This window comes from Bacillus sp. AY3-1, assembly GCF_008368785.1.
In the GTDB taxonomy this organism is placed as follows: Bacteria; Bacillota; Bacilli; order Bacillales; family Bacillaceae_G; genus Bacillus_A; species Bacillus_A wiedmannii.
Genome location: NZ_QORZ01000030.1, coordinates 57,672 through 115,342, shown reverse-complemented (window position 1 = coordinate 115,342; position 57,671 = coordinate 57,672). Strand labels below are relative to the sequence as shown.

54 protein-coding genes (1 of these 54 only partly in view) are annotated in these 57,671 nt (G+C 34.0%); 46 read left to right on the top strand and 8 right to left on the bottom strand.

Annotated features, from left to right (window positions below; all coding sequences use genetic code 11):
• Positions 1 to 735: 735 nt before the first annotated feature.
• Both topB and DN389_RS25920 read left to right on the top strand, forming a co-directional pair.
• Complete coding sequence (gene topB, locus DN389_RS25925) at positions 736 to 2,880, top strand: DNA topoisomerase III (RefSeq protein WP_088063034.1); 2,145 nt, start codon at positions 736 to 738, stop codon at positions 2,878 to 2,880.
• A 267-nt stretch (positions 2,881 to 3,147) separates the two neighbouring features.
• Positions 3,148 to 4,395: a DUF4153 domain-containing protein gene (locus DN389_RS25920; protein ID WP_098802536.1), complete on the top strand. Its 1,248-nt coding sequence runs from the start codon at positions 3,148 to 3,150 to the stop codon at positions 4,393 to 4,395.
• Between the two features lie 133 nt (positions 4,396 to 4,528).
• On the opposite strand, the gene DN389_RS25915 is transcribed toward DN389_RS25920, so the two are convergent.
• Positions 4,529 to 5,485, bottom strand: a complete 957-nt coding sequence (locus DN389_RS25915) for an arsenic resistance protein (protein ID WP_149237745.1) — start codon at positions 5,483 to 5,485, stop codon at positions 4,529 to 4,531.
• 545 nt (positions 5,486 to 6,030) lie between these two features.
• Between DN389_RS25915 and DN389_RS25910 the strand changes: the two genes are divergently transcribed.
• The 5 genes from DN389_RS25910 to DN389_RS25885 all read left to right on the top strand — a co-directional run bounded on the left by DN389_RS25910 (position 6,031) and on the right by DN389_RS25885 (position 11,453).
• Complete coding sequence (locus DN389_RS25910; protein ID WP_097908225.1) at positions 6,031 to 6,723, top strand: FMN-dependent NADH-azoreductase; 693 nt, start codon at positions 6,031 to 6,033, stop codon at positions 6,721 to 6,723.
• Positions 6,724 to 6,957: 234 nt separating this feature from the next.
• A complete protein-coding gene (gene brnQ / locus DN389_RS25905) occupies positions 6,958 to 8,313 on the top strand; it encodes a branched-chain amino acid transport system II carrier protein (RefSeq protein ID WP_098802534.1) in 1,356 nt (451 codons plus the stop codon).
• 84 nt (positions 8,314 to 8,397) lie between these two features.
• On the top strand, positions 8,398 to 8,817 hold the full coding sequence (locus DN389_RS25900; RefSeq protein ID WP_000750833.1) for a VOC family protein: 420 nt from the start codon (positions 8,398 to 8,400) through the stop codon (positions 8,815 to 8,817).
• Positions 8,818 to 9,148: 331 nt separating this feature from the next.
• Positions 9,149 to 10,798, top strand: coding sequence for a copper resistance CopC/CopD family protein (locus DN389_RS25890; protein ID WP_098802533.1), 1,650 nt, complete (start codon positions 9,149 to 9,151; stop codon positions 10,796 to 10,798).
• Between the two features lie 34 nt (positions 10,799 to 10,832).
• A complete protein-coding gene (locus DN389_RS25885) occupies positions 10,833 to 11,453 on the top strand; it encodes a YcnI family copper-binding membrane protein (protein WP_149237744.1) in 621 nt (206 codons plus the stop codon).
• Between the two features lie 45 nt (positions 11,454 to 11,498).
• Here DN389_RS25885 and DN389_RS25880 read toward each other — a convergent pair whose 3' ends face one another.
• Complete coding sequence (locus tag DN389_RS25880) at positions 11,499 to 12,404, bottom strand: DMT family transporter (RefSeq protein ID WP_000192802.1); 906 nt, start codon at positions 12,402 to 12,404, stop codon at positions 11,499 to 11,501.
• Positions 12,405 to 12,501: 97 nt separating this feature from the next.
• Here DN389_RS25880 and DN389_RS25875 point away from each other — a divergent pair, with 97 nt between their 5' ends.
• From DN389_RS25875 to DN389_RS25860, 4 genes are all read left to right on the top strand, one after another.
• Positions 12,502 to 13,371 (top strand): LysR family transcriptional regulator, encoded by an 870-nt coding sequence (locus tag DN389_RS25875; protein ID WP_098802531.1) that lies wholly within the window; start codon positions 12,502 to 12,504, stop codon positions 13,369 to 13,371.
• Positions 13,372 to 13,491: 120 nt separating this feature from the next.
• Positions 13,492 to 13,923 carry an Rrf2 family transcriptional regulator gene (locus tag DN389_RS25870; protein WP_098802530.1) on the top strand — a complete coding sequence of 144 codons (432 nt, stop codon included), beginning with the start codon at positions 13,492 to 13,494 and terminating at the stop codon, positions 13,921 to 13,923.
• A 70-nt stretch (positions 13,924 to 13,993) separates the two neighbouring features.
• A complete protein-coding gene (locus tag DN389_RS25865) occupies positions 13,994 to 14,644 on the top strand; it encodes a DsbA family oxidoreductase (protein ID WP_000216675.1) in 651 nt (216 codons plus the stop codon).
• 57 nt (positions 14,645 to 14,701) lie between these two features.
• Positions 14,702 to 15,304, top strand: a complete 603-nt coding sequence (locus DN389_RS25860) for a nitroreductase family protein (RefSeq protein WP_060490009.1) — start codon at positions 14,702 to 14,704, stop codon at positions 15,302 to 15,304.
• A 154-nt stretch (positions 15,305 to 15,458) separates the two neighbouring features.
• Here DN389_RS25860 and DN389_RS25855 read toward each other — a convergent pair whose 3' ends face one another.
• Positions 15,459 to 15,875 (bottom strand): GNAT family N-acetyltransferase, encoded by a 417-nt coding sequence (locus tag DN389_RS25855; protein WP_088093078.1) that lies wholly within the window; start codon positions 15,873 to 15,875, stop codon positions 15,459 to 15,461.
• Between the two features lie 183 nt (positions 15,876 to 16,058).
• On the opposite strand from DN389_RS25855, the gene DN389_RS28990 reads away from it, so the two are divergent.
• From DN389_RS28990 to DN389_RS25845, 3 genes are all read left to right on the top strand, one after another.
• On the top strand, positions 16,059 to 16,190 hold the full coding sequence (locus DN389_RS28990) for a hypothetical protein (RefSeq protein ID WP_000997341.1): 132 nt from the start codon (positions 16,059 to 16,061) through the stop codon (positions 16,188 to 16,190).
• Between the two features lie 107 nt (positions 16,191 to 16,297).
• The gene (locus tag DN389_RS25850) at positions 16,298 to 17,908 is read left to right on the top strand and encodes an amidase family protein (RefSeq protein ID WP_149237743.1); all 1,611 of its coding nucleotides are present in this window, start codon (positions 16,298 to 16,300) and stop codon (positions 17,906 to 17,908) included.
• Between the two features lie 178 nt (positions 17,909 to 18,086).
• Complete coding sequence (locus DN389_RS25845; protein ID WP_048543233.1) at positions 18,087 to 19,100, top strand: AI-2E family transporter; 1,014 nt, start codon at positions 18,087 to 18,089, stop codon at positions 19,098 to 19,100.
• An 85-nt stretch (positions 19,101 to 19,185) separates the two neighbouring features.
• Here DN389_RS25845 and DN389_RS25840 read toward each other — a convergent pair whose 3' ends face one another.
• Complete coding sequence (locus tag DN389_RS25840; RefSeq protein ID WP_000715320.1) at positions 19,186 to 20,130, bottom strand: L-lactate dehydrogenase; 945 nt, start codon at positions 20,128 to 20,130, stop codon at positions 19,186 to 19,188.
• A gap of 201 nt (positions 20,131 to 20,331) precedes the next feature.
• On the opposite strand from DN389_RS25840, the gene DN389_RS25835 reads away from it, so the two are divergent.
• The 11 genes from DN389_RS25835 (at position 20,332) to DN389_RS25785 (ending at position 31,276) form a co-directional block, all read left to right on the top strand.
• Positions 20,332 to 21,768, top strand: coding sequence for a flavin monoamine oxidase family protein (locus tag DN389_RS25835; protein ID WP_098802528.1), 1,437 nt, complete (start codon positions 20,332 to 20,334; stop codon positions 21,766 to 21,768).
• A gap of 103 nt (positions 21,769 to 21,871) precedes the next feature.
• Positions 21,872 to 22,795 (top strand): CobW family GTP-binding protein, encoded by a 924-nt coding sequence (locus tag DN389_RS25830; protein WP_088082612.1) that lies wholly within the window; start codon positions 21,872 to 21,874, stop codon positions 22,793 to 22,795.
• A 129-nt stretch (positions 22,796 to 22,924) separates the two neighbouring features.
• On the top strand, positions 22,925 to 23,530 hold the full coding sequence (locus DN389_RS25825; protein WP_139056535.1) for a TetR/AcrR family transcriptional regulator: 606 nt from the start codon (positions 22,925 to 22,927) through the stop codon (positions 23,528 to 23,530).
• Between the two features lie 14 nt (positions 23,531 to 23,544).
• Positions 23,545 to 25,035, top strand: a complete 1,491-nt coding sequence (locus DN389_RS25820; protein WP_149237742.1) for an o-succinylbenzoate--CoA ligase — start codon at positions 23,545 to 23,547, stop codon at positions 25,033 to 25,035.
• Between the two features lie 4 nt (positions 25,036 to 25,039).
• The gene (locus DN389_RS25815; RefSeq protein ID WP_149237741.1) at positions 25,040 to 25,456 is read left to right on the top strand and encodes a MaoC family dehydratase; all 417 of its coding nucleotides are present in this window, start codon (positions 25,040 to 25,042) and stop codon (positions 25,454 to 25,456) included.
• Positions 25,456 to 26,451 (top strand): 3-oxoacyl-ACP synthase, encoded by a 996-nt coding sequence (locus DN389_RS25810; protein WP_088121884.1) that lies wholly within the window; start codon positions 25,456 to 25,458, stop codon positions 26,449 to 26,451. The genes DN389_RS25815 and DN389_RS25810 overlap by 1 nt, the downstream gene beginning before the upstream one ends.
• Positions 26,452 to 26,631: 180 nt before the next feature.
• The gene (locus tag DN389_RS25805; RefSeq protein WP_098802526.1) at positions 26,632 to 27,849 is read left to right on the top strand and encodes a substrate-binding domain-containing protein; all 1,218 of its coding nucleotides are present in this window, start codon (positions 26,632 to 26,634) and stop codon (positions 27,847 to 27,849) included.
• A gap of 89 nt (positions 27,850 to 27,938) precedes the next feature.
• The gene (locus DN389_RS25800) at positions 27,939 to 28,712 is read left to right on the top strand and encodes an ABC transporter ATP-binding protein (protein ID WP_060490020.1); all 774 of its coding nucleotides are present in this window, start codon (positions 27,939 to 27,941) and stop codon (positions 28,710 to 28,712) included.
• Positions 28,690 to 29,391, top strand: coding sequence for a branched-chain amino acid ABC transporter ATP-binding protein (locus DN389_RS25795; RefSeq protein ID WP_029439348.1), 702 nt, complete (start codon positions 28,690 to 28,692; stop codon positions 29,389 to 29,391). Before DN389_RS25800 ends, DN389_RS25795 begins: the two co-directional genes overlap by 23 nt.
• Before the next feature lie 21 nt (positions 29,392 to 29,412).
• Positions 29,413 to 30,273, top strand: a complete 861-nt coding sequence (locus tag DN389_RS25790) for a branched-chain amino acid ABC transporter permease (protein WP_098190241.1) — start codon at positions 29,413 to 29,415, stop codon at positions 30,271 to 30,273.
• A gap of 49 nt (positions 30,274 to 30,322) precedes the next feature.
• A complete protein-coding gene (locus DN389_RS25785; RefSeq protein WP_142343633.1) occupies positions 30,323 to 31,276 on the top strand; it encodes a branched-chain amino acid ABC transporter permease in 954 nt (317 codons plus the stop codon).
• A 92-nt stretch (positions 31,277 to 31,368) separates the two neighbouring features.
• Here DN389_RS25785 and DN389_RS25780 read toward each other — a convergent pair whose 3' ends face one another.
• Positions 31,369 to 32,157 carry a LysR family transcriptional regulator gene (locus tag DN389_RS25780; protein ID WP_088121888.1) on the bottom strand — a complete coding sequence of 263 codons (789 nt, stop codon included), beginning with the start codon at positions 32,155 to 32,157 and terminating at the stop codon, positions 31,369 to 31,371.
• Positions 32,158 to 32,277: 120 nt separating this feature from the next.
• Here DN389_RS25780 and DN389_RS25775 point away from each other — a divergent pair, with 120 nt between their 5' ends.
• The 15 genes from DN389_RS25775 (at position 32,278) to DN389_RS25705 (ending at position 48,378) form a co-directional block, all read left to right on the top strand.
• Positions 32,278 to 32,826, top strand: coding sequence for a DUF4865 family protein (locus DN389_RS25775; RefSeq protein ID WP_088121889.1), 549 nt, complete (start codon positions 32,278 to 32,280; stop codon positions 32,824 to 32,826).
• A 42-nt stretch (positions 32,827 to 32,868) separates the two neighbouring features.
• Entirely contained in the window at positions 32,869 to 33,276 is a 408-nt protein-coding gene (locus DN389_RS25770) for a tautomerase family protein (protein WP_088121890.1), read from the top strand.
• A 1-nt stretch (position 33,277) separates the two neighbouring features.
• On the top strand, positions 33,278 to 33,601 hold the full coding sequence (locus tag DN389_RS25765) for a carboxymuconolactone decarboxylase family protein (RefSeq protein WP_087982928.1): 324 nt from the start codon (positions 33,278 to 33,280) through the stop codon (positions 33,599 to 33,601).
• 153 nt (positions 33,602 to 33,754) lie between these two features.
• A complete protein-coding gene (locus DN389_RS25760; protein WP_098802524.1) occupies positions 33,755 to 34,198 on the top strand; it encodes a MarR family winged helix-turn-helix transcriptional regulator in 444 nt (147 codons plus the stop codon).
• 82 nt (positions 34,199 to 34,280) lie between these two features.
• A complete protein-coding gene (locus DN389_RS25755) occupies positions 34,281 to 35,336 on the top strand; it encodes an LLM class flavin-dependent oxidoreductase (protein ID WP_088121892.1) in 1,056 nt (351 codons plus the stop codon).
• Between the two features lie 617 nt (positions 35,337 to 35,953).
• Positions 35,954 to 37,357, top strand: coding sequence for a cytochrome ubiquinol oxidase subunit I (cydA, locus tag DN389_RS25750; RefSeq protein ID WP_048566561.1), 1,404 nt, complete (start codon positions 35,954 to 35,956; stop codon positions 37,355 to 37,357).
• Positions 37,344 to 38,360 (top strand): cytochrome d ubiquinol oxidase subunit II, encoded by a 1,017-nt coding sequence (cydB, locus tag DN389_RS25745; protein ID WP_000950066.1) that lies wholly within the window; start codon positions 37,344 to 37,346, stop codon positions 38,358 to 38,360. The genes cydA and cydB overlap by 14 nt, the downstream gene beginning before the upstream one ends.
• Positions 38,360 to 40,075: a thiol reductant ABC exporter subunit CydD gene (gene cydD / locus DN389_RS25740; RefSeq protein WP_149237740.1), complete on the top strand. Its 1,716-nt coding sequence runs from the start codon at positions 38,360 to 38,362 to the stop codon at positions 40,073 to 40,075. Before cydB ends, cydD begins: the two co-directional genes overlap by 1 nt.
• Before the next feature lie 2 nt (positions 40,076 to 40,077).
• Positions 40,078 to 41,802, top strand: a complete 1,725-nt coding sequence (cydC, locus tag DN389_RS25735) for a thiol reductant ABC exporter subunit CydC (protein ID WP_064449352.1) — start codon at positions 40,078 to 40,080, stop codon at positions 41,800 to 41,802.
• 163 nt (positions 41,803 to 41,965) lie between these two features.
• Entirely contained in the window at positions 41,966 to 43,114 is a 1,149-nt protein-coding gene (locus tag DN389_RS25730) for a hypothetical protein (RefSeq protein WP_149237739.1), read from the top strand.
• Positions 43,115 to 43,220: 106 nt separating this feature from the next.
• Complete coding sequence (locus tag DN389_RS25725) at positions 43,221 to 45,782, top strand: glycosyltransferase (protein WP_048566556.1); 2,562 nt, start codon at positions 43,221 to 43,223, stop codon at positions 45,780 to 45,782.
• Positions 45,783 to 45,801: 19 nt separating this feature from the next.
• Positions 45,802 to 46,932: an aminotransferase class I/II-fold pyridoxal phosphate-dependent enzyme gene (locus DN389_RS25720; protein WP_075309933.1), complete on the top strand. Its 1,131-nt coding sequence runs from the start codon at positions 45,802 to 45,804 to the stop codon at positions 46,930 to 46,932.
• Positions 46,925 to 47,491, top strand: coding sequence for an acyltransferase (locus tag DN389_RS25715; RefSeq protein WP_046955013.1), 567 nt, complete (start codon positions 46,925 to 46,927; stop codon positions 47,489 to 47,491). The genes DN389_RS25720 and DN389_RS25715 overlap by 8 nt, the downstream gene beginning before the upstream one ends.
• Before the next feature lie 128 nt (positions 47,492 to 47,619).
• Positions 47,620 to 47,841: a hypothetical protein gene (locus DN389_RS25710; protein WP_088121896.1), complete on the top strand. Its 222-nt coding sequence runs from the start codon at positions 47,620 to 47,622 to the stop codon at positions 47,839 to 47,841.
• Between the two features lie 90 nt (positions 47,842 to 47,931).
• Positions 47,932 to 48,378: a DUF6376 family protein gene (locus tag DN389_RS25705; RefSeq protein WP_000695207.1), complete on the top strand. Its 447-nt coding sequence runs from the start codon at positions 47,932 to 47,934 to the stop codon at positions 48,376 to 48,378.
• A 91-nt stretch (positions 48,379 to 48,469) separates the two neighbouring features.
• Here DN389_RS25705 and DN389_RS25700 read toward each other — a convergent pair whose 3' ends face one another.
• Complete coding sequence (locus DN389_RS25700; RefSeq protein WP_098802518.1) at positions 48,470 to 49,471, bottom strand: S66 family peptidase; 1,002 nt, start codon at positions 49,469 to 49,471, stop codon at positions 48,470 to 48,472.
• A 188-nt stretch (positions 49,472 to 49,659) separates the two neighbouring features.
• Here DN389_RS25700 and DN389_RS25695 point away from each other — a divergent pair, with 188 nt between their 5' ends.
• Positions 49,660 to 50,613, top strand: a complete 954-nt coding sequence (locus tag DN389_RS25695) for a D-alanyl-D-alanine carboxypeptidase family protein (RefSeq protein WP_098190233.1) — start codon at positions 49,660 to 49,662, stop codon at positions 50,611 to 50,613.
• A gap of 245 nt (positions 50,614 to 50,858) precedes the next feature.
• On the top strand, positions 50,859 to 51,461 hold the full coding sequence (locus DN389_RS25690; protein WP_179955907.1) for a nitroreductase family protein: 603 nt from the start codon (positions 50,859 to 50,861) through the stop codon (positions 51,459 to 51,461).
• A 41-nt stretch (positions 51,462 to 51,502) separates the two neighbouring features.
• Here the strand turns inward: DN389_RS25690 and DN389_RS25685 are convergent, their stop codons facing one another.
• Complete coding sequence (locus DN389_RS25685; RefSeq protein ID WP_046955010.1) at positions 51,503 to 51,673, bottom strand: hypothetical protein; 171 nt, start codon at positions 51,671 to 51,673, stop codon at positions 51,503 to 51,505.
• A 690-nt stretch (positions 51,674 to 52,363) separates the two neighbouring features.
• On the opposite strand from DN389_RS25685, the gene entFM reads away from it, so the two are divergent.
• Complete coding sequence (gene entFM, locus DN389_RS25680; protein ID WP_088082594.1) at positions 52,364 to 53,650, top strand: enterotoxin EntFM; 1,287 nt, start codon at positions 52,364 to 52,366, stop codon at positions 53,648 to 53,650.
• Positions 53,651 to 53,748: 98 nt separating this feature from the next.
• Here entFM and DN389_RS25675 read toward each other — a convergent pair whose 3' ends face one another.
• Positions 53,749 to 54,513, bottom strand: coding sequence for an alpha/beta fold hydrolase (locus tag DN389_RS25675; RefSeq protein WP_088082593.1), 765 nt, complete (start codon positions 54,511 to 54,513; stop codon positions 53,749 to 53,751).
• Positions 54,514 to 54,753: 240 nt separating this feature from the next.
• Between DN389_RS25675 and DN389_RS25670 the strand changes: the two genes are divergently transcribed.
• The 3 genes from DN389_RS25670 to hitS all read left to right on the top strand — a co-directional run.
• Positions 54,754 to 56,514, top strand: a complete 1,761-nt coding sequence (locus DN389_RS25670; RefSeq protein WP_088082592.1) for an ABC transporter ATP-binding protein — start codon at positions 54,754 to 54,756, stop codon at positions 56,512 to 56,514.
• 76 nt (positions 56,515 to 56,590) lie between these two features.
• On the top strand, positions 56,591 to 57,268 hold the full coding sequence (gene hitR / locus DN389_RS25665; protein ID WP_218924543.1) for a response regulator transcription factor: 678 nt from the start codon (positions 56,591 to 56,593) through the stop codon (positions 57,266 to 57,268).
• On the top strand, positions 57,265 to 57,671 hold the beginning of the coding sequence (hitS, locus tag DN389_RS25660; RefSeq protein WP_098802517.1) for an envelope stress sensor histidine kinase HitS. 667 nt of this gene lie beyond the right edge of the window; 407 of the gene's 1,074 nt are visible here — the first part of the coding sequence; its start codon is at positions 57,265 to 57,267; the stop codon falls past the right edge of the window. Before hitR ends, hitS begins: the two co-directional genes overlap by 4 nt.

Genomic DNA, 57,671 nt, shown 5'->3' with positions numbered 1-57,671 from the left:
AATTTAATAAAAGTGTAAACAACTGTGACTGAATAATGTACTTTTAGGCAACCACCAATAATATATGATAGGGTGAAAAAACGAAGTTTGTAACTAGGCTTCGTTTTTGTTTATTTATGGTATGAATTATTATCCTTTTTAATTATAGAAATCTAGAGTCATACCTTTGGTTATAAAAGAGTGGCCTGAATTTTTGTTATATAATATTCGTGATCAATGAAAAATTATTAAGTTTTGAAGATGTAAAAGATTTAAAGGAGAATTAGATATAAGTAAATTTCTTGAAAATACATTTAGAGAATTTGAAATAAAAGATAACACGTTAAAACCATACTATTCATTATTACAATGGTAATTAAAGTTTCTGTCTCTAAAAGAAGATGGTTAACTTAATTTAAGTATTTTAATCTATGTATGTTTTTCAGGGCACACTGCATTGTTTGAAAGGATGTTATAAGTATGAATTCATCGAATTTAGAAATGATAGATTAAGAACTAAAAGGTGGATAATCTTTAAAGTGATAATTAGAGTTATACCGAGTGCAAAGTTTTAATCTGGATTACGTAATATATAACTCAACCTATTGTGAAGCCATAAAGAATAAGCGTATAATATTATAGTTATCCCATTACTGGGAGTAACCCGCGAATGATAAATAAGATTGTTCTTTTATCATCGCCTCTAAACAGATAGACAATGAAAGTAACACTGGAATACAGATAGGGAGTTATAAAATGAAATTAATTATTGCCGAGAAACCAGATCAAGGTTTGGCTCTTGTTTCACAATTTAAATATCGCCGGAAAGATGGATATTTAGAAGTAGAAGCGAATGAGTTATTTCCAAATGGAGCGTACTGTACATGGGCAATTGGTCATTTGACGCAGTTATGTAATCCAGAACATTATCACGCTGAGTGGAAGAAATGGTCACTAAATACATTACCGATGATTCCAGAGCGTTTTCAGTTTGAGGTAACAAAGTCAAAGTATAAGCAATTTAACGTTGTGAAACAGCTGTTACATAACCCTCAGGTAACAGAAATTATTCATGCGGGCGATGCTGGTCGTGAAGGGGAATTAATCGTACGAAACATTATAAATCTTTGTAATGTGCAAAAGCCGATGAAACGTCTTTGGATTTCATCTTTAACGAAACAAGCTATATATCAAGGATTTAAAAATTTATTAGATGAAGCAGATACAATCAATACGTACTATGAGGCGTATACAAGGTCATGTGCGGATTGGGTCGTTGGTATGAATGCGTCACGTGTCTTTAGTATTTTGCTAAAGAAAAAAGGAATGAACGATGTATTTTCAGCTGGTCGTGTACAAACACCGACACTCGCATTAATTGTAAAGCGTGAAAAAGAAATAGAAAACTTTAAGTCTGAGCCGTTTTGGGAAGTGTTCGCAACCTTTAATATAGAAGGAAAGAAGTATGAGGGGAAATGGGAGAAGGATAGTGAATCCCGCTTAAAAGACCCTGATATGGCAAATAAAATTGCAGCATTTTGCCAAGGTAAACCGGCTGTAGTAAAAGAAATGAAGACGGAGCGTAAAGAGTTTCAGCCGCCGTTTTTATTTAATTTATCAGCACTGCAAGCGACAGCTAATAAAGCTTTTAAATTTTCACCGAAAAAGACGCTTGATATAACACAAGCACTATATCAAAAAGGGATAGTTTCTTATCCGCGTTCGGATTCTAACTATGTTACACAAGGAGAAGCGGCGACGTTCCCTGATATTTTACAGAAGTTAAGTCAGTTTGATGAATATAAAGGTTTATTGCCAGCACCAATTGAATCGATTATGAATAATAAGCGTTATGTGAATGAAAAAAAAGTTACAGATCACTATGCAATTATACCGACAGAGCAAGTTACAAATCCAAGCAAACTATCAGGTGATGAAAAGAAAATTTACGATATGATCGTAAGAAGACTGATTGCGGCGCATTATGAAGTAGCAATCTTTGACTACACAACGATTACAACTCTTGTAGACGAACGTGCTGAATTCATTTCAAAAGGAAAACAGCAAATTCAAGAAGGTTGGCGTAAAGTTATTTTCCAAGACGATAAAGATGACGAAACAATTCTTCCAATTGTCGCAGAAGGTGAACAAGGAAAAGTTGTAAAGGTGAAAGTGAAAGAAGGAAAAACACAGCCGCCGAAGCGTTATACAGAAGGACAACTTATTACGTTAATGAAAACGGCCGGTAAGTATTTAGAAAATGAAGAGCTGGAGAAAGTATTAAAGAAAACAGAAGGTTTAGGTACTGAGGCAACGCGTGCAGGTATTATTACGATGCTGAAAGACCGTAAATATATCGATGTGCAGAAAAACCAAGTGTATGCAACCGATAAAGGGAAAGTATTAATTACCGCAATCGGTGATAAAATACTGGCTTCACCAGAAATGACAGCGAAATGGGAGCAGCGCCTTGCGGAAATTGGGGAAGGTACAGCATCACCAGCTACATTTATGGAACAAACGAAAAAGCTATCAGCGAAAATTATTGAAGATGCAGTGGAAATGTCAGAGAAATGGGATTTTACTGGATTACATGTTGAATCGATTGAGCGAAAAGGATCGAAATTTACAACAGGTAAAAAGGTTGGTAGCTGTAAAAAATGTGATGGCGATGTGATTGATAAGTCAACGTTTTACGGTTGTTCTAATTACAACACGACACAATGTGACTTTACAATCTCAAAGAAAATATTAAGCAAAACAATTTCGCAAAAGAATATGACAAAACTTTTAAAAGGTGAAAAGACCGATTTAATTAAAGGCTTTAAAAAAGGCGAGAAAACGTTTGATGCGATGTTAGAGTGGAAAGATAATAAGATTAATTTTGTGTTTGAGAATTAAGTTGTTCAACAAATAAAAAAATATGATAATTAAACTGTATCCTATAGAATAGACACTAAAAAAAGTCTATTCTATAGGATATTTTTTGAATAAGTAGTACTATATATTTTTATTTAAAATAAAATATACAATAAAAAAATCTTTGTAATTGATAAATATTTATTGTAAAACAATAAATTGTGTATTAAAATCAATATCATAATAAATCAGTGAGGTGCTTTTTATAGAAAGTTAACAACGCTGTTTTTTATTAGAGGAGGTAAAACTATGAACAATCACAATTTGATTATTGAAAATATGGATAACCCTCATGAGTTGGAGAGAATGTATAGAAAAGACCCGAAAGCTTTTAAAAAGTCATTCTCACAAGCATGGGATGAAAACCCTGATTCTCAGCTTCTAGCTGCTTGGTATGAAAGATTGAATTTCAAGGAGACGGCAAATAAAGAAAAAATATCGCTGTTTCAAAAAGGTTTCTTATTCATGGGCATGTTAGCTATTCTAGCTGGGCTAAGCACTAGAATCATTTTCCACTTTGTCGAGCAGGAAGCAATTGCTCCAATTAACTTGGCTTTTGGTGTAATTCCCTTTATTGCTGCTTATTTTATTTACAATAATACTCCGAAAAAAAGTATTATTTACTTACTTGCAGCGTTGTTCCTAATTGCCGGGTTGTATCTTAATATGTTGCCATTAAATTATAAAGACAGCAGTATCCTTGCGTATTTACATCTTCCTATATTGTTATGGGTCTTATTGGGATTTGCGTTTACGGGAAATGAATATTCAAAAGGTAGTACAAGATTAGCGTATATTAAATTTAATTTAGAATATGGTCTTCTCTACTCGAGTATGGCAGTGAGCGGAATGATACTAGCATTATTCACCATGCGATTATTTAGCTTCGTTGACTTGGATATAGGAGAGTTCTATTTTAGTAATGTTGTTTTATTTGGAGCTGCCGCTCTCGCTGTAGTGGCTGCATACTTAGTATCATTGAATCTTAAACTTGCTAAAAATATTACACCATACATATCTAAAATTTTTAGTCCGCTTGTCTTGATCACATTGTTTATCTATCTAATAACGGTAATTTGGGTCGGGAAAAATCCATTCTTGGACCGCAATTTCCTAATGGCCTTCAACGGAATACTCCTTGGTGTATTGGCTGTTACTATATTTTCTATCGTTGAGAGTGATTCAGACGAGAAAAAGAGCATTTCAGATTATATAAATTTTGCCTTAATTGTTCTGGCGCTTATTATTGACACTGTCGCATTGTCAGCCATCGTATTTAGGCTTTCTTCTTACGGGATTACACCTAATAGACTTGCTGTTTTAGGCGTAAACATACTGATTTGGGCAAATCTCATTTGGATTATGTTTTCCTATATGCGTTTCTTGCAAAACAAATCAGGACCGACAGCTATCCAAGATGCTGTTACGAAGTATTTGCCAATCTACGGACTTTGGGCAGCTTTCGTTATATTTACTTTTCCTATAATGTTTAATTAGAAAGGTTTTGTTAATGTAACGACAAGCTAATTTTCTATAACGTATAAAATCCTTAGAGCTGATAATTATCGTTACTTCTATAATTTCTCGACAGTAAAAAAACGTCCTAAAGTAGGACGTTTTTTTATGTATATTACTGTTTTTTCTTAATAAGTAACAACACTTGTGAAACACAAGCAAGTACTGGCAGTTCAATCAACGGTCCAATAACGAGTGCAAGTGCGATAAGAGGCTCGTCCGGAAAAGCTGCTACAGCGATGGCGAGTGCAACAGGTGAGTTTCTTGCTAATGTTGTTAAGTTTAAACTTACTGTATCTTTATAAGATAAACGCATTATGCGTCCGATAAATTGTCCCAGTACAAAATTAATGATGAAGAACAATAGAACAGGAATGAGTAGTAATAAAACGACATTCATATTTTGTAGTAAATATTTTCCTTGTGATGCAAACATCGCTACGATTGCTAAACTTAAAAATACAATTTGAGCAGAGCTGAAAAACGGAATGAGTGTATTCTCGAGTGTTTCAGCTTTTTTCAGTTTATTCATAATGAATTTTGTAGCGTGTGCAAGTACAAATGGTAAGACGATTACGATAACAATACTTTCTACTAAAACAGAAACCGCTACAGTCTTCATGACACCAGCAAATAAAAATAAATAAATGGGAAGGAGTAGTACTTGCAAAATTAAATTTACAGGCAAAATTGCAGTAGAAAGTGCTACATTTCCTTTCGCTATTTCAGTAAAGATTAAGTACCAATCTGTACATGGAGTAACCATTAACATAATAAATCCAACCCAAAGTGCTGGGTGATCTGAAAGAAATAGTGCTCCTAATCCCCAAGCGAGTAAAGGTGTCCATACAAAATTAATAGTAAGGCTCGTTCCAGCGAATTTTAAATTGCGGAATCCATTTTTTATTTCTTTCAATGGAATGCTGAGAAATAATCCATACAGCATGAAAAATAAGAAGGGGACAATAAATTGCTCTGCATACATATGTATCAAATTAAATTGTCCGAGTACGATGCCGCATGTAACAGCAAAAAGAATAATAAAAGTTTGAATCTTTTCTATAGTGCTCATGAGTAAATCCTTTCTAAATATGAATTGCCCTCTCAACATCCATTATACAAATAATAAAGTTACAATGGATGTTTTAATTGTATCGAGGTTTTTATTTTTAATTCGAGATATTATTTTTTATTTAAAGTTACTTGACTAAAGTAAGTGACATATATTACAATCACTTACATAAGGTAATTAAATAACAAAAAGTTTCGAATATCTTTACTTAAAGTATCAATTGGAACTTTTTATCCCGTATTAATGGGCAGTAAGACCCCCACCTCAGAATTCAGCGAAAGCAAAGAAGTTAGGCGGAGATCTACTGCCCATATAAGCCTGAATTATTAATTTGAACTTTTAATGGGCAGTAAGACCCCCACCTCAGAATTCAGCGAAAGCAAAGAAGTTAGGCGGAGATCAACTGCCCATAAAAGCCCGATTGGTTCAACTAATAATCAGTGGGGGATGAAGAACTCCCCCACTGATTAAAGTTTCACTTTATTAGAATAAGAATTTTTATGATGATGAATAATGAATATGATAAGAAAGTTTAGGTGAAGAAAATGGGATTATTTAGCTCATTATTTGGTAAAAAAGAAGAAAATAACAATGTAGAGGAGAATAAAACAATGTCAAAAGTATTATTTGTAAAAGCAAACGATCGTCCAGCGGAGCAAGCAGTTAGTTCAAGAATGTATGAAACATTTGTAAGTGCTTATAAAGAAGCCAACCCAAATACAGAAATTACGGAGCTAGATTTATTTGCATTAGATCTTCCGTATTATGGAAATGTCGCTATTTCAGGTGGATATAAACGTAGTCAAGGAATGGAATTAACAGCAGAAGAAGAGAAGGCTGTAGCAACAGTAGATCAATATTTAAATCAGTTTTTAGAAGCTGATAAAGTTGTATTTGCGTTCCCACTATGGAACTTCACAGTACCAGCGCCATTAATCACATATATTTCATACTTATCTCAAGCTGGAAAAACATTTAAATATACAGCAAATGGCCCAGTAGGTTTAGCTGGCGATAAGAAAGTCGTTGTATTAGGTGCGCGTGGTTCAGATTACTCTTCAGAACAAATGGCTCCTATGGAAATGGCAGTTAATTATGTAACGAATGTACTTGGGTTCTGGGGAATTACAAATCCAGAGACTGTTGTAATTGAAGGGCACAATCAATATCCAGATCGTTCACAACAAATTGTTGAAGAAGGTTTAGAGAACGTTAAAAAAGTAGCGGCGAAATTTTAATTGATAATAAATGTAAAAAACCAACATGGATGACCATGTTGGTTTTTTAGTCTATTTCTATGTTAAAAAATGTATATTTATAAAATAAAAGAAAAGTTTGAAAATAGTATTGCAAAATATTATATTTCAAACTATAATGAAGTCAAGAATAGTTGATACTTAAGTTAAATATTCAGAAAATTCAATTAGTTAAAAATGGAAATGAGATAAAAGGATTGGAATGGAGGTTATATTATGACGAACAAAGTACCGTTTTCGTTCATAGTAGTTATTGGTTTAATGTTATTTGCACTATTTTTTGGAGCAGGAAATTTAATATTCCCGGCAATGCTTGGTCAATCGGCAGGGGAGAATGTATGGGTTGCTAACGCTGGATTTTTAGTAACAGGAGTAGGTTTACCATTACTAGGTGTACTAGCATTTGGTTTTTCGGGTAAAGATGATTTACAGTCATTAGCAAGTCGGGCTCACCCAGTGTTCGGGATTGTGTTTACAACAGTTTTATACTTAGCGATTGGCCCGTTATTTGCAATACCAAGAACAGGAAATGTTTCTTATGAAATTGGTCTTAAGCCGTTTATGCCAGAGGGAATAGGCTCTACACCTTTAATCCTTTTCACAATTGTATTTTTTAGCATCACTTGTTTTTTTTCGCTAAATCCCGCGAAAATTGTCGATATTGTTGGAAAAATCTTAACGCCAATTAAATTAACATTCATCGGTATTTTAGTAATCGTTGCTTTTATTCACCCGATTGGAGAAATGCAAGCACCAGTTGAAGCTTATACATCACACGCATTCTTTAAAGGGTTCCAAGAAGGATACTTAACAATGGACACGCTTGCATCATTCGTATTCGGAATCATCATCATTAATGCAATTAAAGAAAAAGGTGCGAAAACGAAAACGCAAATTATGGTCGTTTGTGCAAAAGCGACAATCATTGCAGCATCTATTTTAGCAATTATCTATACAGCTCTTTCTTATATGGGTGCTTCAAGTGTTGCAAAGCTTGGACATTTAGAGAATGGTGGAGAAGTATTAGCGAAAGTTTCTAACTACTATTTCGGATCATATGGTGGAGTATTATTAGGATTAATGATTACAGTAGCGTGTTTAACAACTAGTGTGGGACTTGTATCAGCATGTTCTTCATTCTTCCATAAGTTATTCCCAAATGTCCCTTACAAAGCAATTGCAATCATACTATGTGTATTTAGTGCAATTGTTGCAAACGTAGGATTAACACAATTAATCGCAGTTTCTGTTCCAGTATTAACAGCAATCTATCCACTAGCAATCGTATTGATTTTCTTAACATTCTTCCATTCATTATTCAAAGGAAGAGCTGAAGTTTATCAAGTGAGCTTAATCGTAACATTTATTATCAGTTTATTTGATGGATTAAGTGCAGCTGGCGTTAACATTGAAGTAGTAAGCCAAGTGTTCACTAAATTCCTTCCGATGCAAGAAGTAGGATTAGGTTGGATCTTCCCAGCAATTATCGGTGGATTTATCGGATATGGCATTAGCGTGTTAAAAGCAAAAAATCAAGTTCAACCCGCTAGTGCGAATAAGAAAATAGGTTAAATAAAAAAGTTATAGAATTTGATTCTATAACTTTTTTTGTTACTATTGATTAGGATAAAAAAATAATGTAGTAGGGGAAATATAATGAAAAAAACAATTGATCATATCGGCATCGCAGTTCGAGATATAGATAGTACGATACGTTTTTATGAAAAGGTGTTGTTAGGAACTTTAATAGATCGTTACGTAAGTGAAGCTCCTGGTGTTGAAAGCGAAGTAGCCATTCTTGAAGTGGATGGAGATAGAATTGAATTACTTGCGCCTACGAATAATACGACATCTCCAATAGCACGCTTTATTAAACAAAAAGGTAAAGGTGTTCATCACGTTGCATATCGTGTCGATGATTTAGATGTGGCCCTAGAAGAGCTAAAAGAACAAGGTATTCGAACGTTAGAGCATACACTTCGAATTAATAAGCACGGTAGAAGATTAATATATCTTAATCCAGCGGATACAGAGGGAACAATCATTGAGTATTGTGATTATCCAGAAGAGAAGTAAAGAAATTTTATGATGGAAGAAGGGTATTGCGTAATAACGTAATACCTTTTTTATTTATGTATTTCACACTTTTTTCACAAATGATTCACGATAACTTTTCTTCTTTAGAAACTTACATAAATATATTTTATGATATAATAACAATCGACTTTAAAAATGTAAGTTGTATCTGTGAAGGTAGTTACTATTATATTGGAAGTTTAGAGGTGAAAGAGAAATAAAGAGTTTTACTGTATAGAAGTTTATATTTAATCAGGTTAATATTTATTCAAGTAATCGACTTGGTAAGTAGATGTAATGAAAATAGAGCGATGAGGAAGAAAGAAGTGAAATGAGTGTGAAAGTAATGAGAAGGTTAGGGGCATGGTTATTAATTGCATGCGTGCTTATCATAGCAATGCCGAAAAGCGCATCTGCTCATGCGTACATTGTGAAATCAAACCCTACTGAAAATGAAACGTTGAAGAAAGCACCATCTGCAGTGAAAATTGAATTTGATGAGGATATACAAGTTTCTCATTTTAATACATTGTTTGTAAGAGATACCTCAGGTACAAGAGTAGATTTAAAAGATGCTCATATTGATAAAGAAAATAAAAAATTATTAGAAGTAGGGTTAAAAGAAAATTTAAAAAACGGACTCTACTCTATTCAGTGGAAAGTGATTTCTGCTGATGGGCATCCCATTCAAGGAGTTATTCCGTTCCGCATTGGGGCAGCAGAAGCGGGAGCAGACGACGTACAAGTAGAAGAGATGGGATATGTCCCGCAAATAGATATGATTATGGAACGTGGAGTACTATATACAAGTTTCTCACTATTTATAGGAGTGCTATTCTTTAATCTTATTATGTATAAAGGGAATGCAACCTCGGTTCGATCAAGGAGTAAGAACATAATATGGATCTCATTATTGGGTATATTGATTAGCTTATTATTCAATCTGCCATTGCAAGCGAAAATAAATGCTGATGTTTCATGGTTAGAAGCATTCGATCCATTACTATTAAAAGAAACATTACAGCTTTCTGTTTTTGGATATGTATGGATTACTCAAATGGTTCTTATTAGTTCGCTTATTATTGTTACTTATTTTGCGATGAAGCGTGAGAAGCTGTCGTCGTTTAAAGTATGGAGCATTCCAATACTATTGTTTATTGGGATCCTTGTTATGAAAGCATTTAATAGTCATGCATATGGTTTAAAGTTTAAAGAGATTGCTGTCGTTATGGATTTTCTGCATTTATTTGCAGCATCATTATGGATTGGTGGTCTATCATCCATTATTCTTCTTTTACGTAAAGAGGATGACAAGTGGAGTATGTATTGGGATATGATTAAGCGTTTTTCGCCGTGGGCAACAGGTGCTGTCATCGTGATTTTAATAACAGGTCTTTTTAACAGTACATTCTTTATTCCAACTATCCACTCGTTATTTGATACGAAGTATGGATTAGCTTTATTAGCAAAGATACTTTTATTCATTTTCATGGGGATATTGGGAATTGTTCACTATGTGAAAGGGAAAATGAGAGCGGAGCAAGGATTAGGCGCTACGGTGAAAGTAGAGTTTATCATTGGAATTATCATTTTCGTCATCGTAGCTTTTATGACAAACGTACAAACACCAACGATGCCTCCTACTGGACCTTTTACAGAGAGTAAGCAATTAGATAATGGGTATGAACTTACTTTACATGTAAGTCCTAATAAAGTAGGACAAAATACATTCCATGTTACTTTAAAGGATGAAAATGGCCAACCTGTTACTGATATGGAGCAAATTATTTTAACTACGCAATCATTAGATATGAATATGGGAAAAGGTTCATTTAAAGTTTCGGCCGTGTCACCAGGAGAATATGAAGCGGAAGGTATGTATATTAACATGACAGGAAACTGGAATATACAAGTGCACGGATTAACAAAATCTCTTGATAGTTTTGATACGGATTATAAATTTATTGTAGGCGGCAGATAAAGAGAAGGTATAGATAAAAAGGAGCTAATAGAAAATGAAACGTATAAAAAAATTTGGCACAACAATGATCGCAACAATAATTGCAATGGGGATTTTTTCGTTACCTGTTAGTGCGCACGTCACTGTGAAACCAGAAGCTTCGGACGTTAATTCTTGGGAGACTTACACGATAAAAGTACCGGTTGAGAAGAATGTAGCAACGACAAAAGTTACATTGAAAATACCGTCTGGAGTAGAGTTCCAACAGTATGAACCAGTGCCAGGATGGAAAGTGGAAGAGCAGAAAGATAATGCTGGAAAAGTTAAAACTGTAGTATGGGAAGCAACAGGAGAGGGGATTTTACCCGGTCAGTTCCAGCGATTTACTTTCGTCGCTAAAAATCCGGATAAAGAACAAAAAATAGCTTGGGATGCATATCAACAATATAAAGACGGAGAAATTGTTGAATGGACAGGCGATGAAAAAGCTGAAAAACCACATTCACTTACTACAATTGCAAAAGGTACGTCATTAACAGGGGAACATGGTGAAGTGTCTAATGTAGAAAAAAATGAAGGTACTAGTAATTTGCAATTGATAGCGATTGTTTTATCTATTTTGGCGATTGTATCTTCGGTAGTTGCGTGTGTTTTTGTAGTACGTCGTAAAAGGTAAGTAAGGGTGAAAAAGAGCCTACAAACAGCAGGCTCTTTTTCATTTTTATTTCACTTCAACTTGCTGCCTTACAGCAAGTGTTTTCGGCTTTATATTTACGAAACAAATACTCACCACAATAAATAATAGTCCGATGAATAAGCTAATAGTAATGGCCTCATGTAAGAAAATTGAACTTACAATAATAGCGATTAATGGAATAAGAAATGTATAAGCCCCAACTTTACTTGCTTCACCAGCTCCAACAAGAGTAAAGTATGCAAGCCATCCCATTGCAATAACAAAGAATGAAATAAAGAGAAGTACACTAACAAATGGTATACTCCAAGCAATACTAGACCAGCTTTCAAACTCTGATCCAAATCCAATTAAGCAAAGCCCGCCAATAATAAGCTGAAGTGTTACCATCCAAATGGAATTAACGCGGTGCCCAGTCTTCTTAATAAATACTGTGCCAAGTGCCCAGCCAATAGCGCATCCTATCGCGAGAAGGATTCCAATAATAGAAATATGTCCAGTTAAACTACTAGAGCTAATGACACCTACGCCAATAAATCCAAGAACAAGCCCAAAAATTTTTAAACCGTACATAGATTCTTCAAGCCAAATCCATGAGAAAATGCCGAGTAAAACAGGTTGTAGAAATACAATGGCTGAAAATAACCCAGCGGGCATATATTGAAGGCCTACAGTTTGTAATCCGTAAAATATAATGATGTTAAGTAAAGAAGAAATAACGTATAAATGCCAAGTTTCTTTTAAGTGTAACTCTTTGTATTTCGGTAATGCGAAAAGGAGTAAAATGAATCCTCCAATTAAAGTTCGAACGCCTGCAAATAAAACGGGTGGTGTATAATGCAGGGCAAACTTAGATAAAGGCCAATTGATTCCCCACATGAAAACGAGAAAGGTAAGGATTATGGCCGTCTTAGTTCGAGAAAGCTGTGTCACGGTAAGACCTCCTTGTTGTTATTCATTTCACTATGATATGATATCGACTGTAATAAATAAAATGAATCTTTTTTATAAGGAGTATAAGTGATTAGTTATGACCATTACACAACTGCAAGTATTAATAAAAACTGTTGAGTTAGGTAGTTTTACGAAGGCTGCTCGGGTGTTAAATATGACGCAGCCAGCTGTAAGTCATGCGATTTCAAGTATTGAGTCAGAGTTAGGAGTTACGATTCTTATACGTGATAAACGAAAAGGGCTAATCGTTACGGATGTAGGAAACAGAATTCTTGTGCATATTAGAGAGATTTTGAACGGTGTAGAGAAGATTGAACAAGAAGTTGCGATGGAGAAAGGACACGAAGTTGGGACGATTCGAATTGGGAGTTTTCCGAGTGCCTCTGCACATTTCTTACCCAAAATGATAAACCTTTTTAAGGAGAAGTATCCGAACTTAGAAGTCGTTCTTTGTGAAGGAACGATTAAAGAAGTTGAAGATTGGTTAGTATCGAGGGTTGTTGATATAGGAATTGTTATTTTGCCTAATAAAGAGATGGAGATTGTCCCATTAACGAAGGGGAAAATGGTTGCTATCTTAAGAGATGATCATCCTCTTTGTAAGAAGGACTCTATTGCAATTAGTGATTTAGAGAATGAACCGATCATATTATGTAAGGGTGGATACGAACCACCCATTATTGATATGTTTAAACAAGCCAACGTACCACTTCGGGCTGAGTATGTAATATCGACCGTTACTACAGCTTTAAATATGATTCAAGAAGGGTTAGGTATTGCAATATTAGCCGAATTATCTTTAACGAATTTACCACAGAATGTGCAAACGAAAGAATTGGAACCACAAGTATGGAGAGAAATTGCTTTAGCTGTTCCTTCATTAAAGGATTGCTCAATCGCTGTGCAGCTATTTATTGAAGAATTTCAAGCGCTATTTGCAGAATAATAAGAGGTGTCTCATATATCATAATGGGACACTTTTTAATTTGCTTATAAAAAATCTATGAAAAGGATTGACTTATCTTTTTGTTGTAACTATAATGATTACATCGAGGTGGTGATCACGATGAAAATTAGTAGCCGCTTTTCTATAGCTGTTCATATTTTATCTATTTTGAAAAACAATCCATCTTCACTTTGTACTTCAGACTATATAGCTGAAAGTGTAAACACAAATCCAGTAGTCATTCGCAAAATCATGTCGTACTTGAAACAAGCTGGTTTTGTATATGTAAATCGCGGTCCAGGTGGTGCGGGATTATTAAAGGATTTACACGAAATCACATTGTTAGATGTATACCATGCAGTAAATGTAGTCGAAGAAGACAAACTATTTCATATTCACGAGCAACCAAATCCAGATTGTCCAATTGGAGCAAATATTCAAGCGGTGTTAGAAGTTATATTAATACAAGCGCAATCCGCGATGGAAGAAATTTTGAGAAATATTACGATGGGGCATTTGTTTGAAACTTTGCAAGAAAAAATGAATGCTTAAATCATATTTATATTTTTTTATTATTAATGTAACTGATTAGATTACAACTATAAAGGTAAGGTGTAAAAGTATGACTGTAAAAATGAAAGTATACTCAGATTTTATATGTCCATTTTGTTTTTTAGCAAAAGGTCCATTAGATGAAGTAGCGAAAGAGAAAGATGTAGAAATTGAATGGATGCCATTTGAATTACGTCCAAGTCCATATTCAAAAATAGATCCATGGAATGAGCCAGAAAAATTAGGCTCATGGGATGCTTTTATTCTTCCAACTGCGAAGAAGTTAGGAATCGATATGCGTTTGCCTCGTGTTTCACCGCATCCATATACACATTTAGCTTTCGAAGGATGTCAATTTGCGAAAGAACGTGGACTAGGAAATGAGTATCATCACCGCGTATTCACAGCGTTTTTCCAAGAAGAGCAAAACATTGAAGATATTGATGTTTTAACAAAATTAGCGGTAGAAGTAGGTCTTCCTGAAGCTGAATTTAAAGATGCTTTAGTAACTCGTAAATATAAAGAAAAGCATCAAGAAGCAATTCAGCATGCATATGATGAAGCAAATATTATGGCTGTTCCAACTGTCATGATTGGAGATGAAGTCATTCAAGGGCTTGCTAGTAAAGAAACGCTACAAAGAGTCATCGATAAAGAAATTGAAAAGGATAAAACAAATTCATTTGAAGGTATGCAATGTAATACAGATGGATATTGCTAATTCGCTTGTTATGAAATAACAAAATAAATTATAAAACAAATATTTGGAGGAATTAAAATGTCAGCAACTACAACAAATTTAAAAGAAGCAATCGTGAACCGTCGTTCTATTCGTAAAGTAACAAAAAACGATGCAATTACGAAAGAAAGAATTGAAGAAGTTTTAAAAACAGCTTTACACGCACCAACATCTTTCAATATGCAAAGTGGTCGTATGGTTGTATTAATGGATGGAGAACATGAAAAGTTTTGGGATATTGTTAAAGAAACACTAAGAGCCCGAGTACCAGCAGAAAACTTTGAAGCGACTGTAGAAAGATTAAAAGGTTTCCATGCAGGTGTTGGGACTGTGTTATTCTTTGAAGATCAAGCAACAGTAGAAAAAATGCAAGAAAATGCACCATTATATAAAGATCAGTTCCCATTCTGGTCTCATCAAGGAAATGCAATGTTACAACATACTGTATGGATGTTATTATCGGCTGAAGGAATTGGTGCATCATTACAACACTACAATCCAATCGTAGATGCTGAAGTGAAAGAAACTTGGAACATTCCAGCAGAGTGGAGCTTAGTAGGACAAATGCCATTTGGTGAGCCAAATGAACAACCAGGAGAAAGAACTTTCTTACCTACTGAAGATGTAGTGAAATTTTATTAAGAAATTTAATATGTAAAAAGTTAAATAAAAGGAGAGTACATATTAGCCATATATGTACTCTCCTTTCGTATGAAATGTTAAACTCTTACTGCAAGAACGATTTCCTTCATATGAATCGAAGTCTTTCCTTACAATTAAAAATCTATTATGTTTATTATTTTGAAATGACAGTAAACATCCCCGTCATGTTTGGTGAGTAATCCTTAAAATCAAATTTTTCATAGAATGATTCTTTATCTTGTGATGCAAACAAACCGACAAACGCCTTATCAGGGGCATTCTCATGTAAGTATGCAACTAAACGATGCATGATTTCTTTCCCGATACCATGTTTCTGATACTCTGGATGAACTACTATATCTTGAATATAGAAATAGATAGATCCATCACCGACAATTCTCCCCATGCCGATAATTTGTTCATTATCTTTCACTGTGATGCAGTGAATAGAATGTTTCAGTGAAGTTTCCGCCACTTCAAAATTCATATAATTAGACCAACCAACAGAATCACACAAATATTTATACTCTTGTAGTGTTGGAATGTTATGTTTAAACTCATATGTTTTCAAAATGTAACCTCCAAGTCCTTAAATACAACCAGTATATAAATTCGACATTTTTTTATCTTTTCCTCCTATGTAACTGAATCCCTTTTGGCTATTGAATTTCGTACAGTTTCCTTATTTGTATTAATTTATAAGAGTTTAGGGGAAAAATATTAGAAATAATGCAGTAGAAAGGGAAGTGGCAAAATGAATGATGAGAAAAAATATACAGTGGTAGGTACTGATGTTGAGGAAGTAAAACGTTTAAATAAAAATTCAGGGTTAACATATAATCAGGTGAAGGAATTATTAGCGAAGCAAATGCAAAAAAAGAAGTAATGAAATTGAAATTCTTCATTTTTTCATTTAGCATTTTAATTAGAGAGTTATAAGGATAACTCTCTTTTTTAATACAATTGAGCAACTTTTAGAGCGGAGGAAACAGCATGAAAAAGTGGATAAAGATAACGTTATCAATTACTGGAGGTATTGTTCTATTGGCATGTGCCGGAGGATATTACGTGTATAAAAACTATTTTCCAAAGGAACCTGAGCGTATCGTATACGATAAAGATAGAGTGTTAAAACCGATACATAACCAGTTGAAAGGAATTAACATAGAAAACGTAAAGATAAAAGAAAAAGAAGTCGTAAATGCGACTGTAGATGAGTTTCAAAAAATGATTGATGATGGGAAATTATCATATGAAGAATTAACGAGTATATATCTTTTTAGAATACAAGAACATGATCAAAATGGAATAGCATTAAATGCTGTTACAGAGATTAATCCAAATGCAATGGAAGAAGCGCGAAAGTTAGATAAAGAAAGGTCTTTAAATAAGAAGTCGAACTTATACGGCATGCCAGTCATCGTAAAAGATAATGTACAAACGGAAAAGGTGATGCCGACAAGTGCGGGCACGTATGTGTTAAAAGATTGGATTGCAGATGAAGATGCGACAATCGTGAAGAAGTTGAAAGAAGAAGGTGCTTTTGTTTTAGGGAAAGCGAATATGTCTGAGTGGGCAAATTATTTATCCTTTACAATGCCTAGCGGATATAGCGGGAAAAAAGGACAAAATTTGAATCCATACGGTCCGATTACGTTGGATACATCGGGATCAAGTTCGGGATCTGCTACAGTAGTTGCGGCAGATTTTGCACCACTTGCAATCGGGACGGAAACGACTGGGTCAATTGTAGCGCCCGCGACGCAGCAATCAGTAGTTGGATTACGTCCATCACTAGGTATGGTGAGTAAATCTGGTATTATTCCGTTAGCTGAAACACTTGATACAGCAGGGCCGATGGCAAGAACAGTGAGGGATGCGGCAACGTTATTTAACATAATGGTAAGTTATGATGAAAAAGATGCTATGACAGAAAAAATGAAAGAAAAAGAAAGAATTGATTATACGAAGGATTTATCAATAGACGGATTGAAAGGAAAAAAAGTAGGGGTTCTTTTTTCAATAGATCGACAAGATGAAAATAGAAAAAAAGTAGCAGAAAAGATTAGAAAAGACCTTCAAGATGCAGGTGCGATATTGACTGATGATATTCAGTTAAACGATGGGGGAGTAGATAATCTGCAAACATTAGAATATGAGTTCAAACATAATGTTAACGATTATCTTGCACAGCAAAAAAATATACCGGTAAAATCGCTAGAAGAGATTATAGCGTTTAATAAAAAGGATAGTAATAGACGAATAAAATACGGACAAACATTAATTGAGGGATCTGAAAAATCTGCTATAACGAAAGATGAGTTTGAAAAAATAGTGCGATCGAGTCAAGAAAATGCAAGAAAAGAGCTAGATAGATATTTAGTAGAAAAAGGTTTGGATGCTTTAGTTATGATTAACAACGAAGAAGTTCTTCTATCAGCTGTAGCTGGCTATCCAGAATTAGCGGTGCCAGCAGGATATGATAACAATGGAGATCCAGTAGGTGCAGTGTTTGTCGGGAAGCAATTTGGTGAAAAGGAACTGTTCAATATGGGATATGCGTATGAGCAACAGTCTAAAAATAGAAGATCACCAAAACTGTAAAAGGGTAAACGAAAAATAGAGCTCCACTGAAATATGTTGGTAGGCTAATATGAAAAGAATCTAACAATATAAAAAGAAAAAAAGGATTCTTCTCAATTAGTAAGAAAGATTGTCTATAGAAGTTCATAAAATGTAATATATTCAATTTCCATCCATTGAAGGGGGAGGTTAAATCTTAATGAATGAAGTGAAAAATTTCTTTCGAAGTAGAGGGTTCCAACGGTTTCTCGTTTTAATAATAGTAGCGCTTGTATTATATGGATTAAAAAGTATGATTAATTTAATATTAATTACGTTCATACTGACATTTTTAATGGATCGGTTTCAACGTTTTATTTCAAAGAAATTGAAAGTGAATCGGAAAATTGTTATCGCATGTTTGTATATAATATTAGTTACGTTTATCGGCACAACATTATATAAATATTTACCTGTGCTAACGATACAAATTTCCCAATTGATTTATCAGTTTAGGTTGTTTTTTCAAAATCCACCTGATAATGAGATCATTAAATATGCACTGTCAACTATTAATGGGATGGAAGTATCAAAATATATAGAACAAGGTGTAGATGTCATATATCAATCAATTGCAAATATAGGAAAAGTCAGTTTGCAAATACTACTCTCTCTTATTCTAAGTTTATTTTTCTTGTTAGAAAAAGAACGCATAATATCATTTACTTCGAAATTTAAAGATAGTAATCTGAAGGTTTTTTATGAGGAGATTGCTTATTTTGGTGAAAGGTTTGCAAGATCGTTCGGTAAAGTAATTGAAGCACAGTTTTTAATTGCGGTTGTCAATTGTGTACTCACTGTAATTGCACTTGTGATTTTAGGATTTCCGCAGCTTCTTGTATTGGCCGTCATGGTCTTTCTACTCGGTTTGATTCCTGTTGCCGGTGTAATCATTTCTTTGTTTCCACTTTGTATTATTGCTTATAACGTAGGCGGGGTAATGTACGTTGTATACATACTTGTGTTCATTACAGTAATCCATGCTCTTGAAAGTTATTTTTTAAATCCGAAGTTTATGTCTGCGAAAACGAATTTGCCAATCTTTTATACATTTATGATTCTCATCTTCTCAGAACATTTCCTTGGAATATGGGGGCTTATTATCGGTATACCAATCTTCATTTTCTTATTAGATGTACTTGATGTAAACAATGAGGAACAGTTTAAAAAATAGGAAATGATAGAAAATAACTGATGTTTTCAAGGAATAATCAAAAAAGCAATCCAAAATAAATTGGATTGCTTTTTTGCATACACGATTAAAGAACTGGAGCCATTGTTTCTTTTAATACTTGAACAGAGTGATCGAATTTTAATTCTTCTTCTTCACTTAATTCCACTTCTAAAATTTCACGAACACCGCCGCGATTTAAAACAGCAGGTACGCCGATATAAACATCTTTTTGACCGTATTGGCCTTCTAAGTAAGCTGATACTGTTAATACGCTATTTTCGTCGTTTAAAATCGCCTTTGTAACACGTAGAAGTGACATACCAATACCATAGTAAGTTGCACCTTTTCGCTCGATAATATGGTAAGCTGCATCACGAACGTTTATGAAGATTTTGTCTAAATCTTCTTGCGTGTATGTGTTGTCTTTATCAAGAAGCGTTTGTAATTTTTGAATACCGACTGATACGTGACTCCAAACAGGAAGTTCCGTATCACCATGTTCACCGATAATATAAGCATGAATGTTGTGTGGACCAATATCGAAATACTCACCTAACATATAGCGGAAACGAGCAGAATCAAGAGTTGTACCAGAACCGATTACGCGTTCTTTCGGTAAACCAGATTCTTTCCAAGTTACGTAAGTTAAAATATCGACAGGATTAGTTGCGATTAAGAAGATACCATCAAATCCGCTATCCATAATACTACGAACGATTTGTTTAAAGATTTTCGCGTTTTTCTCAACTAAATCTAAACGTGTTTCGCCTGGTTTTTGTGGTAATCCAGCCGTAATGACTACAAGATCAGCATCTTTACAATCTTCGTAGCTACCTTTCCATACTCTAGTTGGAGCTGGAGCGAATGGAACAGCATGACTTAAATCCATTGCTTCTCCTTCAGCTTTTGCCTCGTTTACATCAACTAAAACAAATTCTTCAGCTACAGCTTGGTTAATCATGCAGTAAGCATAACTACATCCAACTGCTCCTGTCCCTACTAATACAACACGGTTAATCCCTTTTTTCATTTCAAAATTCCTCGCAATTTCATTAATTTTATTATGTAAGATAATACGTCTTACTTCTATAGAGTCATATCTAGTTTATTACATTTTATAAAAGATATTCAAGTAATTGAAAATGTATCCGTGCAATTCTTTGCACGAAACATAGGAAGTGAGTGAACTGAATATAATGCAATAAAATCCTTTATCGAAGGGGAAAAGGGCATGATGCAGCCATTAACGATGGAAAGAATGCTCCATATTATTAATGTGGGGCTCGTAAAAACGAAGAATCCAAAGCAAATTATTATTGCTGGTGCAGGAATTTCAGGATTAGTTGCAGCATCGTTATTGAAAGAATCAGGGCATAGCATAACAATTTTAGAAGCGAATAACCGAATAGGCGGAAGAATATATACGATCCGTGAACCGTTTAGCAGAGGCTTATATTTTAATGCAGGGCCAATGCGAATTCCTGAAACACACGAGTTAACTTTAGCTTACATTCGTAAATTTAAATTACCATTAAATCTTTTTATAAATAAAACCGCTTCAGATATTATTTATACGAATAATATTAAAACGAGATTGAGCGTATTTGAAAAAAATCCAAGTATACTTGGATATCCAATTTTAGAGAATGAAAAAGGGAAAACGGCAGAAGAGTTAATGTTAGTAGTGCTAGAACCAATACTTAATTTTATAAAAAAAGATTCTAATAAAAACTGGATCATCGTTGAAACAAAGTATAAAACATATTCGCTCGGATCATTTTTAAGTGAGTATTATTCAGATGGAGCAATAGATATGATTGGGGTACTTCTAGATATGGAAGCATATATGGGAATGTCTTTAATTGAAGTATTACGTGAAATGATCTTTTTTACTTCAACGACAAAATATTATGAAATAACGGGCGGAATGGATACATTACCAAATTCATTTTTACCCGAGTTAAAAGAAAATATTTTTATGTCGTATAAAGTAGAAAAAATTATACAGGAAGATAATAAAGTGATGATGCAAGTAACAAATGAACAAACGTTACATCCATTTATGGTAACAGGCGACATTGCTATTATCACAATTCCATTTTCATCGTTACGATTTGTAGAAGTTCAGCCATATCATTTATTCTCTTATTTTAAAAGACGGGCAATTCGTGAATTAAACTATATAGCTTCGACTAAAATTGCGATAGAGTTTAAAAGTAGATTTTGGGAGAAAGCGAGACAGTGTGGCGGTAAATCTATTACAGATTTACCTATACGATTTACATATTATCCGAGTTATGGCATTCATACACCAGGGGCGGCTATCGTTTTAGCGAGTTATACATGGGCAGATGAGGCGTTAACGTGGGATAGTCTCCCGCAAAGAGATCGTATACGTTACGCATTAAAAAATTTAGCGGAAATATACGGTGACATCGTCTATAGTGAGTTTGTTACTGGAACATCTTTTAGCTGGAGCCAAAATCCGTATTCTTGCGGCGCATTTACGGCTTTCGAACCAGGTCAAGAGTTAGAGTTATTTCCGTATATTACGCCGCCAGCTGGCAAAGTACACTTTGCAGGAGAGCATACGACATTAACACATGGATGGATGCAAGGAGCAATAGAGTCTGGAATTCGAGTTGCTTATGAAGTAAACGAACAGTGAAGATGTATTTACAAATCACTATTCTTTTAATAAAATGATTAATATAAATCGTAATTATTACGCTTTGAATACGTTTGAAATAAAGAAATGGATGGTCGATCAAATGAAAAAAGTAGAAATTCATATATTAGGTGGCTTTTTAGGAAGTGGAAAATCAACATTATTACAAAATTTATTGTTAGCGGAAAAAAAGAAGAATAGAAAAGTTGCAGTATTAATGAATGAAATTGGTGAATACTCGGTAGATACAGATATTATTGGAAAAGAGAATGTTTTAAGGGAACTTCTGAAAGGATGTATTTGTTGTACGCTAAAAGAAGAGCTTGAAATACAATTACACTCGTTATATCAGCAAGAAAGACCAGATGTCATTTATATAGAAACGACAGGTGTTGCACATCCAATTGAAGTATTAGATGCGTGTGTATCACCAATTTTAGCACCTTTCTTAGAAGTGAAATCAATTGTCGTCGTTTTAGATGCAGTAAGGTGGTTAAATCGAAGTGTATTAAGTGCAAACGTTCAGCAATTATTGCATGAGCAACTAAAGTTTGGTAGCCACATTTTAATTAATAAATCAGATTTACTAACAGATGCGGATAAGAACAAAGTAATTGAAGAAGTGAAAGCAATAAATAATCATGCGAAATTGTTTGAAACAAAATATTGTAATATATCTTTAGAAGACATAGAAGAAGCTGAATTTACGAATGATGGGGAACATGAGACACTACATGTAAAACAGCATTTACATATACAAACGATGACATATCAATTTACGAAATCGATTGATCAAGATAAATTATACGAATGGCTTTCGAATTTACCAGATAGTATTTATCGTGTAAAAGGATTTGTGAAATTCCATGGAGATAAATACCCGCACTTATTCCAATATTCATTTGGGGTACCAACTTTACTGGAACAAGATTTCGGTTTCCCGACGAACTTGGTAGTGATAGGGGAAGGGCTAGATAAGAAACAATTGGCTGAAGGGTTAGAGAAAGTGGAACTTAATTCTAATTAAGATTAAAGGCCTAACTTATTTTTAAGTTAGGCCTTTTTGTATGTAGAAAAACACTTGCGGATTTTGTCTAACGATAATAATTGTAAAATTCAGAAATATATTTATAATCAAATCTAAGAGGTGATTCAGGTGTCAGAAAAAATAATAATGGATGTGAAAAATCTAACAACAAAAGGGTTAGAAACGAGAGAGAAATTATTGTGTGCTGCAGAAGAGGTGTTTGGTAGTAAAGGATATTATGAGGCTTCTATCGTGAATATTACACAAGAAGCAAAGGTAGCGCACGGAACTTTCTATAATTACTTTCCATCTAAAAAAGATATATTCGATGAATTGATTCGCAGATTGAACCGTGAGTTACGCTTAATTATTAAAGAAAAAATGAAGGGAATCTCAAGTTACGAAGAGGCACAAAGAAGTGGTTTTCAGGCGTTTTTTCGATGGGTGAAAGATCGTCCTAATCTATATAATATTGTACAACAGGCGGTAGTTGTTGATGATAATTTATATAGATGGTACTATGCAAAGCTCGCAAATGGATTTTTAAAAAGTTTATCGGGTGGTATGGAAGCAGGAGAGTTTAAAGAACTTGATAAAGAAACAATTGCGTATTGTCTTATGTCAATTGGTCAATTTTTAGGAATGCGATGGGGTTATTGGGAAGAGAAAGATGTTCCGGAAGATGTATTTGAAGCAGCAATGTCATTAATATTTGAAGGATTGAGAAAGAGATAAGGGGTGGGGAACATATGCAAGGCATTGCTTATTGGATTGAAAAACGGACCTATTTACATCCAGATCGCATTGCCATTATTACAGAAGAGGAGGAAATGACATATAAGCAGTTACATGAGTATGTAAGTAAAGTAGCCGCATATTTAATTTACGAATTAAATGTGAAAAAAGGGGAAAGGATTGCTATTTTATCGCAAAATAGCTTGGAATATATTGTGCTTTTGTTTGCTATAGCAAAGGTAGAATGTATTGCTGTTCCACTAAATATAAGGTTAACAGAAAGTGAACTTATATTTCAGTTGAAAGATAGTGGAACTATAGTTTTATTTGTAGAGGAAACATTTCACAATATGGCATTGTCAATGCAGAAGGTATCGTATGTACAAAGAGTTATTTCGATTACAAGTTTAAAAGAAATAGAAGATAGAAAAATTGACAACTTTGAAGAGATAAATAAAAGCGCATCCTTTATTATATGTTATACATCAGGGACAACTGGAAAACCGAAAGGAGCCGTACTTACACAAGAAAATATGTTTTGGAATGCGCTTAATAATACATTTGCGATTGACTTAACTATGCACGACTGCTCTATTGTATTATTACCTTTATTTCATATTGGTGGAATTGGTTTATTCGCATTTCCAACTTTATTTGCAGGTGGCGTAATCATTATTCCAAGAAAATTCGAACCAACCACAGCTCTTTCTATGATAGAAAAACATAAAGTGACCGTAGTGATGGGAGTACCTACAATTCATCAAGCATTAATTAATTGCGCAAAGTTTGAAACTACAAATTTACAATCAGTTCGCTGGTTTTATAACGGTGGTGCTCCATGTCCAGAAGAGCTGATAAGAGAATTTATAGATAGAGGATTTTTATTTGGTCAAGGCTTTGGCATGACTGAAACATCACCAACCGTATTTATGCTTTCAGAAGAAGATGCAAGACGTAAATTAGGCTCAATTGGGAAACCTGTTCTGTTTTGTGAGTATGTACTGGTTGATGAAAACAAAAATAAAGTTGATATTGGTGAAGTTGGAGAGTTACTTATAAGAGGGCCAAATGTAATGAAAGAGTATTGGAATCAACCAGATGCAACAAAAGAAACGATTCAAGATGGTTGGTTATATACGGGAGATTTAGCTAGAGTTGATGAAGATGGTTTTGTATACATTGTAGGTAGAAAAAAAGAAATGATAATTTCCGGTGGTGAAAATATTTATCCACTTGAAGTAGAGCAAGTCATTAATAAGCTTTCTGGGGTATATGAGGTAGCGATCGTTGGTAGGAAACATGTAAAGTGGGGAGAGATTCCAATCGCCTTTATTGTGAAAAAGAGTAGCAGTATATTAACTGAAAAAGAAGTCATTGAGCATTGTTGTTTATTTCTAGCAAAATATAAAATACCGAAAGAGATTGTTTTTCTAAAAGAATTGCCTAAAAATGCAACTGGTAAAATTCAAAAAGCACAGTTAGCAAATCAATTGAAAAGTTGGTGAAGAGATGACGATGTATAGCACGGGTCAACAGGCGTCATGTAGTAAAACAATAACAGAAACGGATTTTGTATTATTTGCAGGGTTAAGTGGGGATTTTAATCCAATCCATATTGATCATGAGTATGCGAAAAAAACTAGATTTAATCAAAGAATAGCACATGGTTTACTAACTTCTAGTCTATTATCGCAATTGCTTGGTATTCATTTACCTGGAAAAGGATCCGTTTATATGGAGCAAACTATTAAATTTACAGCACCAGTTTTTATAGGAGATACAATTACAGCTACGGCTACAGTACAAGAATTTATGATAGAAAAGAGAGTTTTGAAATTGTTAACGGAGTGTCATAACCAAAAAGGAGATCTAGTATTAACAGGTGTAGCTACTATGATGGTGCCAAAAGAAGGAGGAATAGTCTAATGAATATTGGGATTGAAGCGACTGGTGTTTTCTTCCCAAAAGATGTAGAGACGGCTGCAGATCTATCTAAGAAAACAGGTATCCCTGAAAATATTATTATAGAAAAGTTTGGCTTATATGAAAAACATGTCGCAGACGAAACGATGCATGCATCAGATTTAGCTATTGCTGCTGCAAAGTCAATATTATTACAAGTAGATCCTCAATCTATTGATGTAGTCATTTATTTTGGCAGTCCACATAAAGATTACCACGTATGGTCAAGTGCCCCAAAAATTCAGCATGAACTTGGATTGAAAAATGCTTATGCTTTTGAAATTATGAATGTTAGTTCTTGCTTTCCAATCGCTCTCAAAGTCGCAAAAGATATGCTCTACTCCGATAATTCAATTGAAAATATATTATTAGTAGGTGGATGTAAAGAATCTCAAATTATAGATTATGATAATCCACGCTCACGTTTTATGTTTAATTTCGCTGATGGCGGAAGCGCAGCTTTAGTGAAAAAGAACGCTAGAAACGGTAAAATATTAAGAAGTGCGATTATAACAGATGGTTCATTTCATGAAGATGTTCGTATCCCAGCTGGTGGATCGAAGCAGGTTGCGAGCCACGATACAGTTGAGAATCGACAACATTACATTGATGTAATAGATCCTAATAGTATGAAAGAACGTCTAGACCGGGTTTCAATCCCTAATTTTGAAAAGGTTATTCGAGAGGCGTTAAGAAAAAGTGGATATACTCCTAAAGATATTAAAGTATTGTTACCACTGCATACAAAACGTTCTATGTTAATAGAATTGATACAGGGGCTAGGGCTAGAAGAAGAACAAGTTGTATATTTAGATCATTATGGACATATGTCAGCGCTTGATCCTTGCATTGGCCTTCACTTTGCAAATGAACAAGGAAAATTACAGACTGGAGATATTGCGGTAGTAGTTAGTGCAGGGACTGGGTATACGTGGGCAGCGACTGTAATTAGGTGGTGAAAAATACTAGATGAATATATGGTAAATGGAGGTATTTGGAAAGAGGCGGCGAATGTAAAGGTACTTCATTAAATTTTTAAAACAGATTTGTTTGTATGATTCAAAGAAAAAGTCATAATTACGGGTGGTTAACTTTGGCGAGATTGATTCTATCAGAAAGTAAAGTATGGGGGGATCACAATGTCGATGAAAAAACGTAAATGGCTAAGAATGATGGCTACTGGTTGTATTTTAAGTTCGTTATTAATAACGGCAGCTTGTTCAGGAAAGAAAACAAGTACAGAGGATGAAAAGACGATTAAGGTAGGTGTTCTTGCTTCATTAACGGGTCCATTAGAATCATATGGAAAACAAACAGTGAACGGATTTGAATTAGGGTTAGACTATGCAACGGGTGGGACTGGGAAAGTGGAAGGGAAGAAGATTAAGTTTGTTGTAGAAGATACGGAAACGAAAGCAGATGTAGCAGTGAAGAAAGCTACGAAATTATTAGAAGAAGAGAAAGTTGATTTTTTAGTCGGATCGTCTAGTTCAAGTGATACATTAGCGGTTTTACCACTAGCTGAAGAGTATGAAAAAATAATGGTTGTAGAACCAGCAGTGGCGGATAGTATTACTGGTAAGAACTGGAATAAATATATTTTTAGAACAGGTAGAAATTCATCTCAAGATGCAGTCGCTGGTGCTGCAGCGATTGCTAAAAAAGATGTGAAAATAGCAACGTTAGCACAAGATAATGCTTACGGCCGTGAAGGAATTGCGGCATTTAAAGCTGGAGCGAAGAAATTAGGTGCGAATATTGTAAATGAGCAATATGCTGATACAAATTCGACTGACTTCACTGCTAATATTCAAAATATCATTAGCTCAAAACCAGATTATTTATTTATCGTTTGGGCAGGGGCGAATTCACCTTGGAAACAGTTGAAAGATATGGATGTGGAAGCGCAAGGTATTAAAATTTCTACCGGTGCACCAGATATACCGGCATTAAAAACGATGGATGCGTTAGTAGGAATGCAAGGTTTTTCTGTTTATTATCATACACTCCCGAAAAATAAGGTGAATGATTGGTTAGTGGAAGAACATAAAAAACGATTTAATGGTGCGGTGCCAGATTTATTTACAGCAGGTGGAATGTCAGCGGCAATTTCTATTGTAGAAGCTTTAAAGAAATCAAAAGGGGATACAGATGTAGATATGTTGATTAAGAAAATGGAAGGAATGGAATTTGATACACCGAAAGGAAAGATGAAGTTTCGAGAAAAGGATCACCAAGCGATGCAGACACTTTATTCTATCACATTGAAAAAGCAAGATGGTGTTGACTATCCGGTGCCAGTACTAGAGCGAGAATTAACGATGAAAGAGACAGAACCACCAGTTCAAAATAAATAGACTGAATTTTCTGTTGTTTTTGTATAAAGAGGGGATACCCTCTTTATACGTATTTCTTTCATACTTAAAGCTTTAAAGGGAGGGATTTCGTGACACATTTGCTTGAAACGAAAAATCTTAGCGTATCTTTTGGTGAACACCATGTTATTAAGGATGTGAATTTAACAGTACAAAAAGGAAAGCTTATTTCCATTATTGGACCAAACGGAGCAGGAAAGACAACGTTATTTAATTTACTTAGTGGACAAATTTCTCCAACAAAGGGTGAAGTATATTTTAAGGGACAAGAGATTACAAAATTATCAATTTCAGATCGAACTCGATTAGGGATTGGTCGTTCTTTTCAACTTACAAATATATTCCCAGAGTTAACGGTACTTGAAAATGTTCGTTTAAGTGTTCAATCATTCGTGCAAGATTACTATAGTTTTTTTCCGAGTTCAGCAAAATTTAAGCAACAAGTTGGAGAGGCGAGACGTTTCTTAAAAACAGTATTACTTCAGGAGAAAGAACATGTATTAGCGAAAGATTTAGCGCATGGAGAAAAACGAAAGTTAGAGCTTGCAATGTTATTAGCTTTAAAAACGGATGTGTTACTACTTGATGAGCCGACGGCAGGTATATCAGTTGAGGAGGTACCGGCTATTTTACAAGTGATTGAAAATATTAAAAAACATCCAGAGAGTACGATTGTACTTATTGAACACAAAATGGATATGGTACTAGGTTTGTCAGACCATCTTATCGTTTTATTCCATGGAGAGCTATTGGCTGAAGGTTTGCCCGAAGAGATTATGAAAGATGAGCGTGTACAAAGTGCTTATTTAGGGGGATTATATAGTGGCACTATTACAAGTAAATAATATAGAGACGTATTTAGATCAGTTTCATATTTTACAAGGGGTATCTCTTGCTGTTGAGAAAGGAACGATTACTGTACTGTTTGGAAGAAATGGGGCAGGGAAGACGACGACATTACGTTCGGTTATGGGATTTCACCATATCGCACATGGTGAAATTTATTATGATCGTACACAAGTAAATGGATTATCTACACATTTAATTTCAAGGAAAGGAATAGGTTATGTACCAGAAAATCAAGGTATTTTTCACGATCTGACAGTAGAAGAAACATTCGCTCTTGCTAGGGGTAAGGGAGAAGAAGCAGAAGAGAAAATTGAGTGGATGCTTGAACTATTTCCAGATTTAAAGCAGTTTTGGCACAAAAAAAGTGGACTCTTAAGCGGAGGACAAAAACAAATGCTAGCAATTTCAAGAGCATTTATTAATAGTGATGGTTTATTACTTATTGATGAGCCGAGTAAAGGCTTGTCCCCTATTATGATAGAAAAATTAATGATAGCCATTTTGAAAATGAAGGAGAAAACAACAGTTTTACTCGTTGAACAAAACTTTATGATGGCTAGTCAAATTGGTGATTACTTTTATATTATGGATAACGGAAGAATTGTTCATAACGGTTTTATGCATGAATTAAAAGAGGATAAGGAAATGTGTCACAAATATTTAGGAATCTCTTAACATGAATCCGAGGTGAGAAGGATGGATGTGTTAATCAATTTATTTGTAAATGGGATTTCAACAGGGATGCTCATTTTTTTATTAGCATCAGGACTTTCACTTATTTTCGGTTTAATGAGCGTTCTAAACTTCGCACATGGTGGTTTATTTGCGTGGGGAGCGTTTACAGGTGTTTGGTTATTTAATATGACAGGTAGTTATGTATTAGCGTTAATTGGCGCAATTGCTATGGGGATGTTTCTTGGATTCATTTTAGAAAGATTCCTTATTAGACCGGTATATGGAAATCATGTTCGCCAGCTTCTTGTGACGCTTGGAGGAATGCTTGTACTTAGTGAATGTATTAAAGTATTTTGGGGGCCAAATCCAATTGGTGCTAAATTACCGTTATGGTTACAAGGTAGTTATACATTTGAAGGTATTATATTAATTAAATATCGTCTATTCGTAATTTTAATTGGGATCATCATTTATATTTCCTTACTATTATTGCTTAAAAAAACAAAGATAGGTCTAATGATACGCGCTGGTGTAATAGATAAAGAGATGGTTCAAGCGCTCGGTATTAACGTAAAAGCAATATTTTCTTTCGTCTTTTTATTAGGAGCAGGGATGGCAGCGTTGGGAGGCTTCTTATTAGCACCGTATTCAGGAGTTATTTTCGCCGAGATGGGTATGCAGTATGCGATTTTAGCTTTCATAGTAGTAATCATTGGAGGATTAGGAAGCGTACAAGGTTCAGCAATCGCATCTTTAATTGTCGGATTAGCGGGTGCCTTTACAGCGTATTTTATACCGGATTTATCACTTGCAATCAATATGTTAATGTTACTATTTTTCTTAATAGTGAAGCCAAATGGACTTGTTAGTGAAAAGGGGTGAAATGGTGAACAGCACATCAAATCGAATTAAAGTATACTTCGGAGTATTTATGCTCATTTGTTTAAGTGTATTTCCATTCGTAAATGATTCACGGAGCTTGTTAATTTTGTTCACTCAAATCTTCATCTTTGCTATTTTTGCAATGAGTTTTGATGTATTGCTTGGGTATACAGGAATTGTATCGTTCGGCCATTGTATGTTCTTTGGAATAGGAGCGTATGGGGTAGCGCTTTTATTTGATCGGCAAGGAGTATCCATAACGAACTTTTTAATAGGGATAGTAGCTGCAATTATCATTTCAGTAATTGTTAGTTATATAATCGGTTTGCTTTCATTACGGCTGAAAAGTCATTTTTATGCAATGTTAACACTTGCTATTTCACAGTTGTTTTTCGTACTTGCTGAAAAATGGCGTGGACTCACTCACGGAGGAGACGGTTTTACATTTGGTGTACCAGACTTATTCCGTGATCGTTTTACGTTTTATTATGTAACACTTATATGTTTAATTGTCATTTTTATTCTGTTACGTCTTTTCACAAAATCTTCTATTGGAAAAGTATTAAAGGCAATTTCACAAAATGAGCAACGTGTGGAAGCATTAGGATATAAAGTTCTTCATTATAAAATTATTGCTAGTATTGTTGCAGGAGTAGTTGCTACAATTAGCGGTGGTTTATTTGTTATCACACTACGCTTTGTTAATACGACTGTATTTTCAATTGAAATGACATTAAATGCATTATTGATGACAATGATTGGAGGCGTTGGAACGTTAATTGGAGCAATTGCTGGAGCTGGAATTATTGAATCACTGAAATATTATTTATCAGAACTAGCCACAGCGTATCCGATTTTTGAAAGATGGACAATTATTCTTGGTTTATTGTACATTATCGTCTTGTTAGTTTTTCCGAAAGGATTAGTTGGCACGATTAAGAGACTGAAGAATGTGAAACGGAGTAAGAAGGAGAAAAGTGCAGAAGTGGAGCAAAATGTGTGAAAAATCAATTGTATAGAATATGAAAATCCCTCTTTTAAATTCGTAAAGGAGGGATTTTTATTGGTGTATGTAATTAGTTTATAGCTATTCTATTAATCAAATAGTTCATCAGGGATTTGTTTTAAAGAGTTTTCATTTGTAAAAAAATGAACAGCTAATTTCTCAATTGGAACATTTTCAATTGGTACCAATGTATCATTTCTAATCGGCAAAAAGGCTATTCCTTTTCCGTCCTGAATAAACTCTTCCATAAGCGAATAAGAATCTAATTGTTGAAGTTGACGCTGAGATAAATGATTTTCTTTTAGAAATTGTATCGTCTTATTTCTAAAAGGGCACTTTTTGTCATTACTAACGAAGAAGAGTTCCTGCGAATAGTCAATGGTACGTGTTTCTTTCGTTTTTAATAAGCCTATAGAAATTGAAGTAGTAAATACTTTTTTAAAAGCTGCGTCGGGATCATCCTCATAAGTGATGACCATATCAACTTTTTGTTGTTGCAGTAATTTTTGTAAATGACTACTATTTTCTACATATATTTGATAATTCCTGAAATTTTCTTTAATACGCTTACTTACATAATTAGTCAAAATAGATTGTGACGTCGCGATTATATAAGAAGAACCACTCGTTTTAATTTTATCTTTCGCTTCTTCTACTAAAGTTAATATTTGATTCGTGTAGTCTAATAAAATGTCACCAGAAGGTAACAAGGAAACGCCTTTGTTATCTCTATGTAGTAAAGGAGTTTCTAATTCTTGTTCTAATTTTTTGATTCGCTCAGTTACGTTCGGTTGAACATATCCTAACTCTTTAGCAGCTTTACTAATAGAGCCTTCGCTAGCTACAGTTTTGAATATAATAAGATCATTTATTTCCATGTATCACAGCTCCTTATACGGTATCATTATAAATGATATCAAACATAATTTATACCTATTTTACGTTAGTCAATCATCGGTTTATCATTGTGTATATAAGATAGAAAGTGAGTGATAAACATGATTGGAATGCAATATAAGGTTATTTTGCCAAAGGATTATGACATGGAGATTATTAAAAAAAGGGTAAAGGATAATGGATATAAAACTGATGGTTTTCAAGAATTGAATTTCAAAGCATATTTAATTACTGAGGCAGGTAAGGATGGGAATTTCTATAACTGTTATGCACCGTTATATATTTGGAATGGTCATGAAGGAATGAATACATTTATATTTGAAGGGTATTACGATAATATTTTACAATCGTTTGGGTGGCAACAAATAAATATAGGTGTTCCATTAGTTGTTAATCTAAGTGATGACTTTAAGAAAAGTAAATATGTTGTTGAACATGTAGGGAGTATTTCTCAAAGTAATTCACTGAGGGAGACTCAATTAAAAACTATGAATGAAAATATACAAAATATAGAAAAGTGTTTAGGAAATGTAATAGTTTATAATCCAGATAAATGGGGATATAGTCAATTCAGATTTTACAATGAAAAGCCTGATATGGTAACGAATAAAGATGTTACAGTATATGAGATTTTACACATTTCACGATGAAAATTTGTTGAATGTTAAATTAAGGAAAAGGAATGAAAATGTATGCCTTTTGTGAACGTTTATTATCATGAAAATAAATTAAATAAAGAAGAGTTGAAAAAGATAGGTGAATGTATTCATCTTTCATTAATTGAACATTTTAACATCCCTAAAAATGATTATTTTCAACTGTTTTTATCTTACTCGCAAAATCACTTTTTATATAATCCATATTATTTGTTGGAAGGAGAAGAAAAGAGAACAGAGAATATGATTTATGTTTCTATTACATGCGGACCGGAAAGAACGATAAAACAGAAAAGTGATCTGTATCAGTCGATATCCTCGAAGATTTCTGAATGTTCTAGTATAAAAAGTGCAGATATTTTTATTACGCTAAATGAGACATCTGCTGAAAATTGGTCATTTGGTCAAGGATTGGCACAATTGGTAAAAGTGAAGGGAGAGTGAAATGATGAATGAATCAATTAAATATTGTATTCAAGAGAGAATGAAAGAAATGGCACCTGCATTTGCTCATTATAGTGAAGAGATATTGTTTGAGGAAGTGTGGCGGGATGACACTTTAACATTAAGAGAAAGAAGTTTATGTACAGTGTCGGTATTAATCAGTCTTGGTCATACAGAACAATTACCATTTCATTTGCGACTGGCCAAACAAAATGGAATTGGAGAAAATGAAATGATCGCATTAATAACACATATGGCTTTTTATGTTGGTTGGCCCAAAGCGGTAGCAGCTTTAAATATAGCAATGAATGAAATGGAAGGTTAAGAATAACGATAAGAAAGAATTCATTTAAATATGAATTCTTTCTTATCGTTATTTATGCAATACTCTAATGAGATATTTTTCACTTTTTCTCTTGCTTTTTTATCACTTGCGTAGTAAAGTGATAGTAAGATTCACGATAGGAAGTGATCAAACATGCGTGATAATACGATAGGGTCATTAATATGGTTACGTTTAATACGATTTACGAACCAAAGTAATCAGATGTCAAATGAGTTTTTAAAACGGTTTGATATAACAACAGCTCAATTTGATGTGCTTTTACAAATACGTACGTATCAACCACTCACACAAATGGAGTTAGCTGAAAAGGTAACTGTTACACAAGGCGGTATTTCTCGAATGTTAACTCGTCTTGAAAAAGAAGGATATATAGTACGAAAACAAGATTGGAAAACGAAAACAATTAGTCTTACAGAGCAAGGAGAAGCAGCTTTAGAGAGAGCATTGCCAGAGCAACTTGCATTTCAATCATCGTTTTTTGATGATGTATTAAATGAAGAAGAGCAGAAAATATTATACGAGCTAATGACGAAAGTTCATAAGCATAGTGAAAAAAAAGAATTGCCGCGAGAGTAATTTTTTTACACTATCAATTGACTAATCAAGTGAAAAGTAATTGAAGAAAATGAATACGACTGAATTAAAGGAGAGAGCAACTATGGAAAAATACCGTATGGATACAAGTAAAGGAATAGAGTTTGGATTATATTCAATTGGGGATCATGTTTTAAATCCACATAACGGAGAGAAAATTAGTGCAGAACAAAGAATTCATGAATTAATTGAAACATCAAAGTTAGCGGATGAATCTGGACTTGATGTATTTGCTGTCGGTGAAAGTCATCAAACGCATTTTACAACGCAAGCTCATACAGTTATTTTAGGAGCTATTGCACAAGCTACGAAAAATATAAAAATTGCAAGTTCAGCAACGATAGTAAGTACATCTGACCCGGTACGAGTATATGAGGACTTTGCTACAATTGACTTGATTTCTAATGGACGTGCAGAAATCGTGGCTGGTCGTGGTTCTCGTATTGGGGGATATAGTTTACTCGGTTATGACGTGAATGATTATGAAGAATTATTTGAAGAGAAGATGGATCTTTTATTAAAAATTAATAAAGAGGAACATGTAACATGGAACGGACAGTTCAGAGCGCCGCTTACACATGCATCGGTTATTCCGAGAGCGAAAAATAATAACTTACCAATTTGGCGTGCAGTTGGTGGCCCGCCAGCTAGTGCGATTAAAGCAGGACGTGCGGGTGTGCCAATGATGATAACAACACTAGGTGGTCCAGCGATTAACTTTAAAGGATCAGTAGATGCTTACCGTGAGGCTGCGGCGCAAAGTGGATTTAATCCAGCAAATTTACCAGTTGCAACAACGAGTTTATTTTATACAGCAAAAAATTCACAAGATGCGTTTAGTGAATACTATCCTCATATTAATGCTGGTATGCTTACACTGCGTGGTGGTGGGTATCCAAAGCAACAATTTACAAATGCAGTAGATTACCGTGACGCATTAATGGTTGGTAGCCCGCAACAAATTATTGAAAAAATGCTTTACCAATATGAATTATTTGGGCAACAACGTTTTATGGCACAAATTGATTTTGGTGGCGTACCACTTAATAAAATTGAGAAAAACATCGAATTAATTGCTACTGAAATTTTACCGGCTGTTAGAAAACATACAGCAAAATAATTTAAAAAATACCGAGAGTCTAATCGATTCTCGGTATTTTTTTATGTATTAATTTTGTTTGAAAAAATGACAAAAAAATGAATTTTTAGTCTAGAAAGAGGGCGGGTATTTTCTATTTTTGAATAACATTATTTTGTGTTTGAATTTTAGAAATATATTTTTCTCTTGACAAAAAACTAACTGATTTCCCCGTTGGTTTAGAGGACATTTTTTCGCATGAAAGTCAAGTGTATGAAGAGAAAAATGATTATTTTATTGATATGAAAGTAAGTCTTATATTAAAAAAATACATTTTAGTAATGAGAAAAATCTAATTCAAAAAAATGACAAAAGACATATTTCAGACAAAATGATGTCAATAATACGTCAAAAATCAGCTGAATTTACTATGCAGGTATATTATACAATTCGATTAACGGATAAAACACTACTGAAATAGTGAAAAGGTAAATTTTATGAGAAAGTTTTTTTGTAATTATCTTGAAAACTGAAAATTTATATTTTCTAAAAGTACATAAATAAATTTATCTTTCTATATTTCTAAGATTTGAGTTGTTTTATTCATACAACTCAATTGAAATTACGATATAAAAAATTATGAAGGAAGTGATTGTAGTATGGAAACGCTCGAATTGGCACGAATACAATTCGCATCAACAACGATTTTCCATTACTTTTTTGTTCCGCTGTCTATTGGTTTAGCTTTTATTATTGCATTAATGCAAACGTTATACGTGGTAAAGGGACAAGAAATTTATAAGAAGATGACGAAGTTTTGGACACAAATATTCCTAGTTAACTTTGCGGTAGGTGTAGTAACTGGTATTTTACAAGAATTCCAGTTTGGCATGAACTGGTCAACATATTCACGTTTCGTAGGTGATGTGTTTGGTCCATCACTTGCAATTGAAGGCTTATTAGCATTTTTCATAGAGTCTACATTCCTAGGTTTATGGGTATTCGGTGAGGACAAATTACCGAAGCGAATTCACTTGTTATGTATTTGGCTCCTTTCAATTGGAACAATGTTATCAGCATTTTGGATTTTAACTGCAAGTGCATTTATGCAATCGCCAGTAGGATATGAAATGGCAGCAGATGGACGTGCACAAATGAATGATTTCTTAGCGATTATTCAAAACCCACAATTATGGGTACAATTCCCGCATACAATTACAGCTGCGATTGCAACTGGTGCATTCTTTATTGCAGGTGTGAGTGCATGGAAAATAACGAAAGCTCAAGAAACTGAAGTGTTTAAAAAATCGTTCCGCATTTCTATCATTGTTGGAACACTTACAACGGCGTTAGTATTATTCTTCGGTCATGCGCAAGCACAACAATTAATTAAGACGCATCCAATGAAAATGGCAGCAGCTGAAGCGTTATGGAATACGAGTGAGGATCCAGCGCCATTTACAGTATTTGCGAAAATTGATGCAGAGAAGCAAGAAAATTCGTTTGAAATTCAAATCCCTTATATGCTAAGTCTATTATCATTTGATAAATTTAGTGGTCAAGTAGAAGGAATGAATCAAATTCAAAAACAATATGAAGAAAAATATGGGCCTGGAGATTATATACCGCCAGTACACACTATGTTCTGGAGTTTTAGAGCGATGGTAATGAGTGGAACATTTATGCTTCTTCTAGGAGCATACGGATGGTTCTTATCAAGAAAAGATCGTTTAGTTGAAAAAACTTGGTATTTAAAATTAATGGTGTATGCAATTGCACTACCGTTTATCGGTAATACAGTAGGATGGATTATGACTGAAATGGGACGTCAGCCTTGGGTAGTTTTCGGTGTTATGAAAACGGAAGATGCTGTATCTCCAAATGTTACGTTCGGAGAAGTATTATTCTCTTTAGTTTCATTCACATCACTATATTTAATTATAGGAGGAATTACTGTTTACTTATTCGTTCGTGTCATTAAAGGACATGAAAATAAGAAAACGAAACAGGATTCTCAAAGCCATGATCCATTTGATAAGGAGGAAGAGTATGTTATCTCTTAATGAGTTGTGGTTTATCATTATTGCAATTTTATTCGTAGGCTTCTTTGTACTTGAAGGTTTCGATTTCGGTGTAGGTATAGTTTCAAGGTTTTTAGGGGAAAACGATTTAGAGAAAAGAATATATTTAAATACAATTGGTCCATTTTGGCACGCGAATGAAGTATGGCTTGTTTGTGCTGGTGGAGCTATGTTCGCGGCATTCCCACACTGGTATGCAACTTTATTTAGCGGATTTTACATTCCGTTTGTATTTATGCTTCTTGCTTTAATTATAAGAGGGGTTTCCTTTAAATTCCGTGCGAAAATAGACAATCATAAATGGAAAGGTTTTTGGGATTGGGGTATGTTTTTAGGAAGTTTACTACCGCCTGTTCTTTGGGGAGTTGCAATTGCTAACTTTATGGTAGGTATTCCAATTGATGAAACTAAAAATGCTGTAGGTGGATTCTTACCGTTACTTCATCCATTTGCATTACTTGGAGGAGTTATGTTCCTTCTGTTATGTATTGTTCACGGGTTGCAATTCCTTACTATTCGTACAACTGGTAAGTTAAGAGAACGTGCACGTATTGCTGCAATGAAAATTGCGCCATTCTCAATTATAGCACTCCTTATTTTTGCCGGATTAGGATTATGGAAAACAGATATTTTCACTGCCCATGGTACAGAGTGGATTATGGTTCCGATTGGAGCTTTTGTAGCATTATGTACGTCAACATTATTAAATAAAAGAAGAAGAGATGGTTGGGCTTTCTTTATGACGAGTTTAACAATCATTTTACTAAGTGCGAGTGTGTTTATCGGCATGTTCCCACGTGTCTTAATTAGCTCGTTAGGGTCAATATACGATTTAACAATTTATAATGCAGCATCGGGAGATTATGCACTAAAACTGATGACGTATTTTTCAATTGCTATATTGCCATTTGTTTTGGGAAGTCAAATATGGAGTTTCTATGTGTTTAGACAACCTGTTAAGTCAGATAAAGATTTGGAGTACTAATGAAAAGAAAAAGAGGACTTCCATCGTATCCTGGTAGCCGAGTTTTATATGTAGTGTTAACAATCATTAGCATTTTAGAAGCTATAAGTATTATTGCGCAAACAGTGTTTTTAGCACGGGCTATTACGTTTTTATTTCAAGGAGAAACAGTGCAATCTGTGTTAAATGAAACGGTTTATTTTGGAATCACGTTTGCAGTACGTCATATGCTAGTTCGAATTTCGCAAATATTAGTGGAACGTTTCGCTGAAAAAACAGGATCGCTACTGCGAAAACAATTAATAGAGGCGTATTTCACATTAGGTCCACGATATGTTCAAACTGCTGGAACAGGTCATCTGGTTACCTTATCGATTGAAGGTATTGAGAAATTTAAAACATATATTGAATTAACAATTCCTAAAATGATTAGAAGTAGTATTGTACCGGGACTAATTGTACTATATGTTTTCACGCTAGATATTGAGTCTGGAATCATTTTAGTTGTAACGATTCCTATCGTAATTATATTTATGATCCTACTAGGATTAGCAGCGCAAAAGATGGCGGATAGTCAGTATGAGTCGTATCGTGTACTTTCTAATCATTTTGTAGATACGTTAAAAGGATTAGAAACATTAAAGTATTTAGGTAAAAGTAAACAGCACGAAGGAAAGATTGAAAAAGTAAGTAAAAGATATAGAAAAGCAACGATGCGTACTTTGCGAGTTGCTTTTCTTTCTTCTTTTGCATTAGATTTCTTTACGAGCTTATCAATCGCATTTGTGGCAGTCGGATTAGGGATACGTTTAATAGATGGGACAATTGTACTATTGCCAGCCCTTACGATTTTAATTTTAGCTCCAGAATATTTTCTGCCGATTAAACAAGTTGGAGCGAATTATCATGCTACGTTAGATGGACAACTTGCAATGGAGCAAATAGAAGAGATTTTACAGCAACAAAAAGAAATAGGAACGAAAGAATCTAATGTAGGTTTAATATGGAATGCCTCTAGTAACTTGAAATTACAAGATGTAAAAGTAAAGAATAATGAATCTGAAAAAGCTATATTAGAGGGAATTGATTTTACTTGGAAAGGCACCGGCGCTATAGGTGTAATTGGTGAAAGTGGGGCAGGGAAATCGACGTTAATTGACGTATTAGCAGGATTTTTAACTCCTTCGGGTGGAAAGCTGATAATAAATGGTGTGAAAATTGACGGGTCTACTCGAGAAGATTGGCAAAAGAATATTGCTTATATTCCACAGCAACCTTATATTTTCCCGCTTTCATTAAAAGATAACATTTGTTTCTATGAAACAAATACAACTGATGCAGAAGTGGAAAGAGTTATTAATGAAGTTGGTCTTCGTTCACTCGTTACATCGCTTCCGAACGGGATGTATGAAAGAATTGGAGAAGGTGGACGTATGCTTAGTGGCGGGCAAGAACAACGTGTCGCTATGGCGCGTGCACTTTTAAGCAAAAAGCCAATTATTTTATTAGACGAGCCTACAGCACATCTTGATATTGAAACTGAATTTGAAATAAAGCAAGCGATGTTACGTCTGTTTGAAGGTAAGCTAGTATTTCTTGCAACACATCGTCTTCACTGGATGAAACAGATGGATCATATTCTTATTTTAAATAAAGGGGAAATGATAGAAAGCGGAACGTATGAAGAACTTTTAAAGAATGAGGCATTACATTTTCACAGGAAAGAGAGGGGATAGAGATGAGTAACTGGATTAAACCTTATATACAGCAAAATAAAGGTAGAATGACTTTAACTATTTTCCTTGGTCTTCTTGGAGTTAGTTCAGGTGCGATGTTACTTTTCATTTCAGGTTATTTAATCTCTAAATCTGCTCTTAGACCAGAAAATGTAATGGCTGTATATGTTCCTATCGTTGCAACACGTGCGTTTAGTATAGGACAAGCGGTATTTCATTATTTAGAGCGTTTAGTTGGACACGATGTCGTACTACGCATATTAGAAAAGATGAGAACGAAACTATATAGAATAGTAGAACCGCAGGCGTTATTTTTCCGCTCACGATTTCAAACGGGCGATATGTTAGGTATATTATCCGAAGATATAGAGCATTTGCAAAACCTATATTTACGTACAATATTTCCTAGTCTATTAGCATTAGTTGTATATAGCATATTCGTACTTGTTATCGGTGCATTTGACGTAGTATTTGCACTTATTGCAGCAAGTATGTTGGCTATTATCGTCTTTCTGCTTCCGTTTGTATCATTACTTTTAATGAAGCAACATCATGTTACTTTAAAACAAGGAAGAAGCCGTTTGTATCAACAATTAACAGACGCTGTTTTTGGATTATCAGATTGGCAAGCAAGTGGTAGAAAAGATGAATTCATTGATAAGTATGTAGAGCAAAATGCTCAGTTGTTAAAAACGGAAAAAAGAATGAAGCGCTGGAATCATATTCGGGACAGTATCATTCAATTAGTAGTGGGGATTGTAGTTATTTCAATGATCATATGGACTGGAAATGAGGCGGCAAGTGAACAGATTGCACCTACCGTTATTGCGGCTTTCGTCTTAATGACGTTATCAGTCACAAACGCGCTTATTCCTCTTTCAGATGCTATAGATCGAATTCCATCATATGTAGAATCTGCTCATCGTCTAATTAAAGTAGAAGCTAATGATGTTTTACAGGATGAAAAGGAATTACATGAGGATAAAGATTATGTTGCATCAAAACATATAGACATTGAAGTAAATAATGTATCGTATAGTTACCCAGATAGTAATGAATTTGTATTGAAAGAAGTATCACTGCAAATAAAGGCAGGAAAGAAAATTGCCATTTTAGGAAGAAGTGGAACAGGAAAATCTACTTTGTTAAAATTGTTAGCAGGTGCGCTAAGCCCGTTGCATGGTGAAGTTTTATTGCATAGTGAACATGCTCATACGAATCTTTTATCAAAATATATTTCTGTATTGAATCAAAAACCGCATTTATTCGATACGACAATTGGAAATAATGTGCGAATCGGTAAACCAGAGGCTACGGATGAAGAGATATGGACAGCTTTAGAGAAAGCACAATTAGCTTCGCATATAGCTTCTCTTCCAGATGGATTGCAAACAAAAATGCATGAAATGGGGAAAAGGTTTTCTGGTGGAGAAAGACAACGGGTTGCTTTTGCTAGAACGCTAATGCAAGAGGCTCCAATTATTGTACTTGATGAACCTACGATCGGCTTAGATCCAAAGACAGAACTATCTTTAATAGAAACAATGTTTTCTGCAACAGAAGAAAAGACTGTTATTTGGATTACACACCACCTTGTAGGAATTGAACATGTAGATGAAGTTATATTCCTTGATCGTGGTCAAATTGTGATGCAAGGCAGTCATGAACAACTTCTGAAAGAAAACGAGAAGTATCGAAAGCTTTATGAGTTAGATAAAGGAATATAGTTTGAATAAGTAATAATTGTAAAAATAGCTACGCCAAATGGTGGAGCTATTTTTGTTTTGAAATGAATATTCTATTCTTTTTTAATGTTGGATTGCAGATGTATATGATCATTATGAATGAAAAATGAATTTCATATTATACATATAATGGAGGGGGATATACATGAAGGAGCAGTATAAAATTATTGTTTTAAGTGATGAAGTATCAGGGGCAAGGATTCAAAATGCATTAGACAAAAATAAATGTAAAACAATCGTTCATATTGTAGACGTTTCAACTATTGTTCGTATAGAAAATTCTTTTCAATATATAGTCATTTGGAGAGTGGACGCAGAAAAACTTACAAATGAATTGATAAACAAGGGCGTGCAAAGTAAAAAAATTATTAATTTAACAAAATACATGTATGAATGGAGGAATAAATTAATTTCTATATATCAAATAAATCCGGATCTTATGTTTTTATACATGTCTATGAAAAAAGTAAAGAGTGATCCCACATATGAATTGTTTGCTACCGGTTTGTCTTATCCGCATTGTGGCATAAGTACGGAGCTCCTCTCAAAAAAGTCAATAAAATTAACACTTCCATCGCAAGATCTATACTATGATTATTTAATAGCGTCACAACTTCTATCAAACGATCATTCATTTCAATATTGTTTGATAGGAATAGCCTATTTCTCTTTTTACTTTGACATGTCGTTATCATCTGAAGCATATAGAATTCACAAAGTATATTATCCATTGTTTCAAGACGGTCATCATACTGTAGTTCATGCTCCTCTACCTACTGATGGATTCTCACATCTAAATAGTCCGAAACCACTTTTTTCTCTTTTTAATTTGCATTTTGAATATATTTTATTAGACGAACTAAAAGATGAATCATTGATACTACCTTGGATAAATGCTGAATGGAATACCACTCCCCTTCATATTCCTTTTGAAGAACATGGGAAAATGAGAGCAGCTTCACATGCTAAATTGTCGTATCCTCATACTTTAGTTGAAAATAAAACGATTTTTAAAACATATTTAGAATTACTGTTAAAAAATGATATAAAGCCACTAATTGTTGTCTTCCCTGTTACTTCACATTATTTCAATTGTAGTAGTAAGAAATTAAAAGAAGATTTTTATAAAGTTATAAATGATTTTCAAGCACAATATTCTTTTCAAACCATAGATCTATTTGATTCACCATTATTTTGTGATGAAGATTTTTATGATAGTGATCATATGAATAAAAAAGGTGCAAATAAAATGTCCGCGTTATTAAATATGTTTATTCAGGAACGAAAAGTATGATATTTCGATTCATATTTGCATAAAAGTATATAGGCTCCATACAGTTAAAGTAATGTGATTTTTGCATCGCGTATACAAATAATATGCGAAGAGGTGAGAGAGTAAAATGAGAACTCGTATTGAAAGAACTGTAGAGGTGGTAGATCAACTTCCGTTGGTAAGTGTGTTAATTCCTACGTATAATCGACCTCGCTACTTTGAAAAGGCATTATGTAGTGTGTTAGAACAAACGTATCCTAATATAGAAATTATAGTTGGAGATGATAGTACGAATGACGAAACAGAAAAGGTGTTACAAAAATACTTATGTAATCATTCAAATATTATTTATATAAAAAACAGGTCAACTCTCGGACAATTTGAAAATGCGCTCATGTTATTTAATGAAACGAACGGTGAGTATGTAAACTTTTTAATGGATGATGATATATTTCACGTGAATAAAATTGAAAAAATGATGAAGTATTTTTTGAATGATCTAGATAATGAAATTAAGCTTGTAACATCTCATCGCCAAGTAATTGATGATAAAGGGAAAGAACTACGACATATTTATTCAACTGTCCGTTTATTTGAAGAGGATACGATTATAGAGGGAACAGAATTAGCAAATAGGGTAATTGTGGATCAAAAAAATTACATTGGAGAACCGACAACAGTTTTATTTCGTAAAAATGATTTACAAGAACCGTATGGGATTTTTGATAAGAGGCGGTATCTATGTAACGTAGATATAGCTTCATGGTTATCTTTATTAAGTAAAGGAAAAGCAGTATATATAGCAGAGACACTTAGTTACTTTCGATTACATCCAGATCAACAGTTAAATGAATCTAATAAAATGATGGATGGGTTAGAAGATTTTTCACATAGTATTATAGCAGGAAAGAAATATGGTTTCTTATCCGACGAAAAAGAATTAGACAAAGCGATAACTAATTTTCTAGATTATGCAAGAAGGATAGTTCCATCATCGATATTGTATACATTAGACTATTATCAAAAAATTAGGAGAAAGAAAATAAACATAGAAAAGAAAAAACAACATATAAATAATAATTCTCCTTTACCAAAAGTAAGTATACTTATTCCCGCGTACAATAGACCTTATTACTTGGAATTAGCGCTCAATAGCGCACTGAATCAAACATATGAAAATATTGAAATTATTATATCTGACGACAGTACAAATAATGAAGTTAATGCTATGATTCAACCGTATTTACGTGAATATGAGTGTATTACATATGCTAAAAATGAAACTCCGTTAGTTGCTGAAAACTTTAATAAGTGTATAGAACTTGCGAACGGGGATTATATAAACTTTTTATTAGACGATGACTTATTTCATCATGAAAAGATCGAGAGAATGATGAAATACTTTTTGACGTTAGAAAATATTTCATTTGTGACGTCATATCGTGAACTGATTGATGAGAATGGAGAGATATTACCACCCTCAACATTGAATATGAAAATTGCGAAAGAAACTACACTTTTTGAAGGAAAAGAATTAGGAAATTACATATTAAAAAATTTAAAAAATATAGTTGGTGAGCCGACAACTGTTCTGTTTAATCGAGATTTGTTTGAAGGGAAGTTTGGGTATTTTAAAGGAAAGGCTTATTCTTCTATTAATGACATTGCAACTTGGCTAGATATGATGAGGAAAGGAAAAGTAGTTTATATACAAGAACCTCTTAGTTATTTTAGACAACATAGTGGACAAAATCAAAAACAAATACATTTTATTTTAATGACAATTGAAGAGTGGATTGAATTAATTATAGATGCATATAATAGTGGATTTTTAAGTTCTGAGAGAGATTATAAAGAGAGTTTATCTTATTGTTTAGAAAATGCGGGATTTATAGTTAAGGATGCGGTAAGAAATGGGGAACTAGATCAAATTTATAATGAAAAGATAAAAAAAGGGTTAAACAAGCTAGTCGCTCATATGTTTGAGAAAGAATGTTGTTATTGTCAATATTGCAATCAGCAATTTGAAAAATTTTCACCTTGGCCAGCACATTATGATTTTCCGAAATATAAATTTGAGATGTGGAATAAAGATACAGGGATATGCCCAGTTTGTAGTTCAATGGATCGTGAAAGGTTGTATCGTGCGTACATTGAAATGGAAACGGACTTGTTAAGTAGAGAATACACTATGCTTCATATTGCACCTGAAGAGAAGTTAAGAGATTGGTTTAACGAGTATAAAAATATTACGTATGTATGTGGGGATATAGAACCAAAGGATCCATTAATGAAGGAAATTGACGTTACAAGCATTACATATGATAGTAATACTTTTGATGTAATTTTATGTAGCCATGTATTAGAACACGTTCTTGACGATGACAAAGCAATGCGAGAGTTATATAGAGTATTAAAGCCAAATGGATGGGGAATTATTCAAGTACCAATCGTAATGAATGTAGATTCTATTATAGAAAATAAATTAATTGTAACACCACAATTGAGAAAATTAGCTTTTGGCCAAGAAGATCATGTGAGAATTTATAATCAATCGGGATTCATTCAACGATTAATGAATGCAGGGTTTAAGGTGGAATTATATAACGTAGCTGAAAGAAAAGGAATGAAAAGTGCTAGGAAATTTGGATTATCTGAAACAGATACGCTCTATATTGTCCGAAAATGATAGGAAGGAATAGATAGATATGGAGAATATTCCTTTTTTGCGTGCTTCAACTGTACCTGTAATTGAGTATTTGGACGAATTGAAGGAAATTGATACATCTCACATATATACGAATTATGGACCTATAAATCAACGTTTTGAAGAAACAATTATGTCGGAATTTTTTCAGAACAGGGGCGCTGTTACAACAGTGGCAAACGCAACGTTAGGGTTAATGGCCGCTATTCAACTTAAGAAAAGAAGAAAAGGAAAATATGCCCTCATGCCTAGTTTTACATTCCCTGCGACTCCATTAGCGGCTATTTGGTGTGGATTGGAACCTTATTTTATTGATATTTCAATAGATGATTGGTATATGGATAAAACAGTACTTTGGGATAAGATTGAAGAATTAAAAGAAGAGGTTGCGATTGTTGTCCCGTACGCAACTTTTGGATCATGGATGGACTTAGAAAAATATGAAGAATTAGAGAAAAAGGGTATTCCGGTTGTCGTAGATGCGGCACCGGGATTTGGGTTAATGAATGGAAGTATGCATTACGGTCAGGATTTTAGTGGTATGATCGTATATAGCTTTCATGCAACAAAGCCGTTCGGAATTGGTGAAGGAGGGCTCATATATAGTAAAAAGGAAGAAGATATACAACGTATTAAAAGAATGGGTAATTTCGGATTTGATAAAAATCGTGAATGTACGATGATGGGGTTTAATTGTAAAATGTCTGAATATGCGGCAGCTGTTGGGATTGCGACTGTGAAAAAATGGAATCAAAAGTTAAAAGAACGCACCCGTATTTCTGAATGGTATAAACAATTGTTACAAAGTAATGGATTAATGAAAAAAGGATGGAAACTCCAAAAGACAGAAGCAGTTATTCAACAATTTATGCCTATTCTTTGTCCGGAAGAAGTTCACAACATACAAGTAATAGAAGAACTGAAAAAACAGAAAATAGAAGCTAGATTATACTTTTCACCATCATGCCACCAACAAGTTCTTTTTAGAACTTATAAGTCTACAGATTTAATAGAAACGAATAAAATAGCCAAACGAATAGTAAGTTTACCTTTATGGGAAGGAATGACGAAAGAAATAGTAGAACAAATTGTAATCTGTTTAGGGCAGAAGGTGGTGTCGGCAGATGAATAGTTTTTATAGTCAAGAAGAGCTAAAGAAAATTGGATTTTTATCTGTTGGGAAAAATGTATTGATTAGTAAAAAAGCAAGTATATATAATCCAGGTGTTATATCAGTTGGTAATAATGTAAGAATTGATGATTTTTGTATTTTAAGTGGTAAAATCACAATTGGAAGTTATTCGCATATATCAGCGTATACAGCGTTATATGGAGGGGAAGTTGGGATTGAAATGTATGACTTTGCAAATATCTCAGCTAAAACGATCGTATATGCAGTACTAGATGATTTCAGTGGAAATACATTAATGGGGCCAACTGTCCCGAATCAATATAGGAATGTGAAAACAGGAAAAGTTATTTTAAAAAAACATACGATTATTGGTGCTGATTCTATTATTTTTCCAAATGTAACTGTAGGAGAAGGCACAGCAGTTGGTGCGATGAGTATGGTAAAAGAGAGTTTAGATGATTGGTATATTTATGCTGGAGTTCCCGTAAGAAAAATAAAACCTCGTCAAAAAAAGATGCTAGAGTCAGAAAATGATTTTTTAAAAAGCATTAATTCTTAACAAAAAAGAATTAATGTTTTTTATTTTTATGATACAGCAAAGTTGTATCTTAACTTATTATGTTTTAAATTTAGCTGACAAAGGCAATACTGAGCCATAGTGAATGTAAAGTTGGAGGGCGAGCGTATATGTTTGATGAGGATGGGATTGTTTTAATTATGGAACCAGCTGATGAAAGTAACTTGAGGAGGTTTATTCTTTCGGTGCCAAAGTCAGTGTATGAAAAGAAGGGGCTTACATTACACTATGGAACAGCAATAGGACAAGGATATATGGATATAATTGAAGATATTATTAGCGTAAATATAGAAATAGATGTTGTAACGATAATAGGGCATGTAAGAGGGTAAATAGCTATTTGAAAAAGGTTATAAGTAATTTAGCTAGAAGTTATGCATAGAGAAAATTGCAGACAATTATAAAGGCGAAGGGAGTCTAAAATGAAAATCAAATCAATTTTATTAGTATTTATAGTTTCAATTGGTTTAATGGGATGTTCACTAGTAGAGCAAGGAAAGAACTCCATAGATTATGCTCAAAAAGCGACAGACTATGTAAATGAAATAAGTGCATTTGCAAATGATGCACCAGCATTAGCTGAAAAGGCTGTTAATGATAGCGAAGCTCGAAAAGAGTTAGAAACGAAGCTTAGTGAAATTAAACAAGATATACCCGCTTTCAATGAATTAACACCACCTGATGTAGCAAAGGATCTTCATCAGCAAATCGTCGGATATAACGAAAAGTTAAATACATTAATTGATACGGCAATGACGAAGATAGAAGAAGGAAAAGTGGATGTAGAGCAATTTAAAAACTCTGAGCTTATGCAGACGATTGATCAAGTTCGTGATTTGAAAGAGAAGGTTCAAAATTTAGGACAATAATAAAAAGCTCCGTTTTGTGATGAACGGAGCTTTTTTATGTTTTCTAATGGAAAAGTTTATAATATTTTCTTCCTATAATATAAGTGTTTTTTTATATCTTCCATTGTTCTAAAATATGTATTGTTTTATTAGTTGCATCCATGTTCACTTGAGCACCTATCGGCATAGTGATCATCGGATGGGTATGACAACAATCAAAGTCAGCTAATAAAGGAATTCTTTGATTTTGCAGTACTTCTAATAATATTTCATAAGGTTTGCGATTTGTACCACAATCATCAAACTGCTCATGTTTTCCAAGAATAATACCTGAAACTTTATCAAATACGCCGTTAACTTTAAGTAATGAAAAGCTTCTTTCAATAGTAGCTGCATCTTTTGAACTATCCTCAATAAATAAAATATCCCCATTTTGAATACATGGCATATAAGGACTACCCCAAATTCCTTCTATTGTATTTAAGTTCCCTCCAATAATACGTCCAGTAGCTTGTCCATTTGTTACAGAAATCCAATTGTTTGGTCTAAGTTCTTTTTCTATCGTCTTCTCTTCCCAATTCATAAATTCATCTGACCAAAATAAAGGTTGTTTTATGTTGTAAGGAAGCATTTGATCATGTAGTAATGTTTCTACAAAATATTTGTATGTATAATCTACAAACGGCTCAAATTCTCCAAAGGAGGGGACGAGTGCCGGACCGTAAAATGTAGGGATTCCTGTTTTGGCATAAATCCCTAGCAATAAAGCTGTTGCATCTGAATAGCCAATCATTATTTTGGGGTTATTTTGAAAAGCATCATAATCAATATAAGGTAATAATGAATTAGAATTCATACCGCCAATTGTTGACATAATACAAGATACATTAGGGTTTCTTATTAAAGTATTCAGTTCCTCAGCACGCTCTTGTATACTGCCAGAGCGATAATAATCATATCGACCTGTTAGTGAACCTTCTAATATGTGAAATCCTTTCTGTTGTAAATAAGATTTCGCTCGTTCAAATCTTTTTGGAGAAGTGTAGGTTGCTGGTGAAGAGGGCGAATAAATGCCGATTGTGTCTCCGTATTTTAATGATTTTGGAAGTAGCATCGTAAGAATCCTTTCTATTAAGTAGTTAAATTACGACAATATAACATTGAATATTCTTATATTTAGGTATTTTAATTGTAACATAAATGTATTAGATGAATAAATATGCTTTTTGCCTTGACGATATAAAGTAATTATTGTTATGGTTAAACGTGAGTGTATAAAAGGTTTGCTAAAGGAGTTTTGAAATGAAGCGGTTAAAATGGGGAAGGCTGACGATCCTAGTAGTCATTATTTTAGGGATATGTTGGTTCTTATTCCAAGGAACTCAAAAGAGTGCAACAAATATAGAGGGACAACCTTTACAGGTGGCAGAACTACCTAAAACAGGATTAGCTGAAAAAGTAGTGCCACCAAAGTACATACCACCGGAAATTGATGCAAAAGCAGCTATGATTATTGATGCGAGTAATGGAGATGTTATTTATCAACATAATGAAAAAGAAGCTTTTGCGCCAGCAAGCATGTCTAAGATGATGACAGCGTATCTTCTATTAGAAAATGTACATAATGGGAAAGTTCGCTGGGAAGATCCGGTGAAAATGAGTGCGAAAGCGGCACAAACAGAGGGTGCGAGAATCCCAGTCCAAGTGAATGACACATTAACTGTTAAAGATTTGTACCATGCATTAATGATTGAATCGGCAAATAATTCGGCTGTGGCTTTAGCAGAACATATGGCTAAGACGGAGAAAGATTTCGTTCAGCTTATGAATGAAAAAGCAAAGCAGTTAAAAATGTCGGATTATGCTAAATTCGCAAATGCGTCAGGACTACAAGAACCTGATGGAAGTGAGACGAAGATGACGGCTGCTGATGTAGCAAACTTGGCGTATCATCTAATAAAAGACTATCCAGAAATATTAGAAGTGACTCACTTACGTCAAAGTCAGTTAGCATTTAATAATATTAATGTTGTAAGTACAAATGATATGTTAAACAAAAATAATAAAGCTTTATATATAGAAGGAATAGACGGATTAAAAACAGGATTTACAGATAGCGCGGGGTATTGTTTTACGGGTACAGCAAAACAAGGTGATACTCGTATTATTACTGTTGTAATGGGAACGAAAGGTAAAACGAAGCGTTTTACAGAGACGAACAAGCTAATGTCTTATGCATTTGGCTTAGTTAATTAAGTGAAATACTGAGTTGGATCATCATATAAGAAAGGCAATTTGTTGTTACTTATTATCGGTAACAATAAATTGCCTTTTTATTGTTAGTATTAGGAAGTAAAAAGGTAAACAATGTGAGTGTTATTATTTGAGTTTATTATTGTTTGTTGATAGTATAAAGTTAGAAGCTTATTAATGATAAGTTTTAAGAGGCGGAACATGATGTATACATATGAAAAAGCCTCAAATGAAAATTGGAGGGAATTATGATGGCAAAAGATTTTTACACAGCAATTGAAGACAGAAGATCTATTTATGCGATTAGTAAAGAGCAATTAGTTTCTGATGAAAAAATTCAAGAAGTGATTTATCATGCTGTAAAACATACACCTTCAGCTTTTAACTCTCAGAGCGCCCGCGTTGTCGTCTTGCTAGGAGAACAACATGATAAGTTATGGGATATTACGAAAGAAACGTTACGAAAAATTGTACCTGAAAATAACTTTGCATCTACTGAAGAAAAAATGAATGCATTTAAAAGTGGTTATGGAACGGTTTTATACTTTGAAGACAGTCAAGTAGTGGAAGAACTGCAAGAAAACTTTGCATTATACAAAGAGAATTTCCCAACGTGGTCACAGCAATCCTCAGGAATGTTACAATTTGCAATTTGGACAGCTTTAGAAATTGAAGGATTTGGTGCTACATTGCAGCATTACAATCCATTAATTGATGAAGAAGTGAGAAAAGAATGGGAAGTTCCAGAAAGCTGGAAACTTACTGCGCAAATGCCGTTTGGTAAACCGGTGGTAACTGCAGGTGAAAAAGAATACCAACCTTTAGAAAATCGTGTGAAAATTTATAAATAATGCGAGATAAAAGGTGAACAGGGATACAACCTGTTCACCTTTTATAAGTAATAAGGATTTTTTTGATAGGAATTTTTCATCTGATCTTTTAATTCGTTTTTACGTGTTTCAATAGTTGATATTTTTTGTAAGGTAATAATTGAAACGAATTGAAAAAAAGCATAGTATAATTCTATATTTTTATGTATAGGATCATCTATTATGTTTTTCATAAATATACCTCCTTTTTTAATCCCAATATTTGCGGGCAATAAGACTTCCATCTCAAAATTCAATGTACCGCCCTGTAAAAGTTCGATAGGTTTCAGTGTAGGGTAAATAAAATTTGTATTGGTTAAAATACCACTATATATATGATAATATAAATATCCTATAAATTCCATAGTTAGTGAAAAGTGGGTAGTGGTGTGTGTGTTTTCGCCAAATTAGAACAGAATTTTTGAAGTTAAATCTTACAAATCGTCAAATCTTTTATAAGTGATAGATAGTATCAAAAATAGTTTTCTAAAAATATTATACTATTGATAAAAAAAGTATTTTTTGTCATGATAAGAGTATGCTTCATGGGAGGAGCTTTACTAGGAAATACATTCTTTACATTGGATTAGATGAATAGGGTTTTTCAAAGTGGATATATTAAGATAATGAATGAAATGTCGAATTTTCAATGAAATACATAAGAGAATTGAAAAAAGCATTGCAAAAACAATAAGTTTAATGGTAAAGTTCACATGAAGTTCACACGGAATTCACTTCATTCATTTAAAATGAACTCTGTGTGAAAAATAAAACTCTTGTTAAAAAATGGAACTTAATGAATATTTTACTTTAATAATATTGTAAAGTATTAAGTTTATAAGTTTTTTAAAGAGGATAGTAGGGAAAGGAAGTAAAGACAACTTATGAAAAAAGTAATTGCAGGTTTAGCAGCAGCTTCAGTAGTAGGTGTTGCAGTTCCAGGTATGGATTCTGCTCAAGCACAAGTTTCAAATGAGGCGCTAAAAGAAATTAATGGACAAACTCAAACTCAAACGACTGTAACTGAAACAAAAAAGGTAGAAACAACTTCTGAATTAAAATACACGGTAACAGCTGATGTATTAAATGTACGTTCAGGTGCTGGTACAGGACATAACGTTATTTCTAAAGTGAAATCAGGTCAAGTACTACAAGTAATTGGACAAGAAAACGGTTGGTTCAAAGTAACTGTAAACGGTCAAACTGGTTATGTAAGTGGTGACTTCGTAACGACTGGTGGTAAAACAGGAACTACTGTTCAACAAGGAACTGGTACTTACACAGTAAACGTTTCTTCACTAAACGTACGTACAGGCCCAAGTACATCTCATACAGTATTAGGCTCTGTAAATAAAGGTAAAACAGTACAAGTTGTTGGAGAAGTACAAGATTGGTTTAAAATCAACTTCAATGGTGGAACTGGATACGTAAGCAAAGACTTCGTAACAAAAGGTGGTTCTGCTGTATCTAACGAAACAAAACAACCAACTACAAACAACAATACTACTACAGTTCAAACTGGTGGTTCTTATGTTGTTAACACTGGTGCTTTAAAAGTACGTACAGGCCCAGCTACATACAACGCTGTAATCGGTGGCGTAACACAAGGTAAAGTATTAAACGTTACTGGCGCTGAAAATGGTTGGTACAAAATTAACCATAACGGCCGTACAGGTTACGTAAGTGCAGACTTCGTTAAGTTTGTAAAAGGTGGAGTAAACAACGTTACAAATAACAATAACAATAACGTTACAAATAACGTTCAACAACCAGGTAAAGACGTACAAAAACCAACAACAGGTGGAGATACATCTTCAATCGCTGGATTCGCTAGATCTTTAAATGGTTCACCATACAGAACTGCTGGTACAACACCTGCTGGTTTTGACTGCAGTGGATTCATTCACTACGTATTAAATCAAACTGGTCATAAAGGCGCTCGTCAAACAGTTGCAGGATACTGGAGCTCTAAAACAAAAACTAGCAATCCACAACCAGGTGATTTAGTATACTTCCAAAATACTTATAAATCAGGTCCTTCTCACATGGGCGTTTACTTAGGAAACGGTCAGTTCATTAGTGCAGAAACTGATGCAACTGGTGTACGTATTAGTTCTGTAAGTAACTCTTACTGGAGCAAGCACATGTTAGGTTACACAAAAGCATACTAAGAAAAAGTAGTTTATATACTTTTCGTATAGAGAAAAGGCTTTCCAGGGAAACTTGGGAAGCCTTTTTATAGTTGAGTAAATTGGGAATGTAGTAGTTTTTACTGTAACTTCCCAGTTAAAAATCGAGCGTATAGGTCATGAAAGTAGTTGGGACGAAATAAGTTTGCTGCATGTCCTGCTAACGGTATTTCTTTATATAAAACGTTAGGAAGAATGGACTTTAAATCAAAAAGACAAGATTTATAGAGATGATCATGTTCACCCATTACCCATAATATAGGGTGGGGAAGTGATTTTAATTTAGATTTTAAATCGAATTCTAAACGATGCCGTAATGATTGGGAAATAATTGATGAATGTAATTGCAATCCGAAACGGTAATAAATATTTCTTGAAATGACTGCGAACGGATTTGCCTTTAGTATGCCACTTGGAAAAATGGTATTTGCATATTGAGAGAGCCATTTAGAGTATTCGTCTCCGCGCTTCTCCCAAAATTTTTGAAATACGTTATATAAAAGGGATGGATTATTATAATGTCCACCAATATGACAAATGCTTAATACTTTTTCTGGGTGCATTTGTGCAAAAATTGTAGAGATATAACAGCCATAACTTAGAGCGCAAATATGAGCTTTTGTAATACCTTCTTTTTCATATAATTTCAATAGTTGATCTACGAGGCGCTGTAATGAAAATTCGATAGCTTCTCCTTTATCGTCGCCGTGACCTAATAAGTCATAAGTAATAATGTTGTAAGAGGCGGAAAATCGCTTATGCTCTTTTTTGAAGGCACGACGATTGCCGACTAATCCATGAATAAAAATGATTGTTTCCTTTTCGGAATGTATATTTGTTTGCAAAAAGGATACTCCTTTCAATAACGGGAGATTTATACAGTATTGTAAATTAGTTATCTATAATTCACATAGAATAATATTAAGTACCAGGTAATAATATCAGATGTTTATATATGTTGTAAAGATGCGTTTGTATGTATATTTTGTAAAAACAGAAAAAGGGTGTTTACATTCAGTTTACATTTGTATTGTATTCTACTTTTAGAAAGAACAGTTTGGGTGAACACGAGGAGATGAACAAAAATGGAAGTTAGAAATGAGATGGAGAAAAAAGGGAGCTGGAGGCAGTTTTTACGCCTTATTCAAGATACAAATCCTCCAAAGGGGATTCTTGCTTTTGCGTTATTAATGAGTTTACTTTCTACTGGAGCAAGTTTATTTATACCGATGTTAACGAAGGGCTTAGTAGATAATTTTTCACTTTCGTCAATTAGTACAGGACAAATTGTTGGGCTAATTGCATTCTTTATTATGCAAACTATAGCCGCGGGATTGTCTATATATTTACTAAATTATATAGGACAGAAGATTGTAGCTGGACTGAGAGAACGTTTGTGGAAAAAGGTGCTTATTTTACCGGTAACTTATTATGATCAAAATAGAACAGGCGATACAATTAGCCGTATGACAAATGATACAGGAGTTGTGAAAACGTTAATTTCTGAGCATTTGTCAAATTTATTAACAGGCGGTATTTCAATTGTTGGATCATTAATTGTATTATTTGTTTTAGATTGGAAAATGACACTTTTACTTTTAACGGTTATTCCGTTATCAGTACTCATTTTAGTTCCACTTGGACGAAAAATGTATAAGATTTCAAAAGCACTTCAAGATGAAACAGCATCTTTTACTAGTGTATTAACACAAGTGTTATCAGAAATTCGTTTAGTGAAATCTTCGAACACAGAAAAAAAGGAATATGAAACTGGAAATAAAGGTATTGAAAAGCTATTACAATTTGGTTTGAAAGAGGGAAAAGTGCAAGCGTTAATTTCACCAGTTATGTCGTTTGTTTTAATGGCATTACTTGTTATTATCGTAGGATATGGTGGAATGCGAGTTTCTAGCGGTGCATTAACAACAGGAGAACTAGTAGCATTTATTTTATATTTAGTTCAAATTATAATGCCGATGAGTCAATTATCTATGTTCTTTACACAATTCCAAAAGGCAATTGGTGCAACGGAAAGAATTAATACAATTTTAGAATATGAAGTAGAAGATCATGAAACTGGTGTGAAAGTCACAAATGCTAAGCAGCCAATCGTTCTTGAAAATGTACATTTCGAGTATAACGAAGAAGAGCAAGTTTTAAAGAATATTGATTTCACAATTGAATCAGGAAAAGTAACAGCGATTGTAGGACCAAGTGGTAGCGGGAAAACGACGTTATTCTCATTATTAGAACGTTTTTATGAGCCAACTAGCGGTGTTATTAAATTAGGAAAAGACTCAATTAAGAATTATTCATTACAGTCATGGCGACGTCAAATCGGTTACGTATCACAAGATAGTCCGTTAATTGATGGAACGATTCGTGATAATATTTGCTACGGTGTTGAGGGTGAAGTGACAGATGAAGAAATTGAAAAAGTAGCAGCGATGGCATATGTTGATGCATTTATTCATGATTTGCCAAACGGATATGCAACAGAAGTTGGAGAGCGTGGTGTAAAGCTTTCTGGAGGACAAAGACAGCGAATTGCGATTGCTCGAGCGTTACTTCGAAACCCACAAATTCTTATGTTAGATGAAGCAACTTCCAGTCTAGATAGTAAATCCGAGTCTGTCGTTCAAAGGGCATTAAATAACTTAATGAAAGGTAGAACAACGTTAGTTATTGCACATAGACTTTCTACTGTTGTAGATGCAGATAAAATTATCTTTATAGAAAAAGGGAACCTTACAGGAAGTGGTACACATGATGAATTGTTACGCACACATGACATGTATCGTGAATTTGCAACACAACAATTGAAAATTAAAGAGGGGGCATTATAAAATGAATAATCAGTGGGGCTTATACTCCGCTGATTATTCATTTTTAAAAGTTTTATTTAGAAAGGAAATGGTTCCTTTGATACCTAAAATTTTAATAGTAGACGACGACCCGCATATTAGAGAACTTGTTTCTGTGTTTTTAGAGCGGGAAGGCTTTCAAACATATGAAGCAATTGATGGACTAGATGCACTTAAGAAAATAGATGAAGTAAAAGTTGATATGGTTATTCTTGATATCATGATGCCAAATATGGATGGATTTGATGTATGTTTTGAATTAAGGAAGTACTATGATATTCCGATTTTGATGCTAACTGCTAAAGGGGAAACATCTCAAAAAGTAAAAGGGTTTCACCTTGGCACGGATGATTATCTTGTAAAACCATTTGATCCGATAGAATTAGTAGTGAGAGTAAAGGCACTACTGAAACGTTACCAAATTACAGTGTCGCAATCGATTCAAGTTGGAAATGTACTGTTAAATCGTAAAACATTTGAAGTTACAGCCGGAGAACAAACGGCTACATTACCGCTAAAAGAATTCGAATTGCTCTTTAATTTAGGTTCTAAAGCAGGAAGAACTTGTTCGAGAGAGCAGTTAATTGAAGATGTATGGGGATATGATTTTGAAGGGAATGAACGTACACTAGACGTTCATATTAATCGATTACGTGAGAAGTTTCAAGAAGAGAAGTCGAAATTTAGTATTAAAACGATAAGAGGTTTAGGGTATCGCTTAGAGGTAAGTAAATGAGAAAAAGGGAACGAATGAGCAAGTTGAAGATATTGAAAGTAACGGGGGCGATAATAGCGCTCTTTTCTTTTCTCACTATAATTTGGTCTATCGCATTTTATGTAGCAACTAGTATATTGAAGGCTCTTGAAGTAAACGTATCACCGTTTGTTACTTTTTTAATTAGTGATATGGTCGGCTTTGTATTTATTGTTCTTATTTGGGTATTAATCGGAGTATTAATGAGACCAAAGCGAGAGGCAATGATTTGGACTATTATTGAACCGATACAAAAAATTGCAAAAGGGGACTTCTCCGTAAAAATACGTAATGAAGAAAAGTATGATGGAGAAATTGGTGTACTCGTAAAAAGTATAAATGATATGACAGACGAACTGAATGCGATGGAGAAAATGCGCCAGGA

Excerpts from the sequence above, each read along its gene's own strand:
- topB (WP_088063034.1), top strand. The coding sequence starts at position 736 with ATGAAATTAATTATTGCCGAGAAACCAGATCAAGGTTTGGCTCTTGTT.
- DN389_RS25920 (WP_098802536.1), top strand. The coding sequence starts at position 3,148 with ATGAACAATCACAATTTGATTATTGAAAATATGGATAACCCTCATGAG.
- DN389_RS25915 (WP_149237745.1), bottom strand. The coding sequence starts at position 5,485 with ATGAGCACTATAGAAAAGATTCAAACTTTTATTATTCTTTTTGCTGTT.
- DN389_RS25910 (WP_097908225.1), top strand. The coding sequence starts at position 6,031 with ATGGGATTATTTAGCTCATTATTTGGTAAAAAAGAAGAAAATAACAAT.
- brnQ (WP_098802534.1), top strand. The coding sequence starts at position 6,958 with ATGACGAACAAAGTACCGTTTTCGTTCATAGTAGTTATTGGTTTAATG.
- DN389_RS25900 (WP_000750833.1), top strand. The coding sequence starts at position 8,398 with ATGAAAAAAACAATTGATCATATCGGCATCGCAGTTCGAGATATAGAT.
- DN389_RS25890 (WP_098802533.1), top strand. The coding sequence starts at position 9,149 with ATGAGTGTGAAAGTAATGAGAAGGTTAGGGGCATGGTTATTAATTGCA.
- DN389_RS25885 (WP_149237744.1), top strand. The coding sequence starts at position 10,833 with ATGAAACGTATAAAAAAATTTGGCACAACAATGATCGCAACAATAATT.
- DN389_RS25875 (WP_098802531.1), top strand. The coding sequence starts at position 12,502 with ATGACCATTACACAACTGCAAGTATTAATAAAAACTGTTGAGTTAGGT.
- DN389_RS25870 (WP_098802530.1), top strand. The coding sequence starts at position 13,492 with ATGAAAATTAGTAGCCGCTTTTCTATAGCTGTTCATATTTTATCTATT.
- DN389_RS25865 (WP_000216675.1), top strand. The coding sequence starts at position 13,994 with ATGACTGTAAAAATGAAAGTATACTCAGATTTTATATGTCCATTTTGT.
- DN389_RS25860 (WP_060490009.1), top strand. The coding sequence starts at position 14,702 with ATGTCAGCAACTACAACAAATTTAAAAGAAGCAATCGTGAACCGTCGT.
- DN389_RS28990 (WP_000997341.1), top strand. The coding sequence starts at position 16,059 with ATGAATGATGAGAAAAAATATACAGTGGTAGGTACTGATGTTGAGGAA.
- DN389_RS25850 (WP_149237743.1), top strand. The coding sequence starts at position 16,298 with ATGAAAAAGTGGATAAAGATAACGTTATCAATTACTGGAGGTATTGTT.
- DN389_RS25845 (WP_048543233.1), top strand. The coding sequence starts at position 18,087 with ATGAATGAAGTGAAAAATTTCTTTCGAAGTAGAGGGTTCCAACGGTTT.
- DN389_RS25840 (WP_000715320.1), bottom strand. The coding sequence starts at position 20,130 with ATGAAAAAAGGGATTAACCGTGTTGTATTAGTAGGGACAGGAGCAGTT.
- DN389_RS25835 (WP_098802528.1), top strand. The coding sequence starts at position 20,332 with ATGATGCAGCCATTAACGATGGAAAGAATGCTCCATATTATTAATGTG.
- DN389_RS25830 (WP_088082612.1), top strand. The coding sequence starts at position 21,872 with ATGAAAAAAGTAGAAATTCATATATTAGGTGGCTTTTTAGGAAGTGGA.
- DN389_RS25820 (WP_149237742.1), top strand. The coding sequence starts at position 23,545 with ATGCAAGGCATTGCTTATTGGATTGAAAAACGGACCTATTTACATCCA.
- DN389_RS25815 (WP_149237741.1), top strand. The coding sequence starts at position 25,040 with ATGACGATGTATAGCACGGGTCAACAGGCGTCATGTAGTAAAACAATA.
- DN389_RS25810 (WP_088121884.1), top strand. The coding sequence starts at position 25,456 with ATGAATATTGGGATTGAAGCGACTGGTGTTTTCTTCCCAAAAGATGTA.
- DN389_RS25805 (WP_098802526.1), top strand. The coding sequence starts at position 26,632 with ATGTCGATGAAAAAACGTAAATGGCTAAGAATGATGGCTACTGGTTGT.
- DN389_RS25790 (WP_098190241.1), top strand. The coding sequence starts at position 29,413 with ATGGATGTGTTAATCAATTTATTTGTAAATGGGATTTCAACAGGGATG.
- DN389_RS25785 (WP_142343633.1), top strand. The coding sequence starts at position 30,323 with ATGCTCATTTGTTTAAGTGTATTTCCATTCGTAAATGATTCACGGAGC.
- DN389_RS25780 (WP_088121888.1), bottom strand. The coding sequence starts at position 32,157 with ATGGAAATAAATGATCTTATTATATTCAAAACTGTAGCTAGCGAAGGC.
- DN389_RS25775 (WP_088121889.1), top strand. The coding sequence starts at position 32,278 with ATGATTGGAATGCAATATAAGGTTATTTTGCCAAAGGATTATGACATG.
- DN389_RS25770 (WP_088121890.1), top strand. The coding sequence starts at position 32,869 with ATGCCTTTTGTGAACGTTTATTATCATGAAAATAAATTAAATAAAGAA.
- DN389_RS25765 (WP_087982928.1), top strand. The coding sequence starts at position 33,278 with ATGATGAATGAATCAATTAAATATTGTATTCAAGAGAGAATGAAAGAA.
- DN389_RS25760 (WP_098802524.1), top strand. The coding sequence starts at position 33,755 with ATGCGTGATAATACGATAGGGTCATTAATATGGTTACGTTTAATACGA.
- DN389_RS25755 (WP_088121892.1), top strand. The coding sequence starts at position 34,281 with ATGGAAAAATACCGTATGGATACAAGTAAAGGAATAGAGTTTGGATTA.
- cydA (WP_048566561.1), top strand. The coding sequence starts at position 35,954 with ATGGAAACGCTCGAATTGGCACGAATACAATTCGCATCAACAACGATT.
- cydB (WP_000950066.1), top strand. The coding sequence starts at position 37,344 with ATGTTATCTCTTAATGAGTTGTGGTTTATCATTATTGCAATTTTATTC.
- cydD (WP_149237740.1), top strand. The coding sequence starts at position 38,360 with ATGAAAAGAAAAAGAGGACTTCCATCGTATCCTGGTAGCCGAGTTTTA.
- cydC (WP_064449352.1), top strand. The coding sequence starts at position 40,078 with ATGAGTAACTGGATTAAACCTTATATACAGCAAAATAAAGGTAGAATG.
- DN389_RS25730 (WP_149237739.1), top strand. The coding sequence starts at position 41,966 with ATGAAGGAGCAGTATAAAATTATTGTTTTAAGTGATGAAGTATCAGGG.
- DN389_RS25725 (WP_048566556.1), top strand. The coding sequence starts at position 43,221 with ATGAGAACTCGTATTGAAAGAACTGTAGAGGTGGTAGATCAACTTCCG.
- DN389_RS25720 (WP_075309933.1), top strand. The coding sequence starts at position 45,802 with ATGGAGAATATTCCTTTTTTGCGTGCTTCAACTGTACCTGTAATTGAG.
- DN389_RS25715 (WP_046955013.1), top strand. The coding sequence starts at position 46,925 with ATGAATAGTTTTTATAGTCAAGAAGAGCTAAAGAAAATTGGATTTTTA.
- DN389_RS25710 (WP_088121896.1), top strand. The coding sequence starts at position 47,620 with ATGTTTGATGAGGATGGGATTGTTTTAATTATGGAACCAGCTGATGAA.
- DN389_RS25705 (WP_000695207.1), top strand. The coding sequence starts at position 47,932 with ATGAAAATCAAATCAATTTTATTAGTATTTATAGTTTCAATTGGTTTA.
- DN389_RS25700 (WP_098802518.1), bottom strand. The coding sequence starts at position 49,471 with ATGCTACTTCCAAAATCATTAAAATACGGAGACACAATCGGCATTTAT.
- DN389_RS25695 (WP_098190233.1), top strand. The coding sequence starts at position 49,660 with ATGAAGCGGTTAAAATGGGGAAGGCTGACGATCCTAGTAGTCATTATT.
- DN389_RS25690 (WP_179955907.1), top strand. The coding sequence starts at position 50,859 with ATGATGGCAAAAGATTTTTACACAGCAATTGAAGACAGAAGATCTATT.
- DN389_RS25685 (WP_046955010.1), bottom strand. The coding sequence starts at position 51,673 with ATGAAAAACATAATAGATGATCCTATACATAAAAATATAGAATTATAC.
- entFM (WP_088082594.1), top strand. The coding sequence starts at position 52,364 with ATGAAAAAAGTAATTGCAGGTTTAGCAGCAGCTTCAGTAGTAGGTGTT.
- DN389_RS25670 (WP_088082592.1), top strand. The coding sequence starts at position 54,754 with ATGGAAGTTAGAAATGAGATGGAGAAAAAAGGGAGCTGGAGGCAGTTT.